The organism is Endozoicomonas arenosclerae (assembly GCF_001562015.1).
GTDB lineage: Bacteria > Pseudomonadota > Gammaproteobacteria > Pseudomonadales > Endozoicomonadaceae > Endozoicomonas_A > Endozoicomonas_A arenosclerae.
Map to the genome: position 1 here is coordinate 57,672 of NZ_LASA01000061.1, position 49,845 is coordinate 107,516.

49 protein-coding genes, 3 tRNA genes and 2 pseudogenes are annotated in these 49,845 nt (G+C 46.5%); 21 read left to right on the plus strand and 33 right to left on the minus strand.

The window, feature by feature from the left end:
• Nucleotides 1-43: 43 nt before the first annotated feature.
• Entirely contained in the window at nt 44-715 is a 672-nt protein-coding gene (locus WG89_RS08515) for an NAD(P)H-dependent oxidoreductase (protein WP_062264225.1), read from the plus strand.
• A 156-nt stretch (nt 716-871) separates the two neighbouring features.
• Here the strand turns inward: WG89_RS08515 and WG89_RS08520 are convergent, their stop codons facing one another.
• Nucleotides 872-1,522, minus strand: coding sequence for an O-methyltransferase (locus WG89_RS08520; protein WP_062264227.1), 651 nt, complete (start codon nt 1,520-1,522; stop codon nt 872-874).
• Between the two features lie 36 nt (nt 1,523-1,558).
• Nucleotides 1,559-2,515, minus strand: a complete 957-nt coding sequence (gene puuE, locus WG89_RS08525; RefSeq protein ID WP_062264229.1) for an allantoinase PuuE — start codon at nt 2,513-2,515, stop codon at nt 1,559-1,561.
• A gap of 307 nt (nt 2,516-2,822) precedes the next feature.
• Between puuE and alc the strand changes: the two genes are divergently transcribed.
• The 6 genes from alc to WG89_RS08555 all read left to right on the plus strand — a co-directional run bounded on the left by alc (nt 2,823) and on the right by WG89_RS08555 (nt 7,859).
• Complete coding sequence (gene alc / locus WG89_RS08530; RefSeq protein WP_062264231.1) at nt 2,823-3,833, plus strand: allantoicase; 1,011 nt, start codon at nt 2,823-2,825, stop codon at nt 3,831-3,833.
• Nucleotides 3,830-4,357, plus strand: a complete 528-nt coding sequence (gene uraD / locus WG89_RS08535) for a 2-oxo-4-hydroxy-4-carboxy-5-ureidoimidazoline decarboxylase (protein WP_062264233.1) — start codon at nt 3,830-3,832, stop codon at nt 4,355-4,357. The genes alc and uraD overlap by 4 nt, the downstream gene beginning before the upstream one ends.
• Before the next feature lie 4 nt (nt 4,358-4,361).
• Nucleotides 4,362-4,700 carry a hydroxyisourate hydrolase gene (gene uraH, locus WG89_RS08540; protein WP_062264235.1) on the plus strand — a complete coding sequence of 113 codons (339 nt, stop codon included), beginning with the start codon at nt 4,362-4,364 and terminating at the stop codon, nt 4,698-4,700.
• Between the two features lie 110 nt (nt 4,701-4,810).
• Complete coding sequence (locus WG89_RS08545; RefSeq protein WP_062264238.1) at nt 4,811-5,329, plus strand: ureidoglycolate lyase; 519 nt, start codon at nt 4,811-4,813, stop codon at nt 5,327-5,329.
• Entirely contained in the window at nt 5,326-6,624 is a 1,299-nt protein-coding gene (gene guaD, locus WG89_RS08550; protein ID WP_062264241.1) for a guanine deaminase, read from the plus strand. Before WG89_RS08545 ends, guaD begins: the two co-directional genes overlap by 4 nt.
• Before the next feature lie 2 nt (nt 6,625-6,626).
• Nucleotides 6,627-7,859 (plus strand): urate hydroxylase PuuD, encoded by a 1,233-nt coding sequence (locus WG89_RS08555; protein ID WP_062264243.1) that lies wholly within the window; start codon nt 6,627-6,629, stop codon nt 7,857-7,859.
• Between the two features lie 53 nt (nt 7,860-7,912).
• Here the strand turns inward: WG89_RS08555 and WG89_RS08560 are convergent, their stop codons facing one another.
• Nucleotides 7,913-8,887, minus strand: coding sequence for a hypothetical protein (locus tag WG89_RS08560; protein ID WP_062264246.1), 975 nt, complete (start codon nt 8,885-8,887; stop codon nt 7,913-7,915).
• Nucleotides 8,888-9,019: 132 nt separating this feature from the next.
• On the opposite strand from WG89_RS08560, the gene WG89_RS08565 reads away from it, so the two are divergent.
• The 3 genes from WG89_RS08565 to WG89_RS08575 all read left to right on the plus strand — a co-directional run bounded on the left by WG89_RS08565 (nt 9,020) and on the right by WG89_RS08575 (nt 9,928).
• Nucleotides 9,020-9,187 carry a rubredoxin gene (locus tag WG89_RS08565; protein ID WP_062264249.1) on the plus strand — a complete coding sequence of 56 codons (168 nt, stop codon included), beginning with the start codon at nt 9,020-9,022 and terminating at the stop codon, nt 9,185-9,187.
• A gap of 165 nt (nt 9,188-9,352) precedes the next feature.
• A complete protein-coding gene (locus WG89_RS08570; protein ID WP_062264252.1) occupies nt 9,353-9,520 on the plus strand; it encodes a rubredoxin in 168 nt (55 codons plus the stop codon).
• A 132-nt stretch (nt 9,521-9,652) separates the two neighbouring features.
• Nucleotides 9,653-9,928, plus strand: a complete 276-nt coding sequence (locus tag WG89_RS08575) for an HU family DNA-binding protein (RefSeq protein ID WP_062264255.1) — start codon at nt 9,653-9,655, stop codon at nt 9,926-9,928.
• Nucleotides 9,929-9,991: 63 nt separating this feature from the next.
• Here the strand turns inward: WG89_RS08575 and WG89_RS08580 are convergent, their stop codons facing one another.
• Both WG89_RS08580 and WG89_RS08585 read right to left on the minus strand, forming a co-directional pair.
• Nucleotides 9,992-11,038: a hypothetical protein gene (locus WG89_RS08580; protein ID WP_062264257.1), complete on the minus strand. Its 1,047-nt coding sequence runs from the start codon at nt 11,036-11,038 to the stop codon at nt 9,992-9,994.
• A 27-nt stretch (nt 11,039-11,065) separates the two neighbouring features.
• Nucleotides 11,066-12,061 (minus strand): DUF3757 domain-containing protein, encoded by a 996-nt coding sequence (locus WG89_RS08585; RefSeq protein WP_172806752.1) that lies wholly within the window; start codon nt 12,059-12,061, stop codon nt 11,066-11,068.
• A gap of 201 nt (nt 12,062-12,262) precedes the next feature.
• Here WG89_RS08585 and WG89_RS08590 point away from each other — a divergent pair.
• From WG89_RS08590 to WG89_RS08605, 4 genes are all read left to right on the plus strand, one after another.
• A tRNA-Leu gene (locus tag WG89_RS08590) sits at nt 12,263-12,349 on the plus strand.
• Between the two features lie 53 nt (nt 12,350-12,402).
• A tRNA-Leu gene (locus WG89_RS08595) sits at nt 12,403-12,489 on the plus strand.
• 185 nt (nt 12,490-12,674) lie between these two features.
• Nucleotides 12,675-13,286 carry a homoserine/homoserine lactone efflux protein gene (gene rhtB / locus WG89_RS08600; RefSeq protein WP_062264263.1) on the plus strand — a complete coding sequence of 204 codons (612 nt, stop codon included), beginning with the start codon at nt 12,675-12,677 and terminating at the stop codon, nt 13,284-13,286.
• A gap of 593 nt (nt 13,287-13,879) precedes the next feature.
• A tRNA-Thr gene (locus WG89_RS08605) sits at nt 13,880-13,955 on the plus strand.
• A gap of 154 nt (nt 13,956-14,109) precedes the next feature.
• On the opposite strand, the gene WG89_RS08610 is transcribed toward WG89_RS08605, so the two are convergent.
• From WG89_RS08610 to WG89_RS08680, 14 genes are all read right to left on the minus strand, one after another.
• Nucleotides 14,110-14,757 carry a hypothetical protein gene (locus WG89_RS08610; protein ID WP_062264265.1) on the minus strand — a complete coding sequence of 216 codons (648 nt, stop codon included), beginning with the start codon at nt 14,755-14,757 and terminating at the stop codon, nt 14,110-14,112.
• A 115-nt stretch (nt 14,758-14,872) separates the two neighbouring features.
• Nucleotides 14,873-15,136, minus strand: coding sequence for a hypothetical protein (locus tag WG89_RS08615; protein WP_062264267.1), 264 nt, complete (start codon nt 15,134-15,136; stop codon nt 14,873-14,875).
• A gap of 137 nt (nt 15,137-15,273) precedes the next feature.
• Nucleotides 15,274-15,939: a recombinase family protein gene (locus WG89_RS08620; RefSeq protein WP_216638453.1), complete on the minus strand. Its 666-nt coding sequence runs from the start codon at nt 15,937-15,939 to the stop codon at nt 15,274-15,276.
• Nucleotides 15,940-16,028: 89 nt separating this feature from the next.
• Nucleotides 16,029-16,442, minus strand: a complete 414-nt coding sequence (locus tag WG89_RS08625) for a terminase small subunit (protein WP_062264269.1) — start codon at nt 16,440-16,442, stop codon at nt 16,029-16,031.
• A 12-nt stretch (nt 16,443-16,454) separates the two neighbouring features.
• Nucleotides 16,455-16,817, minus strand: a complete 363-nt coding sequence (locus tag WG89_RS08630; RefSeq protein ID WP_062264272.1) for a hypothetical protein — start codon at nt 16,815-16,817, stop codon at nt 16,455-16,457.
• Nucleotides 16,814-18,418, minus strand: a complete 1,605-nt coding sequence (locus WG89_RS08635) for a hypothetical protein (protein WP_062264275.1) — start codon at nt 18,416-18,418, stop codon at nt 16,814-16,816. Before WG89_RS08635 ends, WG89_RS08630 begins: the two co-directional genes overlap by 4 nt.
• Nucleotides 18,411-19,283: a toprim domain-containing protein gene (locus WG89_RS08640; RefSeq protein ID WP_062264278.1), complete on the minus strand. Its 873-nt coding sequence runs from the start codon at nt 19,281-19,283 to the stop codon at nt 18,411-18,413. The genes WG89_RS08635 and WG89_RS08640 overlap by 8 nt, the downstream gene beginning before the upstream one ends.
• Nucleotides 19,284-19,506: 223 nt before the next feature.
• Nucleotides 19,507-19,776, minus strand: a complete 270-nt coding sequence (locus WG89_RS08650) for a helix-turn-helix transcriptional regulator (RefSeq protein WP_062264289.1) — start codon at nt 19,774-19,776, stop codon at nt 19,507-19,509.
• Nucleotides 19,777-20,152: 376 nt separating this feature from the next.
• Nucleotides 20,153-21,091, minus strand: coding sequence for a hypothetical protein (locus WG89_RS08655; RefSeq protein WP_062264292.1), 939 nt, complete (start codon nt 21,089-21,091; stop codon nt 20,153-20,155).
• A 112-nt stretch (nt 21,092-21,203) separates the two neighbouring features.
• Nucleotides 21,204-21,686 (minus strand): hypothetical protein, encoded by a 483-nt coding sequence (locus WG89_RS08660; protein WP_062264295.1) that lies wholly within the window; start codon nt 21,684-21,686, stop codon nt 21,204-21,206.
• Complete coding sequence (locus tag WG89_RS08665; protein WP_062264298.1) at nt 21,683-22,576, minus strand: hypothetical protein; 894 nt, start codon at nt 22,574-22,576, stop codon at nt 21,683-21,685. Before WG89_RS08665 ends, WG89_RS08660 begins: the two co-directional genes overlap by 4 nt.
• Nucleotides 22,576-24,033, minus strand: a complete 1,458-nt coding sequence (locus WG89_RS08670) for an AAA family ATPase (RefSeq protein ID WP_062264301.1) — start codon at nt 24,031-24,033, stop codon at nt 22,576-22,578. The genes WG89_RS08665 and WG89_RS08670 overlap by 1 nt, the downstream gene beginning before the upstream one ends.
• 247 nt (nt 24,034-24,280) lie before the next feature.
• Entirely contained in the window at nt 24,281-25,447 is a 1,167-nt protein-coding gene (locus tag WG89_RS29230; protein ID WP_079253732.1) for a restriction endonuclease subunit S, read from the minus strand.
• A complete protein-coding gene (locus WG89_RS08680) occupies nt 25,444-27,051 on the minus strand; it encodes a type I restriction-modification system subunit M (protein WP_062264376.1) in 1,608 nt (535 codons plus the stop codon). Before WG89_RS08680 ends, WG89_RS29230 begins: the two co-directional genes overlap by 4 nt.
• Before the next feature lie 191 nt (nt 27,052-27,242).
• Here WG89_RS08680 and WG89_RS08685 point away from each other — a divergent pair, with 191 nt between their 5' ends.
• Both WG89_RS08685 and WG89_RS08690 read left to right on the plus strand, forming a co-directional pair.
• The gene (locus tag WG89_RS08685; protein ID WP_062264304.1) at nt 27,243-27,893 is read left to right on the plus strand and encodes an AHH domain-containing protein; all 651 of its coding nucleotides are present in this window, start codon (nt 27,243-27,245) and stop codon (nt 27,891-27,893) included.
• On the plus strand, nt 27,871-28,410 hold the full coding sequence (locus WG89_RS08690) for a hypothetical protein (RefSeq protein WP_062264306.1): 540 nt from the start codon (nt 27,871-27,873) through the stop codon (nt 28,408-28,410). Before WG89_RS08685 ends, WG89_RS08690 begins: the two co-directional genes overlap by 23 nt.
• A gap of 38 nt (nt 28,411-28,448) precedes the next feature.
• Here WG89_RS08690 and WG89_RS08695 read toward each other — a convergent pair whose 3' ends face one another.
• From WG89_RS08695 to fic, 9 genes and pseudogenes are all read right to left on the minus strand, one after another.
• Nucleotides 28,449-31,859: a DEAD/DEAH box helicase family protein gene (locus WG89_RS08695; protein ID WP_062264310.1), complete on the minus strand. Its 3,411-nt coding sequence runs from the start codon at nt 31,857-31,859 to the stop codon at nt 28,449-28,451.
• A gap of 85 nt (nt 31,860-31,944) precedes the next feature.
• Nucleotides 31,945-33,321, minus strand: a complete 1,377-nt coding sequence (locus tag WG89_RS08700) for a tyrosine-type recombinase/integrase (protein ID WP_062264313.1) — start codon at nt 33,319-33,321, stop codon at nt 31,945-31,947.
• A gap of 901 nt (nt 33,322-34,222) precedes the next feature.
• Complete coding sequence (locus tag WG89_RS08710; RefSeq protein ID WP_062264319.1) at nt 34,223-34,957, minus strand: PP2C family protein-serine/threonine phosphatase; 735 nt, start codon at nt 34,955-34,957, stop codon at nt 34,223-34,225.
• Nucleotides 34,954-35,664, minus strand: a complete 711-nt coding sequence (locus tag WG89_RS08715; protein ID WP_062264323.1) for a hypothetical protein — start codon at nt 35,662-35,664, stop codon at nt 34,954-34,956. The genes WG89_RS08710 and WG89_RS08715 overlap by 4 nt, the downstream gene beginning before the upstream one ends.
• Entirely contained in the window at nt 35,664-36,194 is a 531-nt protein-coding gene (locus WG89_RS08720) for a hypothetical protein (RefSeq protein WP_062264326.1), read from the minus strand. Before WG89_RS08720 ends, WG89_RS08715 begins: the two co-directional genes overlap by 1 nt.
• Nucleotides 36,195-36,564: 370 nt before the next feature.
• A pseudogene (locus WG89_RS32885) lies at nt 36,565-36,642 on the minus strand (SEC-C metal-binding domain-containing protein); the annotation flags it as partial.
• Nucleotides 36,643-36,780: 138 nt separating this feature from the next.
• A pseudogene (locus WG89_RS32025) lies at nt 36,781-37,494 on the minus strand (DUF1186 domain-containing protein); the annotation flags it as partial.
• 493 nt (nt 37,495-37,987) lie between these two features.
• Complete coding sequence (locus WG89_RS30250; protein WP_153301490.1) at nt 37,988-38,125, minus strand: hypothetical protein; 138 nt, start codon at nt 38,123-38,125, stop codon at nt 37,988-37,990.
• A 27-nt stretch (nt 38,126-38,152) separates the two neighbouring features.
• On the minus strand, nt 38,153-39,256 hold the full coding sequence (gene fic / locus WG89_RS08735) for a protein adenylyltransferase Fic (protein WP_062264335.1): 1,104 nt from the start codon (nt 39,254-39,256) through the stop codon (nt 38,153-38,155).
• Nucleotides 39,257-39,594: 338 nt separating this feature from the next.
• Between fic and WG89_RS08740 the strand changes: the two genes are divergently transcribed.
• Both WG89_RS08740 and WG89_RS08745 read left to right on the plus strand, forming a co-directional pair.
• The gene (locus WG89_RS08740) at nt 39,595-40,191 is read left to right on the plus strand and encodes a TetR/AcrR family transcriptional regulator (RefSeq protein ID WP_062264337.1); all 597 of its coding nucleotides are present in this window, start codon (nt 39,595-39,597) and stop codon (nt 40,189-40,191) included.
• A gap of 95 nt (nt 40,192-40,286) precedes the next feature.
• A complete protein-coding gene (locus WG89_RS08745; protein ID WP_062264339.1) occupies nt 40,287-42,161 on the plus strand; it encodes an MFS transporter in 1,875 nt (624 codons plus the stop codon).
• Nucleotides 42,162-42,226: 65 nt separating this feature from the next.
• Here the strand turns inward: WG89_RS08745 and WG89_RS08750 are convergent, their stop codons facing one another.
• Complete coding sequence (locus tag WG89_RS08750; protein ID WP_062264342.1) at nt 42,227-42,715, minus strand: hypothetical protein; 489 nt, start codon at nt 42,713-42,715, stop codon at nt 42,227-42,229.
• 115 nt (nt 42,716-42,830) lie between these two features.
• Between WG89_RS08750 and WG89_RS08755 the strand changes: the two genes are divergently transcribed.
• On the plus strand, nt 42,831-43,973 hold the full coding sequence (locus WG89_RS08755; RefSeq protein ID WP_062264344.1) for a nitrilase-related carbon-nitrogen hydrolase: 1,143 nt from the start codon (nt 42,831-42,833) through the stop codon (nt 43,971-43,973).
• Between the two features lie 33 nt (nt 43,974-44,006).
• Nucleotides 44,007-45,761 carry a pyridoxal-dependent decarboxylase gene (locus tag WG89_RS08760; protein ID WP_062264347.1) on the plus strand — a complete coding sequence of 585 codons (1,755 nt, stop codon included), beginning with the start codon at nt 44,007-44,009 and terminating at the stop codon, nt 45,759-45,761.
• Nucleotides 45,762-45,814: 53 nt separating this feature from the next.
• On the opposite strand, the gene WG89_RS08765 is transcribed toward WG89_RS08760, so the two are convergent.
• The 3 genes from WG89_RS08765 to WG89_RS08775 form a co-directional block, all read right to left on the minus strand.
• Entirely contained in the window at nt 45,815-46,363 is a 549-nt protein-coding gene (locus tag WG89_RS08765; RefSeq protein WP_062264350.1) for a hypothetical protein, read from the minus strand.
• A gap of 348 nt (nt 46,364-46,711) precedes the next feature.
• Nucleotides 46,712-47,737 carry a S66 family peptidase gene (locus WG89_RS08770; RefSeq protein WP_062264353.1) on the minus strand — a complete coding sequence of 342 codons (1,026 nt, stop codon included), beginning with the start codon at nt 47,735-47,737 and terminating at the stop codon, nt 46,712-46,714.
• 112 nt (nt 47,738-47,849) lie between these two features.
• Nucleotides 47,850-48,386 (minus strand): carbonic anhydrase family protein, encoded by a 537-nt coding sequence (locus tag WG89_RS08775; RefSeq protein WP_079253736.1) that lies wholly within the window; start codon nt 48,384-48,386, stop codon nt 47,850-47,852.
• Between the two features lie 77 nt (nt 48,387-48,463).
• Between WG89_RS08775 and WG89_RS08780 the strand changes: the two genes are divergently transcribed.
• Entirely contained in the window at nt 48,464-49,612 is a 1,149-nt protein-coding gene (locus tag WG89_RS08780) for an integrase catalytic domain-containing protein (protein WP_079253737.1), read from the plus strand.
• Nucleotides 49,613-49,715: 103 nt separating this feature from the next.
• On the opposite strand, the gene WG89_RS08785 is transcribed toward WG89_RS08780, so the two are convergent.
• On the minus strand, nt 49,716-49,845 hold a 130-nt coding region (locus tag WG89_RS08785), incomplete at its 5' end, for a transposase (protein WP_172806753.1).

Below are 49,845 nucleotides of genomic sequence, written 5' to 3' on the forward strand. Positions count from 1 at the left end.
TAGAGTCTGTTTCACACCCTTATTTACCCTCTGGAAGCCCCTTATGAAAGCAACCACCAAACAGCAGATTCTGGAAGCTTTTCAGTTCCGTCATGCCTGCAAAAGCTTTGACGCCGAGCGAAAAATTCCTGACGAGGACTTCAACTTTATTCTGGATGCAGGGCTGCTGTCGCCCAGTTCGTTCGGATTTGAACCCTGGAAGTTTCTGGTGATTCAGGACATGGACATCAGAAAGAAAATGCTTCCAGTATGCTGGGGTGCTGAAGGGCAGCTGCCAACAGCCAGCCACTTTATGGTGATTCTCGCTCGTAAAGAGCCTGGGATGATTTACAGCTCACCCTACATTGAAGAGCACATGAGAGAAGTAGAGCAGCTGCCTGATGACATCGTTGATCTGAAAAGTGGCTTTTACAAAACCTTCCAGACCGATCATTTCAAACTGACCGAGTCACCTCGAGCCATGTTTGACTGGTCCTGCAAACAGACCTATATCGCATTGGGCAACATGCTGAGCGTATCAGCTCAGATTGGTATTGATTCCTGTCCCATTGAAGGTTTTGATCTGGAAGCACTGGAAGGCATTCTTGAGAAGGAAGGTTTGCTGGATCGCCATCACTTCGGCATCAGCTGTCTGGCAGCTTTTGGATACCGTCAGGATGAGCCCAGACCAAAAACCCGCTCTCCTAAAGACAGACTGATTCAGTGGGTCAGGTAAGACGGACGGTATAGCTGAAGCTATAAAACTCCAGTGACTAGTGCAGACCTCATACCGTTCGCACTGAGCCTGTCGAAGTGCATAACCAGCATCCTTCGACAGGCTCAGGATGAACCGTGTATGTATGAGCCTTCATACTTGGCTGCACTAGGACACTCAACGTTTACGAGCCATCATCAACCCGTCGCCTACAGGTAACAACACCATATCCACTCTGTCATCCTGCTGAACAAATCGATTACATGCATCAATAGCCCTGGCTTCCTCATCCTGGGGGTTCACTACCGAGCCACCCCATAGACTGTTATCCACCAGCACCAAACCACCGGGCTTCAATAGTTCAAGGCAGCGCTCGTAGTAATTCAGGTGATTTTCTTTGTCTGCATCAATAAAGACCCAGTCAAAGGTTTCCTTCTGGTCTTGCATTTCAACAAGGCTATCCAGAGCAGGCTGAATTTTTAACGTAATCTTTTCGGACACTCCTGCCTTCTGCCAATGCTCTCTGGCAATATTGGTCCATTCTTCAGATACATCAAGGCAGGTCAGGTGGCCTTCTTCTGGCATAGCCAATGCCGTTGCCAAAGCGCTGTATCCTGTGAATGTACCGATCTCTATTCCCTTTCTTGTACCATTCATCTTCACCAGCATTTGCATGAAAGCACCCTGTTCCGGCGAGATCTGCATTCGCCCTCCGGGAAAATCTTCCATCAATGCTCGTAGTTCACTGAGTACGGGATGATCCCGAATACCCACCTGGGTAAGATAACGGGCAATGTCTGGTGTTATGGTCAGCGTTTTACTGGACACAGTGGCCTCCCTCCAATGTAAATATTTATTCTCTATTCAAGCTGGCTCTGCAATATTTGCCACCCTGGCTTCAGACTCTTTATAAGGATGCTGCTCATGCCAGTGACGGGCAATCTGTTCCCGGGTACACAGCCATACTTTTTCCTTCGATAGCACGTAATCAAGGAAACGTGCAAAAGCTGCAGCTCGTCCAGGCCTTCCTACTAAACGACAATGCAATCCTACAGACATCATTTTTGGCTGCTCTTCCCCTTCTTCGTAAAGGGTATCGAAGGTATCTTTCAGATAATTGAAAAACTGATCTCCTGAATTAAATCCCTGATTTGTAGCAAACCTCATATCATTACAATCCAGGGTATAGGGTACGACCAGCTGGGGTTTCTCAAAGCGAGTATCCCAGTACGGAAGATCATCAGCATAACTGTCTGCATGGTAAAGAAATCCCCCTTCTTCCACTACCAGCTGTTCTGTATTGGGACTGCACCGCCCTGTATACCAGCCCAAGGGACGACTGCCTGTTAACTCTTTATGAATCTGGATCGCTTTCTGCATATGCTCACGCTCTTCTTCCAGATCGTGAAACTGATAATCAATCCAGCGATAACCATGGCTGGCTATTTCCCAGTCGGAATCAAGCATGGCCTGAACAGCTTCAGGATTTCGCTGCATGGCCATGGCAACACCATAAACAGTGACGGGAATATTTCTTTGGGTAAACATCCGGTGCAAACGCCAGAAGCCGGCCCGGGAGCCATATTCATAAATGGACTCCATACTGATGTGGCGCATCCCATCATACGCCTGAGCACCAATAATTTCGGACAGGAAAGCTTCTGATGCTTTGTCACCATGCAGTACAGAGTTCTCACCACCCTCTTCGTAATTAATGACAAACTGAACCGCTATGCGCGACTGCCCGGGCCATTGAGCATGAGGAGGGGTTTTACCATACCCTGTTAAGTCCCTGGGGTAGTTGTTATCCCTGTGATCCATGGCGAACTCCGACTTATTTTTCTTCTGTTTATAAAAATGTTTTGAAAAACAGCTTCATCTCGAAGAGTGCTCAAAGCATTTTTCATGCACTATTGGCATTGTTCCAAATCAATATATTGATTGATCAGTGGTATCTATGGCATAAACTCCCAAAGTCTGACTAAATGGTCAACATTTAGTTTACAAGTTCACAAATGATCACAGTCCATTTTGTCAGACCCTAAAGAAGAAATCCCCTTAATCGTCTCGGCTCGACCGGGGTGACAAAAAGTTTCTCAATAACACCAACAACAAATCTGGATACTGAATGGATAATTTGGCTAATAGCTCTGATGAGGCTGTGCTCTGGCGACAGACAAAAGTGGATCTTGCTGCCCGGTCTCTGGGTGGAGACGTGCTCTCAGCCAGCGACGACTTCTTTGCAGAAAAGGACAACCTGCTCCTGGCTTCTGAGCCAATATTTCTTCCGGAAAAATATACGGCCTATGGCAAGTGGATGGATGGCTGGGAGTCCCGGCGTCGCAGAAACGGTGACCATGACTGGGTGATTGTCAGGCTGGCAACCCTGGGCATGGTCGAAGGGGTTGAAGTGGATACCCGACACTTTAAAGGTAATGCACCCGGTGCTGTGAGACTGGATTACATAGCCAGTGAGTCAGACCCTGATGAGCACAGCGATTGGCAGCCCATGACAGAACAATTGCCCGTTGATGCAGACGCCCGCAACCTGATTCATCTGGACAAGCCGGTTGAAGCCACTCATATTCGCCTGCGTATCTTTCCTGACGGAGGTGTCGCCCGACTCAGGGTCTACGGAAAAATCCTCTTCAATACCCAACACTTTTTACCTAACGAGCCGATTGACCTGACAGCATTAATGAACGGTGCTCGCCCGGTAAGCTGCTCGGATGCTTTTTTCAGCCCCATGCAAAATCTGCTTCGCCCGGGACGGGGTGCGGACATGCACGATGGCTGGGAAACCAAAAGAAGGCGCAATGGCGGCCATGACTGGATGATTATCAGGCTCGCAACGCCTGGTTCCATCGGGAGAGTAGAAATAGACACCTTGCACTTCAAAGGTAACTATCCAGACAGAGGAAGCCTGGAAGGCTGTTATTGCGAAAGCGAACAGCCCGATGAGCACGTGCAATGGCAAACCATTCTGCCAGAACAGAAACTGTATGCTCACAGAAATCATTCCTTTGTAGAAAAACTGCAGAACACTCAGCAAGCCTACACCCATGTCCGCTTAAATATTTATCCGGATGGGGGCGTATCCCGATTGAGAGTAGTAGGTCAGCCGGAGCAGACAAAATGACATTGAGTGAACTGAACTCATTGAACGAACAGCAAGCTGCAGAACTGTTCCATCAATGCTGTGCCAGCAGCCATTGGGTAGAGTGCATGGTGGCCGCAAGGCCTTATGCCAACCTTGAAAGCCTGCTCGTTGCCTCCGACGCAGTATGGTCACATTGCACAAAAGACGACTATCTCGAAGCCTTTGATGCTCACCCAAAAATTGGTGATATCAACAGTCTGAAAGAAAAGTACGCTAATACACAGACAATGGCCGGACACGAGCAGTCTGGCGTCAACGAAGCCAGTGAGCAAACGTTGACTGCACTGGCTGATGGCAACAGTCAGTATGAAAAGCGCTTCGGTTATATTTTTATCGTTTGCGCGACCGGAAAAAGCGCCAGCGAGATGTTAAGCCTGCTGGAGCAACGTCTGGGTAATGAACCTGCCGATGAACTTTTAATAGCGGCCTCAGAACAGCATAAAATTACTCGTATTCGTTTGTGCAAATGGCTCAAGAATACCTCAAAGCCCAAAGAGGAATGATTTTATGACAGGCATCAGCACCCATATTCTCGATACGGCTCGCGGACAGCCTGCAGAGAATGTACCCGTTACTCTATACAAACAGTCAGAGGGTGGCTGGATAGAAGTAGGGCAGGGCACCACCAATAACGATGGCCGAATCACTGGCTTGGCGACCGATGAAGTGAACCTTCCGGAAGGCGTCTACAAACTGGACTTTGCCATACTGGATTACTTCAAACAGTTAGAGCAAAAGTGCTTCTACCCGGAAGTATCCGTCATCTTTGAAGTCTGTGATGACCGCCATCATCATGTGCCGTTGTTGATTTCACCCTTTGGCTATTCGACTTACAGAGGGAGCTGACTCTCACTCTTTGTCGGGCAAAAAAACGTTGCACAGCCTTGAGCTGATAAAAAGTCCTGAGCTAAAAAGCCCAGAGCTCACAAAAAATAAAAACAAAGAGACACCCGCCCATGCCAACAACGTTAACCACCAGGGCTCTTCCCATAGAGCCCTTATCTGCTGAAAGCTTCAAACCTTTCGGCGATGTGATTGAAGCCTGTGGTGACGCTATGGTCATCAATCAGGGCCGTTGTCACAAATTCAACCAGCTCACCCAGATCGAAACTGACGCCAATGGCGAAGTAAGCATTCATATCTATCATACAGAGGCCATCAGGCAACCTTACCGGCTCGATTTACTGGAACGTCACCCACTGGGTAGCCAAGCCTTCATGCCACTGGAAAAGCAACAGTTCTATATTGTGGTTGCTCCGGATAAAAATCAGGAGCCTGACTTCGACAACATTCGCTGCTTTGTCACCAATGGCTCCCAGGGCATTAACTATCATCCTGGCACCTGGCATCACCCCCTGCTTTCAGTGGATCAAGGTATATCCTACCTTGTGATTGACCGCACAGGCTCTGGGCATAACTGTGATGAGGTTCAGATACCCGAGCAGCTTTCCGTCACAGTAGGAGGTCTGTCATGAGCACACCGATCTTTTGGCGAGCCTCTATCCTCCATTTTCTGGATGATCCGGATAAAGGGTCACAAAGCTGGGAGTATTTTGACGACGGTGGTTTATTGGTTGAATCCGGTTTAATCACAGCCTGTGGTCCTGCAGAACAACTATTGAAAACACTGCCTGATGACTGTGAGGTCAGAGATCTCTCTGGCCGCCTGATTGTCCCCGGATTCATCGATACCCACGTGCACTACCCTCAGCTCGAGGTTATGGCAGGCTGTGGTGTACAGCTGCTTGATTGGCTTGAACAGTACACTTTCCCTGCTGAAGCACAGTTCTCTGATCCCGGGTATGCCAGAGAAATAGCCGAACTTTTTCTCGATCAGTGCCTTGCCAACGGTACAACAACAGCCCTGGTTTTCGGAACAGTAGCCCCTCAGTCCGTAGATGCCTTCTTTGCAGCTGCCGAAAAGCGAAACATGAGAATGATTGCCGGCAAGGTCATGATGGACCGGAATGCACCGGACTATCTGCTCGACACCCCTGAAAGCAGCTATGAAGATTCGAAACAGCTGATCAACCGCTGGCACAATAAAGGGCGGCTGTCTTATGCTGTAACACCTCGTTTTGCGCCAACCTCTTCTTCAGAACAACTGACCATGGCAGGTCGGCTACTGCAAGAACATGAAGGCCTCTACCTGCATACTCATCTTTCTGAAAACCCCAAAGAAATAGAATGGGTTCAGGAGCTGTTTCCTGACAGTCAAAACTATCTGGATGTCTATGATCAACATGGCCTGCTTGGGCCAAGATCAGTCTTCGCACACTCCATCCACCTCTGCGATCAGAGCTGGAACCGGATGGCTGAAAGCGACTCATCCATTGCCTGCTGCCCGGGCTCCAACCTTTTTCTGGGCAGCGGTTTATTCAACTTTTCCAATGCTAAAAACAAGAACATTCGTGTTGGGCTGGGCACAGACGTGGGTGGTGGCACCAGTCTTTGTCTGCTTGGCACTATGAAAGACGCTTATCAGGTATCTCAGTTGAGCGAGAACACGATATCTCCTCTTCAAGCTTTCTACCTGGCCACTCTGGGAGGCGCCAGAGCCCTGCATCTTGATGATCGGATTGGCAGTTTCCGAATCGGCAACGAAGCAGATTTTCTGGTGCTCAACCCTGAGGCCACTCCTCTACTGAAATTCAGAACAGAAAAAACAAGAACACTGGAAGAGTTACTGGGTGTCCTGATGGTGATGGGTGACGACAGAGTCATTGAGAAAGCCATCGTTATGGGCCAGGAAACTCGAGGAAGAGACTGAGTATGGAATCCTATATACAGGACTGGTTAAACCTGATTTTTCGATGGTTGCACGTCACGGCAGGCATAGCCTGGATCGGCGCATCCTTTTATTTCAACTGGCTGGAAGGTCGGCTTGAAAAGGCCCCTCAGGCCAAGCAGAAAAAAGGCATAAAAGGCGAATTGTGGGCTGTCCACGGCGGCGGTTTCTATGAAGTGAACAAATACCATCTGGCTCCGGAAAAAATGCCGGAGACTCTGCACTGGTTCAAATGGGAAGCCTATATCACCTGGCTGAGTGGTTTCGGCTTGCTGGCCATCATCTACTACTGGGGCGCTGAAAGTTATTTACTGACTCCCGACTCTCCGTTATCGGCAGCTTCTGCCATTGCAGTGAGTGCCTTTAGCCTGCTGGTTAGCTGGTTGGTTTATGACTTCCTGTGCAAAACGCCTTTATTCAAGAATGAGAAACTCTTCAGTGCAGTACTGTTTGGCTTGATCGTCTTTGCGGCCTGGGGTTATGCCCAGTTATTTAGTGATCGTGCAGCCTACATCCATGTGGGAGCGGTAATTGGTACTCTGATGGTGGGGAATGTTTTCCAGATTATTATTCCTTCCCAGCGGAAACTGGTGGAAGCCGCTGAAAACGGTGACAGCAGTTTTGACCCGGCCATTGCCCAGCACGCATTGCAGCGCTCACGTCACAATAACTATTTTACACTTCCGCTGTTGTTTATAATGATCAGTGGTCACTACCCAATGACTTATGGTCATGAGTGGAACTGGGCCATTCTGGCAGCCCTGTCACTGGCATCGATTCTGATCCGGCATTTCTTCAACCGTCGAAATCAAGGCGCCATTCTGACCTGGCTATGGCCAGTTGCTGCCGTTGTCATGTTGAGCCTGGCTTTTGTGATACGCCCCCAGATCAACACCTTGCCCCCAGTTGCAGAAGCGGAGCAGCCTGTTTTTGATCAGGGAGAAATTGTTGAAATCGTCACCAGCCGTTGCTCAACCTGTCATGCAGCCCAACCTACAGACCCTCTGTTTCAGGCCGCACCAGGCGGGCTTATATTCGATGATTACGACTCAATCGTGAGTAAAGCTGACAAAATCTACAGTCAGGCAGTTCAGACTCAGATCATGCCTCTGGCCAACCGGACAGAAATGACTGAAGAAGAGCGCCAGCTGCTGGGTCAGTGGTATCAGCACCTGCAGTCAGGCGAGGATGACAAACTCAAGGTCACCATGAAGTAATAGCCAGGAGTGGGCTCTGAAGATGACAGAACCCACTTCTCTAAGTCTTTACTTCATAACTCTTTATGAGCCTCATGATTAGAGGGTGTATGGTATTTGCCCTTAAAAGGGATATGGTACAAATCACATCGAAGCGTTTGAGTGGCTTTGCTTTCATCTACCGCCTGATAAACATCCAGAATCATATGAGCATGAGCTACCCGCAAAGCCTGGATATTTTTATCCGTACAGTCGCACACTGCCACTTCTTCAAGTTGAAGATTGCAATCCGGCCTGGAGTTTTTCTGGAGACCATTAGCCCTGAGAAAACTGAACATTTCCATTTCGCCATCACCAGGGTAATTGACTAGCAGACGGGTCACACCCGGCTGTTGAAAAACAGCATTTGATTCAAACTTATAATGCCTTCCTGGCTTGGCTGACAGAGTGACATTCCTGGGCTCCCCCTTAGAGTCATACAAACCCATGAGATTGATGCCGGCTTCGTTTTCACCCAGAACAACCTTGGAGATCAGTTCATAGCGGATGGATATTTCGGGTACAAAAAAGCCGCAAAGCCCACGATTTTTGCATGTCCCATCTTTCTGCTTTTCCCACTCAGGGCCATAGGTTTGCACCAGTAAAGGCAACTCCGTTTCAGGGATTTTGGCGTCACTGAAAGTCAGTTCAACTTCTATCTCTGAATCGTCCTTGTCGGCATAGACACAACCGTATCTGAATGACTCTTCTGCTTTGTAATAGGCCCTCAGAAACGTGAGATTCTGATCTGGTTTTGGGTCAGTAACATCATCTCGCGGCCCCATATCCTCCACCAAAGACTCAGCGGTATACCTGAGCGTTTTGAAGAACTCAGGTACACCTGCTGGTAGTTGATGCATATCTCCAGCCCAGAGTCTCTTATGATTTGTCTGCTCCAGGCTGATTTTTTCCCCGGGAGGACAATAAAACACATGGCCATGGACCAGTGCGACAGGAGATAAAATCAAGACAGAAAGCGTTCTCACCAGTTTCTTAATGCTGATTTTCATCACTGCTCCAGAGAATAGGTAAAAGCAGATTTAGCGTGGCACAGATTTCTTTTTTTTCATCCATGGATGGCTTCCGTTGTATAAAATACTGTCCAGCCCCATTTGTTTTTTCGTGAATGTCTGGAGAGCCTGATGAAGAAGTGGCAGTGCACTGTTTGTGGCTTTGTTTATGACGAAGAGCAGGGCTGGCCTGATGAAGGCATTGAACCTGGCACCCCCTGGAGTGACGTTCCAGATACCTGGGTCTGTCCCGACTGTGGCGCCGCTAAACAAGATTTTGAAATGATCGAGATGGAATAGCTTTTGATAAGGCATCGACAATCTCACTAACTATGCTCAACTGTCATCAGAAAGAGACCGAGTGGACAAAATGTCACTCCCGTTACCCCTTTTTATGCAAGCTTGTTAAAATCCCTGCCGCACCCAGAAGAATCAGAAAGTCATGACGGTGTATGGAGGTCAATCATGAAAAAATGGCAATGTGTTGTCTGCGGTCTTATTTACGATGAAGCTGAAGGTTGGCCAGATGATGGCATTGATCCGGGTACTCGTTGGGATGACGTGCCTGATGACTGGCTTTGCCCTGACTGCGGTGTCACAAAAGAAGACTTTGAAATGGTCGAAATAGGCTGATTTTATCGAAATAGCCTGATTCCCGCTTATTTCGGGAGAAAGGCTATTGCCCTAGCCTCTACAGTGTTTTAGTCTGTTGATGGTTGCTTGCCCAACGGAAGATAAAAAAAACAAGAAGGAGTGCATGACATCATGCGTAAACCAGAACTCGTCAACGCTATTGCCGATCAGGCAGATCTGACAAAAGACCAGGCTAATCAGGCTCTTAATGCCCTGATTGAAACCATCACCTCCGCTCTGAAAGAAGAAGACACTGTCAGTCTTGTAGGATTTGGTACTTTCCTGCAGCGCAGCAGAGCCGCACGCACAGGAAAAAATCCCCAAACCGGAGAACCTATCCAGATTGCTGCCAGCAACACGGTAGCGTTTAAACCAGGCAAAGCCTTGAAAGACGCCGTAAACGGCTGATAAAGACAGCGCCAAGAATTCCCTGAGGTTGCTCTGTTATCAGACCAACCTCTTTTTTATTCCCTATTTATCCCTTTTCCCGGTCAAGCCCAGCCAGATTCTTTCCGAATAACGACCCAGCAGCCAGAAACTGATCGCCAGCAAGGCATAGAAAAGCGCCTTGTGCATTTCATCCCAGCCGTATTCAAAAAACCGCGTGTACAGATTGATCAGCAGGAAACAGACCCCTGCCACTCTCAATACTGAGTCGTCACGACGGAAACCCAAAAATAAAGCCAGGCAGGAAGCTATGACCATCATCAGCCGCCAGAACCAAAGCTCAGCTTGGGAAGTCTCATAGGATTCCAGCTGATAATCGTAGTTACCCACCATCGATAAGACCCAGAGACAGACGAAAAGCATCATCAGGGAAATGAATTGGGTTGACTCAAAAAAGGTCTTGGTTCGTTCCGTAAATATCAGCCCATAACCCAATAATAAGGTCGCCAGACTGTAGAACAGGAACCGAAGCGGGTAACTCATTCCCAGAAACATCTGGTCTTCTCCTCCCGCCCAATAGGCAGTCTCGGCAAAAAACCAGCAAGCCAATACCAGAAGACCCAGAACCCAAAGCAACAGCGACCCCATAATCACTGCCACGATGAAATAAACAACGGCTGCCAGTAATAACAGCAGAGCATAGTGACCACTGCCGGTATCAACAGCCTGACCCAAGTAATAGATAGAAGCTGCCGTTGCTGCTGCTCCCAGGAAAAAAATCAGCTCCTGACTGAAAACGCCATGAGCCTGACGGGACTTAAACCACCCACCTGCGCAGTAAATACCGATCGCAAGCCCTGCCAGTACAAGACTTCGAGTCCCATCCTGTAAGGTAAAGAGATGCTCCAGCCATTCCAGCAAGGCTTCATCCATAACAATGGCCAGAAGAGACAACAGCAAGGAGGAGAGTGCGGCCCAAAACGCATACTGAGCGACCATTCGCCACTGGAAAGAGTGAACTTCCAGAGATTCCAGCAAATCCGCTTTTTTTCCTTCCTCCAAAAGACCATCCCGGGACCAGCTTTCCAGACTGTCTTTGAGAAAGCGGTATTGTTTTCCATTCACTTTCATAATGTTTCCCTGAGATGGCCTTTGGCACTAATGCTTGTCTTTTGGTGCATCTGTTTGGGTAGCCTTTATCACTATGAGCTTGCAGGAAAAGCCCGTTAAGCTGCCATTATTGTTAAATTGTTCTAACACATTGATCAGGGCAAATGAGTCTTTCCTGATATTTTTTTGTAAGTCGACGTCCGTACAACCGCATACCTTAAACCCTTCCTTATCTAAACAGGGCTCAAACTGCTCAACATCGCCCGAAGAAGGATCATAAAGTCTCTTAATAATATCGTACGTGTCTTCCATGCTCTCTGTCTCGCCTCTCAAAAGTCCAGTGCGATCCGTACTGCCAAGAAAATCTTCCCCAGGATAAACGTACTCTTCTTTTCCCTGGGCTATAAAGTCTTTCTCTCCTGCGCTCCCAGTGAGTGGGCCCAGCACTAATCTTCCGGGATCGAAATCCCACCCGGAAACCATTGGCTCACTGGGTTTACTTTGTCTTCGAATCAGCAACTGAGGAATTCTGAATTCACACTTCTCGTAGTACGTTTTACAATCAAACTTATGTTGTTTTTCTGTTGTTACCCCATCCCAATGCCCGTCAGCAGCATAAACCGGTAGTGCAAGTGTCCCGTTCATTAACATGACTCTTTCTGGCTCCAGAAGCACTTCAAAACTTTTCTCTCCAGAAAGATCAGCTGCCTGATAATGACAAGAGAGATAATAGACCCCCTGCTCCTTATCAATACTGGCTTGCTTGAAAATAAATGAAACCTTAGATTCAGGCTCCATAGAAGGGGATATCGAACGCATTATTTCCCAGGAATCAGGCATCCCCCGGGTCAGGGGAGCCTCCCAGTGATTATTTTCTGGATTGAAAACAATATCTGCCGGAGAGGGACAATGACTGGTATTTTTTAAAGGAGATGAAGCAACCTCTTTAGAAGAAGCTTCTTCTGGTAGTGTCCCACTACTGAATGAGAAAGACGTGAACAGAGCACTTGTCAAAAAGAACGCAAGACCAAGCCTGAACTGCATAACAAAACCATGAGTTATTAAATCAGCCCAGAAAGCGTGGCAAACATCCGTCATTATGCAAGAAAGACTGGGTAAGCCTTTCTTTTTCAAGCCCTTACAGCGTACTTTCCGACCCCCTATTTTTCGGCCAGGGTGTTGACACTTTCGGCTTATATCCCTAATATTCGCCGCACTTGCTGAGCAGCACATTGCTTAGGCAGGGCCCAGGTGGCGGAATTGGTAGACGCGCTAGCTTCAGGTGCTAGTGTCCGAAAGGGCGTGGAAGTTCGAGTCTTCTCCTGGGCACCAATCATTTAAAGAATGGTTGGGCCGGACGTAAAGTCCATACAATTTAGTGATATGCCCAGGTGGCGGAATTGGTAGACGCGCTAGCTTCAGGTGCTAGTGTCCGAAAGGGCGTGGAAGTTCGAGTCTTCTCCTGGGCACCATATCACAGACTTTAAAAAGCTGATCATTGATCGGCTTTTTTAGTATTCGCCATTCAAAAAACATCCTCCCCCCTTCTCTTCAAGTAACACTCTGCTGCTATTGCGCACACACTTCTCTTAGATTAAAACCATTGTTATCCACAGAAATAAATAAACCTGACAGATTACCTTTTCCGGATTCATCAATGGAACTTAATACCTATCTGGCTTTTTTAGCGGCCACCATCATTATCAGCGTCACACCCGGAGCCGGAGCTGTGAATACCATGGCCACCGCCATTCGTTCAGGCCTGGTCAGAACCCTGCCCTCCATAATGGGGCTTCAGGTAGCCTTGATTATCTTTTTAATCATTGTTGCAGCAGGTCTGGGCGCCATTCTGGCGGCCTCTGAAACTCTGTTTACCCTGATCAAATGGCTTGGCGCTGTTTACCTGATCTTTCTAGGCGTTATGAAATGGCGTGAAGCCCCCCAGGAATTGTCCTCAGACAATCAGACCGCTATTAGCAAAAGAAAATCTTTCGCCAGTGCCATTCTGGTTAACCTGACCAACCCTAAAGCCATTGTTTTTCAGGCAGCGTTTTTGCCGCAGTTTGTCGATCCTTCTCAAACACTCTGGTCTCAATACCTGATTATGGGAATGACGATGGTGATCGTCGACAGCCTGGTGATGGTAGGTTATGCCAGCTTTGCCCTTAAGCTAATGCCCATTCTGAAAAAGTACGGAAGGCTGCAAAATCGGCTGTTTGGCTCCATGTTTGTAGCCTGCGGCGGGCTTTTGGCTGTCAGCCAGCGGTAAGCTTCCCAATGGCACTATGGTCAATGTCTCACAAACCAAAAGGAAAACCTCCGATTTCGGAAAATACCTAACAATGGATAATAGGAATCGTCAGCTGGGGACAGGAAGTCCAAAAGGTCAGGAAGACCAAGGCTGACAGGGAAAAGGATTTAAGGCAGGAAGCCTTAGGATAGTCAGGATGACCATCCGAATCGCAGGAAGCGAACCGGGCAGGATGCCCAGAGTCAGGAAGACTTGAACACCGCAGGAAGCGGGCAAAGCAGGAAGCTTTGAAGTCAGGACGACAGGTTGCAGGACGCGAAAAAAGGCAGGATGCCCAAAGGACGAAAGGACTGACTGCAGGATGCAGTTTGGCAGGAAGCCGAAAGGTCAGGATGACCCGATATTCATGCAGGATGCAAACCAGGCAGGACGCCTGAAGTGGTCAGGAAAGACCAAGCAAAACAGGAAGTTACTCAGAGCAGGGAGCTCTGAACCAAGATCAGGAAAAGGATTCACAAGGATCGTACAAAAAGCAGACCTCAAGGTCTGTTTTTTGTGTCCAGGGATGTTGACAAAGAACGCGCTCAACCATATTATGCACCTCGTTCCTTGCCGGTATAGCTCAGTTGGTAGAGCAACTGACTTGTAATCAGTGGGTCCCGAGTTCGACTCTTGGTGCCGGCACCATATACAGCAAAGCCCGTAGCGTTAGTAAACACTACGGGCTTTTTGCTATCTGGGATTTACTATAGGTAACGCTATAGGTTTCTTTCCTGCTACCCCTCTTTTAGCATTACCTAGTCGTACACCCAACTTCCTATTTTTTATAACTCGATCAACATCATTTCGTTGCAAGAACTTCAAAGTATTTTGACACCTCCTCATATAGCTTTGAGATGCTATCTACCACCCTCTCTATATCTGAGTGACAGGCTTTAATTGCCTGAGCACTTTTGTCCTGACTATCACATGCCGTATTATTATGACTTTCTACATAGCCTTTAAGCTGTGGCTCTAACCGATGCCAGCGAACTACGAAGTCATTAAAAGGTTCAATCAGCGTTTGCCTTCCGCCAAGCAATAGAGCTCGTTTCATAGATAATTCAAAATTGGACACAGCTTCTGGTAATGTTCTATCTTTCATTCGCTGTTCTAGATTCGAGAAATCCACTGGATTAGCTCGCTCGGTAATTTTTCGTAATGGCATCGTTGCCTGAATCGTAGTCAACCCACAGTAAACAGCATGATAATAAGATTCTACTTTCAGATCATGAGCTTTCTGTTTACGCCAATCTTTATATGTTGCCTTGGCAAACAAAACTGCTGTTACTGTACCTATCCCGCCTAAAAATGATCCTATAGAGCCAAATAACACAACATACTCTGTACGGCCCCACCCAGAACCGAATAAGAATCCTACAACAAACAGTATCCCAGAAAGAAAAAAAGCCCACGGGTATGAGTCTGAAATCTGATCGAACCAGCGCATTACTACTCAATATATAAAGTTAAAGTGAGCAGATATTAATTTAATTTTAACAAGTAGGGGAAGCTATATTTTTGGCAGATGTATTAACTCTCCACCGACACTTCTTTCAACATAATCAAGGCAGTTTGAACAGGTCTATTGCTGTTGCAATTAGCAATCCAACAGAGGCTCCTATGTACCAAGGGTCAAGCATAAAAACACCTACCAGCATCAACCCCAGCTCAACAAATGGAAATGGATACATCCCAGATAAAAGATTCATAAAACATGTAAAGGCCGCAATGCCTACACCAACCCAAAATAATATAGGGATTTCGAAATAAAAGCCTAAACCACCCAGAAATGGGCCAAGGAAATTCATAATCCATACCGGATTCATAACGAGCTCTGTAATTATTTATCTCAAAGCTCTATCGGCTTTAAGACAGAATTACTAACTGCGTATGTACCACCCCCATATATCCGAGCACTCAACTCAGGGAAGTTATGTCCAGCCCCCCGGCACCATCCCCCCTATCACTTTTCAATCAGCCTGTTTATCAACCTGGACACCTGACCACTTTGCCAGCTGGCTCCTCGTGCTGTTGGTATTCCAGCCTGATTCAGGGCATCAGCAATATATCGAGTAGACTTCTTCTGCCTGACCATTGGCAAAACCAGCCGCTTCAACTCTTCTGCTCGTTGCTGAGCCTGCTGTTTGGCCGCCTTATTCCTTTCTCCTGTCTTGTCCCTCAACCCTCCCAGTTTCACTCCTCTGGCTTGAGCTTCCTTCAATGCAGCCTTTGTTCTTGCTGATATAAAGTCTCTTTCCTGTTCAGCCAAGGCTGCATAGATATGAAGCTGGAACTTATCGGCATTGGGCATACAGGCCACTTTGAGTTTTAACCTCTTGTCTTCCAGTAATGAGGCTATAAACGACACTTTCCGACTGAGTCTATCCAACTTGGCAACCAATAGAGTGGCTCCCGTTTGCCGAGAAAGGGACATTGCTTGTTGAAGGGCAGGGCGATCTGAATTGGAGCCACTCTCTATTTCAATGAAAGTATCCAGAACCTCATACTGAGAAGGCTCATAGTTTTGAAGGTACAGATTGATATCTCGATCTTGAGCGTCAAGGCCAAGACCTGAATCGCCCTGCTTTCGAGTGGAGACACGCGTATAGGTAATGTACTGCTTAATCACTACTTAACTCTTTGATTTTTATTGGATTGATAGAGTTATAGAACAGTCGCCACAAAAAACAAGGGAGATTGTGCCTGTAGCAGACACACTTAATCGTCTTCCGAAAACTCCTCTCCAAACTGCTGGATAAAGAGTATCTCATTTTTAGAGCCTTCTTCGGGCTTGCGGTAGTCACCATCCATTTTGTTGAGCTCAGCGATAGCAGAAGTTGAAGCTCTGGGGTTCCTCATTGCAGGCTGTCCATCCGATCCAATGACAACCTGCTGATTAAACTGGGCAATACGCCATAGCAACTCACGTTTATTTTCTGCGGTAGCACCAGACAGCTCCTTAAACTCCCCAATCTTCTCCACAATAGCTTTCGAAACCTCATCATTATTCATCAGTAATCTATGCCCTTGGTTGTATGCAGACCGCTTACTGTAGCCTGCTTTGATAGCCGCGTCTGTTGCATTTCCACTCATCAAATATTCAGAAACAAAGCTCTCTTGCTTCTTGTTCATAACGGCCTCCTTCTATGCAGACTCCACAAAAGGGTATTCGGGGTCACTCAGTATGAGATCTCGAAGTTCTGGAAAATTCTGATATTCACCACGACTGATATCGAGTAGATCTTCAGTGGTAAAATACTTTATGAGTAAATAACCTGAAGAAACCTCAAGACCCTTACAAATAAACCGTAAAGCTTCGACAACGGCTTCAACATTGAAGTCACGATTAACCATCAGTTTCATTAACTCAGGCTTATATTGCTTCACAAGGTACGCCACAGGTTCAATGACAGCCTTCCGCCCTTTCAGCTTCAGGAAACCGCCATCATCTATCCTGACCTGAACTCCCTGCAATCTGAGATAGGTTAAAAGCTCAACGGGCTTCATACAGCAAGCTCCACCTGAACATCGTCCATTCTATTTGCCGGTATTTCTTGTGCACCATGTGCACTACGTGCATCTGATGAAGCTACGCCAGAAGGATCTAGTGCACGTTGTGCACTTAGTGTATGTTGAGCTCCACTTTTATAATTGATGACTACATTTCTTCCTCGACTGGTCTTTCCTGTAAAAGAAATTCCAATCCCTTTAAGTTTCAGTGCTTCTTGCTCTCTCCGTAGAACATTCCCCAGACCCCTGGGAGTTTTAGGCCAATTGCAATAGTCAGTCCGGTAATTTGCCAGCTGCTTTAACAGGTTGCTCACAACCCCGTTGAAGACTTGTCCTGAGCCTCTAGCCTGACACATTTCCAGTAAAGCAATCGCGACAGGACTTCCTTCAAGACTGGATGAAATCAACTGACTCCGGTTTGCTTCATAGATGTGGACAAATTCCCCCTCTTGGCCCAGTGAAGAACAAACAGCTTCTCCGAGTAGGGCAAAATCAGCCATGCGGGGCAAGCTCTTAAGCTTGATTAAGGGCAGCTGCATCATTGCGCCAGACAGCAACTTGAGCAGAGCTCCAAAAAGTTTTGCCCGTGCTCTTTGAAATGCCTGCTCAAGCTCTGTCTTTGTTTTTCTGTTGCCTGGAGTCATTGTGGGCAGCTCTACGCTGATACAGCGGTCAATTAAGTCCAGACGGGTTGCAACAGGTGTAATCCCATTAATAACTTGTGGTCGGCAAGCACTTAAAACAGTTTCGCTGGCATTTGAGTAAGCGGTTCTCTTCACATACGCTGAACCAGTACAAATCTGACAAAGTAAATCCTGCTTGGTTTCAGAAAGATGACTGACATTTTCATACGGGATAATCCAATTAAATTGCGCACTGATAAACAGATCTTCATCCTTTCTCGGGAAGTGACGCAACGACGCAGTACTTGGATCAACCAGACTTCTCAGAACCTCTGTTGTATGGCTTTTCCCACATCCATGACCACCCAGAAGCTCTAACACTGGCTTTTGAGTATTTTGTCGGAGGCACTCAAGCAACCAAACCAGAACAAGAAGCCGATCACCTTCAGCCACATTAACGAATTGCCATAACTCATCAATATCTCCACCCTGCTCAGGCAGTGGCAATGCCTGCATAGTGTCAGAGCGGACAAATTTTACCGGGCTATTATCCAGCACCTGCCACCCTGTCGCCGAAACCTCAACCACCTGCCAGTCGTCATTAACCAGGTCTATATAGTAATTGTCATTTATAGCCGCCACTCGAATGAAGACTTCATGCTGACATCCTTCGTAGGTAGCAAACGCATGGAGACTATGACAAACCTCTTTAACCTGATCCTGCCTGACTGGCTTCTTGTAGTTCAGAAAAAACCAATAACCAATCACTTGGTGAAAGTATTTGCTATCAATCGCCCAGGTTTCCTGAATGCCGCTACTGCTGCAGAACGTGGCATACGCCTTTCCTTCAGGATCAATAAACAGGGAACACTTTGCTCTAACCAGCTCCAGCAATCGGTCAATAATACTTGGCTTGCTATCCCCGGAATCCGACTGCATATGATCAGACAGAGGCTTCAAAGAATCTCTACTCATTCAGACAACCTCCGTTTACAATCAGGTCGTTAAAGTCTGTTCCTTCAACACCCTCCGGAAAGTTTGGCCAGATCACACTCCCCTTAACTTCCTTTGCTGCTTCCCGTGCCTTTAGCAAGCCAGTGTTCACTCGTGAGGTACGGTCGTTATCTGCGGCAAAAACCAGTTTCACATCAGGGTATTTTTTCTTTATTTCTCTGGCTGCTTTTTTCAAATTACCCGCGTTGAAGGCAATAACCATCGTCGTACCAGTGAACTGATGCAGCGTTGCTGCTGTGCTGTACCCTTCCGAAAAGTAGAGTGCTTCACCCACTTGACCGAGAAGATGAAAACAGCCTTCAATCCTGCCACCCTTTGCAAAATACTTCTGACCGTTCGGAGTGATGTATTGCAAGCTCCATAGCTTCCCATTTATATCCCTGAGGGGAATCAGCAAGGTGTCACCTAACTGCCTGATTCCAAAGGGGCGCACCAGTTTTTTCAGAAGGTAAGGATGCGTTTGTAGAGCGGGGCTAGCTTGCTCCCATTCACGAGCCACCTTTTCAGCCACCAGCTCATGCTGCTTTCTTTTTTCTATCTGAGCCTTTTCTTGGGCCTCTGCCACCTGCCTTTGTCTAAGTTTTCGTTGTTCTGCTGAAAGCCTGGACAGGCTTTGATCACATACAACGATTTTATGACCCGTTTTCCACGACCCACAAACCAGAACCGATCGGTCATAACAAACGTACCAACCGTTAAGAGAACCACGACTGTCACCTTCAATCCGATAGCGATGAATCTCACCATCATCCAATATCTGGACTGGCTTAGCAGGAGACAAGCCTGCTTTAACCATTTCTTGCAAATACTGTGAATTTAAGCTCATGAATTATCGCTCCCTTCACTCATTGGCCTGCAATATGGGTAAACAACCTCCATAACTTTTGCCACCCAATTAATACAGTCACCCGGTACCCGTAAGAGCAGTGCAGCCTTAACTTCTCTGTCGATAATATTCCCTGGGCAAAACAGCTCTTTGCATTCCAGAGTCTTCACTACAGTACATTTCAAAGCATCAAAAACCTCTTTAGATTTTGTTTCCAGAATGCTCATACCTTTTCCCTCTCATCAATCCGTTGTTGAGCCCAAATCATGATCTCAGACCATACCCAGCGAATGCCCCCACCAGGCAACGTTACCGGAGGTGGCAGGGTATTCTCGGCAAGCAACCGATAAAGAGTGGAGCGGCTGATTCCTAATGCATCTTCTACTACCTGACGACGAACCAATTTAATATCTCTCTGCATTGGTTCAGGAAACATTGCCTCTTGCTTCTCGTTGTCATTCTCTTTTTCAAGATCAGATGAATATATATTCACAAGCCAAAAATCCTTTTTTGTTTATTGGATACTCATGGGAATTTATCAACTCCCAAACACAGGCTAATAGTGAGTCAGCATTTAAGAAAAAAATACTCTCTACCTTTGTCTAGAACTTTTCCATACTCTGTAAATACATATATAAAACAGATAGTTATAAATAAAATTATCCATATTAAATTAACGATAAAGGATAGATAAAAAATCCAAAAAACCTGCCTGATAAAACGGGAAAAAAATTGCAATCATTCCTCAGTCATGTTCAATGAAAGGTATCAAGGGGCAATAAAGATAATTTTGAGGAAAAGTGTCAGGCGACCATGGTGCATGGCCAACCTATCTCATTTGAATCCAGAAATTGGGAAAGCACTAACGTCTAATCATATTTTTTACAATAGTATTTTTTCATTTCTTTTTCATTAAGAGCCAGCTTCCAAAGATTGGTAAAAGTTACTCGGTACTTGCTTTTAGTTTTTTTCCCAGCCGAAGCTTTCAAGTTTTTAAAGTCGAATTTACTGGCTGAAAAAACGCTTTCAATTACTTCCCACTTTTTTATATCTTTTCTTTTATCAACATCAAGTGATGTTATAAATACTGAAAAGGAAGTTTTAAGGTCAACCCACTCTACAGGCTTTCCTCCGTACCAAGCTTCCCTGAACTTCGTTAAAGTTAGTTTTCGATCGATGTATCTTCCTTTCAAAAGAGCCTCATATAAAAACTCGATAGTATGCTTATTCCAGCCAGGGACAGCCATAGGCCATTTTTTCAAAAGCTCTTTATCTGTTTCCTGACCTTCTATGTGGTACAGAACTTTATCATTTAAAGCCCGGTATCGATTGCACTTGCGAAGATAGCGTTTGCCAAACTGGTTAACGCTTTGTACCTCATCCCTGGCAATTCTCACCAGGTTATACTTAAACTCCGCTTGCTTATGAGTTGATGAGTTTTTATCTAAATTTCTGGTACGCTCGGCTAACTCATATAAGCGATCACACAGTGAAACCAGCTCAGCGACGGATTTTTCTAAGTTTTGGTCGTAATATGCCTGCTCACTATCAGTCAGGTTATCCAAAAAGATACTGTCATCATAGGCACTATCAAACTCTTCACACACCAGCTGCTCTGTACACATAAACTCCTGAAAACGAGTCTTTTCATAAATAATCATGGGAAGATTGTCATCATCAAGAAGCTTCTGAAACTTCGAGTTCAAACTGTCTTTGTGCGCCGTTGCGGCCTCTTTCCTCAGCCTTTCTAGCTCTTCGCTGGTTATAACATCCTCATCATATAGCTCATCGACCATGTTATCTGCCACTGTTCACTCCTTGAACTATTTATTATCAAACAATCCAAAAGAATACCGCCAAAACAATCCCGGCTGAACCAGATTTGATCCCACCAAGAATACTTTTTGGGAAGTAGGAGAGCTACTCAGACCAAACTCCCACGATATGATCATCAGAAGTCTGTTGATGCATGGCCAGCCACTCTGGAGGGCGCTCAGGATAATACTCGGGTGGGCAATCGACTGTTTTTTCTATATTCGCCTGAATGGCTCTATTAAATAGATCCAGATAAGCCTGCTTTAACTTGTCAAGCTTAGCCTGGTCACCAGCTTTCAAATGCTCGGGTAAATTGATCCCCTGGGAAAGCTCACCAAGCTCAAATACATTAAAAACAATCTTGCCCTGAAGTCTGCTTAAATCAACACCTTCCTCTTTAAGCCATTTCTGGTAGTAAAGCTGAAAAGTAACACTATCAGTGTAAAGGCACACGGTAACAGGCTCCGATCTGCACAGCACTTTTGCAATTAATGCAAAAAGCTCAGTTTTCGCAGCCAGAAATTGGCTACCTTTCCAGTTATCTTGATGTCGTATTAGATCAAGTTGCCAGCCAACAATACTGCTCATTTACTACCTGACCATCTATGCTCAAGAGTAAACTTACTGGGTAGCTGAACTTCATTGTAATCTTCAACTTTTTGTTCCCACTCGCTCATAGACATCACTGCAACATCAGCAGCAGTTCGCCTTTGCTCATGATCATTTGGTACCTCAAAGCCTCGATCGTACCTAATGCCACCTTTTGCAGTAAATAGCCCCCGAGCATGGATATAGCCTGTACCACCATCAGATATGGAATACCAATGCAACTCAAAATTTTCAGGCATAATATCGTTAACAAAAGCTTGCAGTGCAGGCTTTCGAACAGAATTCCAGTCAGATTTACCTTCATTTTCACAAAAAATATTGAAACGTACTTTGGACTTTCTACATCGCCTCATTAACTCAATTAGTGTATTCCTATATCCTGGCTTCGAAAGACAAATATAAGGATCTACAACGGTCACTTTTTCTGCGTACATCAACAGCAACTTTGATGCTTCTGCCAAACCAGAAGCAGAGCGATAGCTCTGAGACTCTGTATGAAAGTCAGGATCTTTCAAATCATAAATATTTGAGACCAAAGTGGGAGGCTCATTCAAAGAAGATTCTACCAATCTGTGAAAAGGACTTTTCTGATGACTAGCTTTAGCAGAATCAATCCAAACATCATGAGTAAAGTCCCTTGAAAAACTTACAACAGCCTTATCTTTCAGTGCTTTTAGATCATCCGAAATGCTATCAACTTTTTTATCACTAACACTCTTACTCAACTTCTCAGCAACAGTACCAAACCACCGTTTCGGAAAAGCAGAAATAACAGCTCCTTTATCATAACCAAACCGCCCTTCAAGTAGCCTGACATCTTTGATGTCTTCAATTTGGTCAGGATCTATTGCAAACTCCCTATGCAACATCAGAACAACTCTCCTCTTCTCTCTTTAAAGAACCCGTTTGGCCAAGGGGCATCGAACTCACCTTCATCTGTTGTGGCTATACCACGAAGGCGGGTTTCACCATTCACCTGCTCACAAAAAACTATTTGGACATCTTCTGGCCGACATTCAAGCTCTGGGCTTTCTACCACCTGCTCAGCTGTCTCACGCCTGCGACGCAACAACCTTAACATCAAGTGTTCACTGTGAGTTTCCATCAAAAACAGCTTCTGATAATGGTCTTTGATGCTCTCCAGCATCATATCAGCCAAAACCAGCTGCCATCTTGGATGGATATGCAGTTCCGGCTGTTCGCAGGAAAGAATAACGTCCTGTTCAAGACAAATACCAGCTACTACAGGAAATACCTGTGAAACCCCTACACCCAGCTCCGTAAGCTGATGACGTATACCCAAGTCCTGGTTATCAACATACACGAACCTGTGATCCACCTGTTCAGGCCGAGACTCCACAAATTGATAGGACGTGGCAAACTTGTCTTCGTCCAAAAATGGAGCATTGACCTTGTTTCTGAAAGTGCTTGAACCATTGACGAAAACGTCCCACGCACCTTTTCCATCGTACCATCGTGAATTTTCAGGCCCAGCCAAAATATGCATACTCGCATCTGGGATTACCCTCAATGGGCCTATGTGAAGCAATGTTCTCAATAATCTAGAAAACTCTTTAAGTGGAGCCAGCGTGGATTGCGACAGTGCAGCTTCACAGAATGTTTTTGCAGCCAGAGGACTCTCTTCATACAAACTCTCCCAGTCCCAGGGAGCTGCTGACAAATCGAGACGCTTGTATATATTGGGCAGGGCATGATGCTGCTTGCTCAGCCCTATTGAGCTTGTGTTGAAGTCGGTTTGTAGTATGGCTTCTAAAGGCTCTGGCATTTCAAGGTGTTCAAGCAACTTAAAATGAGTGATTGAGCTTTCTGGTGCACTACTTTTCTTTTCGATCCTGAAAAAGAGCTCCCCGTTTCCATAACACTCATACTGACGAATATAGGGTCTGTTAATCAAAGGGTCCCAAGCTATTTGGAGCTGAAATCCCCAACTGTCTGAGCCATAGTCAGGATAGTACCCGAGTTTCTCGTCCAGTAATGCCTGCTCTGTTTCCGACAAATAGTCATCAAGCAAACGGTCATGATTTCTCATATCCAAGTTTGCCCCCAGAGTAATGACACCATCATGATTCTTGCCATTCACCAGGTTTCTGAAACCACCCAGCCAAACCCTGTTTCCTGAGAGCTGACTGTATTCTGCCCCAGGGTTCCCGCTCATCAAAATCTCGTACAGATACAACAGACCGTGCAGAATAGAGCTCTTCCCAGTGCTGTTGGCACCAAATAGAAGGGTAATAGGAGCTAGAGGAATTGTGGCTGTGTCTTTTATCCCTTTAAAGCCACCCAGGGTTAAGGATTTTATTCTCAAAATATTGCCCCATAGAGGATTGCTGCTTGCCTAATTTCAGCAGATCACCAGGCAAGGTAGTCAAAAGTTCTGGGCTAATACTAACACAAGAGGCTTCGACAACTTCCCACCACTTACCCCACGGAACCCAACTCACCCAAACAGGCTTATACCTCGGCGGAATAGTGGTTGAATAAAGGTGACACTTATACCTTGGATAAATGTCACCTTTATCCTGGCTCCCGGTTTGCAGCTGGGAGCCGAGTTCTCAGAGTTCTCCGGCGAAGGCTTTTTGGCTGAGAGCGTTGAAGAGGTCATCACTCTGCTGAGCCACATCAGAAAATTTAAGACGAAACTCATGAATTCTTTTGAATGATTTTGCAAACTCTAGCTGACTATCTAACGGTGGCAAAATGAAGCAGACAGTTTCGAGCTTACCCTTACTGACCATTCCTTTCATCGCATTGGTTGATGCTTCCTGGATTTTCTTTTTACCAAACAATGCTAGCGCATAGATAAATTCAGTTACTGCTAACCCTGTAACTGGTGTTAATGCGTTAATTTGCTGATTAAACGCTACATCTCTATCCGCTATTGCAGCATTTCCTACACATGAAGGGCTACCTGCAATGCAAGTAATGAGGACTGATCCTTCTTTCGCAATGCGACCAACTTCAGCACCTTGAGAAGATAGATGCTCAGTGGCACAAGTTAGATAGTGTGAGGGAGTATTAATATTATCAGACTTAATCCACTCAACATCTTTGCCATAGAACTCAGGTATTTTTCGACTAGGGGTATTACCTGTAGTTACCTGTGCAAAATCTTTGACCTGCTTCACCTCCCACCCCTTGGGATTCGTCACCGGATCACCAAACATGTCCAGGAAGACACTGCGGAGGAATTCGTCGGCCAGGCCGATGGCCTGCTGGCGTTTCTGGCGAAGCTGGTCGGCTTTATCCAGAATGGCAGCGATGCGCTTTTGCTCGGGCAATGGGGGGAATGGGATTTCCAGCTCAGCAAGTTTTTTCTTATTTAGCGTTGCGCCCATCACTGCTCGGTCTGTCTTCAACAATACATCAAGCTGACTAAGAGCATAAATCAGATAGTTAGGATCAAGCTCATCTGAATCTTTAATCGGTAGTGCTGCAATTGCTTCATTAGTATAGAGATCACGTTGCGCTATACCGACCTTCCCAATAGATAGCTTAAAGCTAAATAGAACTGTTCCTTGCTTTACAAGCTTTATGCCAGATTCTTTAACACCTAGCTCTGTGATCTCTTCTTTTGTCCATGAAATAAACTTGCCTTGCGACATGTCAGCAATTGATAACCAAGGGTGTCCAGTTCCCCAATACTGGGGACTTTTTCTAGCTGGAGTTTTACCTATGTTGATTTCACATAGGTTTGAAAGCTTTACGAGAGGCCAATTCACAACATCCCCTCCAACTCACCCAGCTCCTTCTGAATTTCTGCTTCCAGCGCCTTCAAACGCCCCAGAATTTCCTTCGGAGGGTCGTACGCCTCTTCCTCGTACACGACTTCTTTATAGCGGTTAATGGACAGGTCGTATACATTGGCTTTCAGGTCGGCTTTGGGTACGACAAAGGCTTTTTGAGTGCGGTCTTCCCACTCCAATGGAATGTCAATGCCGTTTAGCAGATCCTTCAGCTTATGTCCTGTAAACTCATCCACTGGTAACTGTTTACTCTTTCGGTATTCTTTCCAGCTGGCGATCAGATGGGGAATGTCGTTTTTATCCACAGGGTTGCGCTTGTCATCCAGACTAAAACCGTCGTGTTCCAGATCGTAGAACCAAACGTTGTCGGTTTCGCCGCCCTTGGTGAAAATAAGAATGGCAGTAGCCACACCTGCATAGGGTTTAAACACGCCAGAAGGCAGATTAATCACCGCTTCCAGCTGGTTATCTTCTACCAATGTTTTTCGCAGGCTCTGGTGGGCCTTGCTGGAGCCGAACAGTACACCCTGTGGAACAACCGTGGCGCTGCGACCACCTATTTTCAGCATTTGCAGAATGCGAGCGACAAACAGCAACTCGGTCTTTTTGGTTTTGACCACTTTCAGAATATCGGGGTCAATGTCTTCTTCGTCCAGGGTGCCGGTAAAGGGCGGGTTAGCCAGAATCAGGTGGAAGCCATTGTGAGACGCATCCGGGTATTTATCGCTGAAGCTCTGGCTCATGGTGTCCTGATAGTGAATATCCGGCTCATCCACGCCGTGCATAATCAGGTTCATAGCAGCGATGCGCAGCATGGTGGAGTCGAAATCGTAACCGTGGAACATGTCTGTGTCCACATGGTTGCGGTATTCGCTCAGCAAGTCCCCAGAAAAAATCTTTTGCTGCTCCAGCTCGCCCTTTTCGTTGGTCACCGTTTGGGTGTGAATGCTGTCCAGGGAGCTGTATTTTTCTAACAGGTATTCATAGGTGGTAGATAGAAAACCACCCGTCCCACAGGCCGGATCACAGATACGCTCTGCCCTGGCCGGATTGGGCTCCATCATTTCCACCATGGCCCGGATAATATGCCTCGGGGTTCGGAACTGGCCGTTAATACCAGCCGTGGTCAGTTTACTCAGCAGATATTCGTATAGGTCACCCTTGGTATCACCCTGATCCAGAGGCAGATTCTTGATCATCTCTACGGCTTTCACCAGCAGGTTGGGCTTCACAATTTCCAGCCGGGCGTCTTTCATAAACTCGCCCAGGAGAGAACCTTCGTCGCTTAAACTTCTAAAGTGCCGGAAGACTTCATCCCGCACCAGTTCCATCATTTCGTCAGCGCCCAGATTGTAATAATGGCTGAACCGGCATTCCTGTTGGTGAGGTTGAAAACGAGGAGTGAAATCGACACCGGCCAACGCCTTTTTCTGCTCATCTTTGCTCTCCATGGTGTCGAGCATGCGGGAATACATCAGGTAGGTGATCTGCTCAATCACGGTGAGCGGATTGGTAATACCACCGACCCAGAACTCTTCCCAGAGCTTGTCGATTTTGCTTTTCAGTTCGCCTGTGATCATGGAACGCTGCTTTTGAATAAAAAAATATTGTTGAACATTATACGCTTCTTGCTGCTTTACCATAGCTTACAGAGGTGGAGGTTTACCCTTAACCTGAGACTGGTATGATGGTTTTGCTTGTTTTGACACCTATTGCTATGGATGTGTCACCTCATAAAACCAGCGCATAAAAACAAGGATGAACAAGAACAATGAGCAGTGCCGACAGTCATATTCCGGCTAAGACCAAGCTAGAACATGCCCTCCAGCGGTATGAAGAGCGCATACGCCAATCCGGAAAAAATCCTACTGATAAGCAGCAACTCCACCTTGAGCGAGAGCGCATGCATATTGAGTCGCTTGCAGATCTGACTCAAAAGCTTGAGGACTATTACAAGATTGTTGATGAGCCACAGTACAACCTGCTGAAAAATGACGAACATCTGAGCGAACGCTTAGGTAAAAATATGCGGGCGACAGGACGGCCAAAACCCACTGAACGTTACGATGCCCATGCTATTGTTTCTGGTGGTCACGCAAAAGCAGCCGCAGCCCGAATCACACTGGCAATGGTCAGGGTGGGGCTGGATGACCCCGTGAACGGCGCCTGGCTGCCAAGAGCTGGAAATGATGCGAAGCGTTCAAATTGTTGGGCTACTCCTGGTGCTGCTCCTCATAGCCGAACCCATAGAAACAGTTATTACGACTGGATTACCAACGAGCTCAGACCCTTCAAAAACGTCAAACAACAGAAAGCGCTAAAGGATAAACTCAGATCCATTGGCACCAAGCTGGAAACGGGCAAAGAAATCCCTGAACATATAAAAGAAGAGATGCGCTATGCAGATTTACAAAGTAGTTAGTGATCCCAGGTATGGCGTTTTATTCCCTGACCTGATTGCTATAGGCCAACAGCTTGATGATCCCTCTGAATTTATGGAGGCTATCTCTTCCGCTAAATCTCTTCAGTCAAGCTGGATCAATCTGGAAGGGACACTGGACGACCCTGACAAACCTGGTGATCTTTGCCGGACACAGATCAACCATCTGACTCTGTCCTCCAAGGCGAAGGAGCAACTTCAATCAGTTGTTTCTGATTCTGGCGAGTTACTGCCTTTTTCCTTTGAGGGAGACTCATGGTATCTGCTGAATGTCCTCAACAGTATTCCAGCCAAAGAGAATGAGAGCCGTATCAATCAATACAGTGCAGTAGAAGCTATTGCTTTTAGTGCCAAAGACTTGGAGAACCAGATGCTCTGGACATCCTCTTTCGGTTATGACGGCGACATATATTGCTCAGACAAGTTTATCGAAGTCGTCGAGAAAGCAGGCTTGACCGGGCTGGGTTTTGAAAAAATATACCCGCTTTCCAGTCAATAGAAAACACTCTCCGGCGTAAGGCCGGAGAGCTCATCTCTTTATGCTGACTCACCCATATTCACCGCAAAGCCATCCACAATTTCCTTGATGGCCATCACCTGGGTCATATCACTGAAGACACCGGTAATGCCTTCCCCATGAATGCGGGTGAAGGGCTGTTCAAAGAGCTGCTTCATTTCCACGGTGCCGTAATCGCGGATATGGTTTTTCAACATGTCCAGAAAGCGGATCTGCTGACTGTTGAGGTTATACTGAGCAGCAAAACCGGCGAATTTATCCGCTACGGCACTGCTTTCCATACCGATCAGGGTGCGCAGAATCTGATCCAGCCCGGCAGAGGCTTCAGGATAGAACTCTTTCAGCGTCCGGATGTCCACATTGGGGTTTTGTATCAGTACCAGCTTGGCCAGTTCGTCCAGCTCTTTCTCATCCACCGACTCGCCATTGCGGATTTTCAGCAGTACTGGATGAGTAGTGAATAGTGGTTCCAGCACACCCTGCACTTGCTGACGGTAAAGTTTAAGGTCTATAGACTTAATCTTGCTTTCCCGCTGACCTGTCTCGTAGAGTGCCTGATCCTCTTTGACATCCAGGTAGAGCGGTTCAGAAGGAGGAGGTGTCACTTCGCCCTCCATTAAGTACATAATGCCCCGCAGGCGAGTTCTCACATGCTCCAGCTCGGCAAAACTGGCATTTTGCCACCAGTCTGCATCACGGGCCTGATTAATGATGTCGCCCTGTTGCTGAACCTGAGCCAGATGAGGCGGCAACATATCCAGCTTTTTGACGACAGTAGCCCAAGGTTTCATCAGGTGATCTTTATTGGTGTACAGCGCTGTCTGAGCTTCGATGATATCCATATCAAAACGCAGGGCATTACCCTGGCCCCGAACATCCAGCCATTGCATTAAGGGACCCATTTCATCCAACAGTTGCTGCTGGGTTTGTGGCGCAAATTGCTCCAGGACCTTCTGGTTTCTGAGCCGGTCACGGGTCTGCCACTTTTCCTGCACGGCAATGGAGCTTTCATCCAACCCTTCAATTTGATCGTGCAGTTGTTTGGCGACGATTTTCAGGCTGCCCTGTTCAAACTTTTTCTGGGCGGCCTTGCCCAGCTCTACCCAGGCTTCAAGGCGTTTCTGAGCCAGCGGTTTACTGTTACTGGGCTCACTTTCTGGCGGTTCCTGCTCAAAATACTCAAAGTTGCCCCAGTGGTCGTATATCCGGAATTTTTCCTTGTGCTGGCCTTCGCCAAACAGGTTAGGGCAGAGACGGGTGCCTCGGCCAATCATCTGCCAGAACTTCACTTTCGATTTAATGGGTTTGGCAAACACCAGGTTCACCACTTCCGGCACATCGATACCGGTATCCAGCATATCGACCGAGATGGCAATGGTCAGCTCTTCATTGGTTGAATGATCTCCGCCTTTAAAGTCATCAATCAACTGTTCTGCCCTGGGATTGTAGTTATCAATCACCTGACAGAACTTACCGGCGAACTGAGGATACATTTCGTCAAAAACACTCTGCAGCAGCACGGCATGTTTGTGACTGCGAGCAAATATAATACTTTTGCCGGGTAACTGGTCATCTTTGTCACGCAGACCATTTTCCATCAGGTTTCGGATAATGGCCCGGTTGGTATCCCGGTTGAAAATAGCCTTATCCACCGCTTTGGCTTCAAATTCCAGCGTATTAGGATCGATGCCCTGCGCTTCCAGTTCAGCAATCTGATCATCACTCAGCTTGTCCTGCTTAATGCCTTCACGCAGAAACTGAGTCGTATGGGTAACAATTTCGTAGGGTGTCAGATAGGAATCTGCAATAGCGGCTTCCAATGAGTATTCAAAGGTAGGAATTCTCCCTTCACAGCCAAACAGCCCGTAGGTAGTGTGACCAATCATATCCACTGGCGTTGCGGTCAGACCCACCTGCAGGGCGTCAAAATATTTGAACAGATCACCGTATACGTTGTAGATGGAGCGGTGAGATTCGTCAGCAATGATCAGATCAAAGTAGCCCACATCGTACTGATCCATGATGTTCATCATGCCCGGATAGGTGGAGATATAAATCCGAGAGTTGTCCTGATATTTCTTGTCCGTCCTGCCCACCACAAAGATCGGGTCATTCACAAACTCATTAAAGGCATTTCTGGCCTGCTTGCGGAGCTCTTTTCGGTCACAGAGAAACAGCACTCTCTTCGCCCAGCGGGCATCCAACAGCTTTTTGGTCAGCGCAATAGCAACCCGGGTTTTACCGGTTCCGGTGGCCTGAACGATCAAAGCCTTGCGATGCCGGTCGGAAAATCGCTCACTCACCCGGCTGATACTTTCCATCTGATAAAGACGACCGGCAATATCGGTATCCACAGGCACCGATTCCAGGGGACGACAACTGTTTCTCTGTTGAATCAGATACTGAAGGCTGTCCGGACTGTAAAAACCAAATAGCTTGCGGGGAGGGTAGTTGCGAGCCGGGTGATCATCCCAGATAAAAATATCATTGCCATTGGTATAGAAAATAACCGGACGCTGCCCCGTCTCTTTTTCCAACCAGTTAGCGTAGAGTTGGGCCTGCTTACGACCCTTTTCAGCATCTACCTTGGTGCGTTTGGCTTCTACAACACCAATGGGTAAGCCCTTCTCGTCCCAAAGCACATAATCGGCATAACCATCACCGGATGGGGTAGGTTGCTCCTTAACCGGATGCTCCTGGGTGACCTGCATCGTATCCTGCACGCCTTCAGCCACATTCCAGCCAGCCGCCATAAGGCGCGTATCAATCAGGCGACGACGAGTTTCCGCCTCATCCATATCCAGAACACTGGCTGCCTGCTCTCCCTGCTTGCGACTTTGCTCCAGCCTGGCTTCCAGCTCGTCGGCTTTTTCTTTAGCGAACTGCAGATCACGCAGAATCGATATTTCGCGCTGCTGAGCTTCTTCCAGATCGGTTTTAGCCTGCTCTAACTGTTCCTGCTTTTTCTGCAGTTCCTTTGGGCTGATATCAGAAGAGGCTTTATCAGAGATGGGTGGATTAGGTAACTGAAATTTTGCAAAGTCGTCAGCATGGCCACCGGCGTATTTCAAATACATCCAGGCCCCCATAATGTGGGCTTCTTTCAGCAACCACTGGGCGTCTTTGGCTTTAATGGGGTCACCATGAGCAGCTCGATTGCCATGAATGCGAAGGGCATCCATCTTCATGGTAATAGGCTTGGGAATGATACTTTGAAAAGTGTCGTCCGCGATCAAGTCAAAAACACTGGAGCGGTATCCCTGTTGGAGACGTTCATGCCGGTATAGCCAGCGAACGATCAACTCCAGATAATTACGCAGTTTAACCAGACTGCTCTCAGGGTCAGTATGAACATACTGTTCAGCCTGAGCGCCAAGGTTTGCCAATTCCGGCCACTTGGAACGAAGCATTTCAAAGTTAACTGACGTCATGGGGCAAACATCCTGTTAAGGGATTCTCGATGCCCGTTATTATTCTACTTTTGTCGCTTTTTAATCAAGACAGTGGTTCTGCCAGCTAATATTCTCGAATATCTCGATAAATCTTCCTTCCTGTAAGCAAACGACTCAACTCTTTTTCATAGAGCCGAATAGCTGCACGCTTGGCGGGTAAGTGATGATGGCGGTCATAGTGCTTTTTAACAATGCCGGTTTGGCCATGTGACTGGAGCAGGTTACTGTCTTCTGGCCTTACCCCTGCATCGGTCAGTAGATAGTTGGCCGTTCTTCTGATATCTCTTGCAGTAAACTTTTCAGGCTCTGGTAGCCCTGCCCGCCTGGATTTTTCAACTCTATCCTCATGCCAACGGATAAAAACATTCTTTAGAGTATCCAGTCGTATTTCTTTGTCCGGACTACTGTAGAAAGGTCCTGGTAAGTCGCCATTATGAGCCTGTAACACTCTTAATATTCTTATCTGTCGCGCAGTAAGAGGTATAACATGTTTTCGAACGCCTCCTTTTCCTTTTCTCTCAACCAGTGAAACGCACCGCCGCTTGAAGTCATAGTCTTTCCATAGAGTACGAATCAATGCCTGGGGTCTTTGGCCAGCTGTAGCTACCATCATTTTTACCAATGAGGACAGTACAATGCCAACCTTGTACGTTTTATGGACATTAAGATAAAGCTCCTGCAACTCATCATCGGATAAAATACGATCAATCGCATTCTCGGCAGAGGTATCTTTTCTCGTCAAAGAGACAGGATTACCTGTGAGATAATATCTCTTGTATCCACGCCTGGTCGGGTCATAATCTGCATGAGCCCCGTAAACGAAGGCTGCATGAAGTGAAGCACGCACCCGATTCATTTGAACATTGGCCCCTCTATCAGCAAGAGGAGCAAGAATATCTACGATGTCATCCGGTGTAATATCTTTTGCTCGCTTCTCCAGTAAATGGGGCAACGGCTTGGTGATATTGGTCTGAAAAGAACGCCAGGTTTCATTCACACTGACCTTTCCATCAATACGCATCTGATCAATGTAGCTATTCAATAAGTCGCCTAAAGTGCCTCTGCTGGCTTCTTCTTCAGCTTTCCTGATGGCTTCTTTCTGCTCAGCGGCCAGCTTTTCAGACTGTAACTGCAGGTACTCTTTGAGGTCCCTGGGCGCGATAGAGCGCTTCAACCTGGCCCACTCATGGGCTTTTTCCCTGCAGTCTAATAAGGAGAAACCTCCAGTACTTCTTTTCTCCCTATAGCGACCAATCAAAATTAGCGTTGGATTATTGCCTTTGTAATAACGGTAATAGCTTTGAACTACCCCAGTAGCTCGCCAAAACAGCAAGGCACCATTGCCTCGTCCGAGCGATTCTGTAACGGTTTTGCCTTCTGTCAGACTTCTGATTTCTGCATCAGTAAGCACGGTTGTTCTTTTTTGAGGAGAAGCCAGCATCAACTATTTTTCTCAAAAAACTTGCATTGCTAGCACTATAGGTTTCTATCGAGATTTTGTGAAACAGTTCATGTATGAATTAAACAAAAAGATACTGTTAACCCTTTATATATAAAGGCTTGCAGGCACGTTTTGGGCATATTTGAAACAGTACGATATTACTAAAAGGTGCCTCTTGTAATCAGTGGGTCCCGAGTTCGACTCTTGGTGCCGGCACCAAATTTTCTCTTAGTTTTCAGTAACTTAGAGTAGGTGTGAGACAAACACTTGATGATTTGTCGCAGTCGTTTAGTAAGGTCAATGACAAGACCAATGACAAGATCACACCTAGACACAAAAACCCGGTTTCAGTAATGACAACCGGGTTTTTTGTGTCTAGCTCAGAAGCACTATACCCTCGACGTAAATCTCCATCTTGTCATTGATGAAAACGACGATGACAAGACGCCATACTGTCAATGACAAGACAAAATGACAACATACGGATGTGCGATCAGGAAAGCTTGATGAAATTCAGGATCGGAGACGACATTGCAGTAGCAGCAACACCAGGTACACCTGAACCATCCAAGTGGACAATCTGGTTATAACAAAGCTGCAAGTGACCATCAGATGAAAGATGGAGGTAAAGCCAGGTAGTATCAACATAACTATCTGGAACCGCTGGTCCCGGAAAGTTAATCAAACCACCTGCCAGCTTCCTGTGGTAAACAGGGATGCAATCCCCTGGAGCCATAGAGATATTGGAACAGTTCTGACCTTTCCATTCTTGGTTCTGACAAAAGTAATCCGGTGGGGGGAAAGCTGTGACCGCCTCAAACCTTCTGCTTCACTCCATCTCGCTCCGGTGGCAAGACATATCCGAATCATCAGACCTACGTCCTGCTTAACCCAGTAAGAATCAAGAACTCTTATGTTTCTTCTCAAGCAGGTGATTAATCAGCTCAGTTCGAAAGTTAATAACACTATCTGGTTGAGTAAGTAGCAAATAACTACAGTCGTCTTTTGGCTGCTGGATAACTGATGAATAATCACTCAATTGCTGACATTGCTCATCAGGAGAGCGCTCTGCCCAAAAACCATCAGTAGCCATTATTAGAACAGAACCTTTTGACCACTGGTGTTCTTGGTATTCAGGCTGCATATAGTGCCTGCTGTTAAATGTTCTGGTCAGGCTATGCCTTCCTGCATGTTTACGCAGCTGATCTTCTGATTCAGAATTAATGGCATTGGCCAAACTGTGTATAGAGGTTTTCCAGTCAATACGCTCTGGTGAGATTATTGGAGCAAAACCTAAACGGCAGTCCCCTGTATGAAGTGTTTGAACAAGGTTATTTACCTGCACTCTGGCAATCAGATAACTAGCAGCAGCTACAGGATAGAGTCGTCTTAACTCAACCTGCCACTCTGGTAATCTGGATAGCAAGTCTTCAATAGGATCAGAACTGGTCTGCTTGAATGTATTTATAACTTTTGAACACAGAACTGAAGCCATTAAACCGCTCTGGATTTTAGAAGTAGCACCATCGGCAATTATATACAGTGCTTCATTCTGCTTTCTGGCGTAGGCAAATGCATCCCTGTTATCCGGGGTTTTCTGCCCTTTGGCTGAGCGCCATTGGGAGATAAGGGTCACGAGCTTCCAGACTCCTTCAACTGACAAGCAGTTTCCAGCCGCTCGAAGATGATTTCTTCACGCTGCTGATCACCTCTAGCAGTACTCTGAACAGCGTATTCAAAATCGTCGAGCTCCAGTAACTTTGAAATCTCTGCTGCAACAAATGCCTGAAGTTCTCCAGGAGCATCAGAAAGCTCTTCAACCAGGGATTCCCTGCCATCAAACAGGTTTAACAGGTCTTCAAGATCACGGTGAAATGCATCGTTCTTACCTCGCCCCAGCCAGGCATCCAGCTTGGTAGCAATAAAATAAGGAGGCGTCAGTAGTCGAATATTCAGATCATCAGTGACCTGAACGGATTGAGCCGTTTTTAAAGCTTCTGCATACCAACGATTACTGAAACCTAACACTGAAGCGTCATCAGGCATAATATCAACCTGCAGTTCACCCAGACGCATTCGGCAAATAACGTCGTCTTCCATGGATTCGCTGAAACCTTTCTCCTTCAACAGCTCTTTCAGCTGGTGCCATTGGCCATACCCCATCACGTTCACAATGAGATCTACGTCATCCGTCGCTCGAACACTTTCACGGGTAAAATCGTCAGTCAGCAATAGTCCTGTTGTACAACCACCCACAAAAGCAACATCAGGTAGAAGATCATCTCCCAAAGCTCTGGCTACGGTTTCAATCATGGACAACAGCTGGTTGTAAGTTCCACTCATTAAGTTTGTAACCTTTCTTTGAGTAGCTGTATTGCAACCTGAGATTCTCTGGGATTTCCTAGACGAATAGCGTCTACAAGAGCCAATAGATCATAAAGACAATGATCTTGCTTTACGGCTTCAGGCACACTTTTAAAGAGAGGGTCTATTTTCATACCCATGGTATCAGCATGAGCATCAGGCCATACCGGTCTGTATTCACCTGCAGACATCAGTTTGCCTGCCAGGCCGGGCGCCGCAAAAGCAGTAGGTATTCCCCTTACCAGATCACCAGCTTTGGCGGGGAAAACATACTTCAGGCCATTTGGAATAAATTCCAACAGTGCCCGGACATTAGCTTTTGGCAGCTTGCTCTTTCTATCATGTTTCATCAGTCCTGCTGCAGCGCTGCGGGACAGAGAGTTACTGACCTCTGACTTACCCACACCTGTACTGGCTGACAAAGCTCGTACTGAGTAGTTCTCTTGGGATGCTTCGCATTGCTGCAAGCAGACCAGTTTAAGAAGTATCAGAATATCCTGACCTTTCATGGCTTCCCTCCTCCTATCAATATTGTCCACTGTCCATGGACAATGGACAGATTAGACAATATATCCATGAAAAGCCAATTAAGTAGTCTGTAGCCCTTGGATTAGAGCAACCCCTCAGTTCTGCAAGTGACTGTGGCCCCGGCAAGCTTTCTGTTCATTTTCCTGAGCAATAGGCAAAGGAGATAGGCTGAAATTGTTTCACAGGCTCTCCTGAAATGTATAAAAATCGCTATTTTCTATACAGGTCATCTGGATATGTATAGAAAACCCATATTTCCTATACATATTTAAAATTCAAGAAGGCTCTTGCTGTTCCCAGGCTTAAAAAAGAATGCATACTACTCCAGAATACTTTTGTATAACGCTCGGTTTACCCACAACACTTTTTAAACTTCTTGCCGCTGCCACAGGGGCACGGGTCATTTCGCCCCACTTTGGGAGCATCTCTTACGATGGTTCCTTGATTCTCTGCACGACTGAAAAAGCTTTCAATGTCATCAGCTACATCTTCCGGGGATGCAAAAAACTCGCTGAGATCAATATCATCCAACTCTTCACCGACTCCCTCTTCAGTAAAGCAGTCCCAATTCTCCAGCTCGGCAATGGTGTCGGTAATATAATCCTGGTGAAAGGAGAGTGAAAATTCATCCACTTCTCCTTCTTCGAAAATATCTTCCACTTCCTTGAGGGTGATGTATGTCTCCATATCGGGCCACTGCTGATAGCAGCTTCGGATACTGTCTATCAGATCCGAAAACATCATCATCTCGCTGATGTCAGCGAGACTGATTCGGAGATAACCTCCCTCGTATTGCAGCTCTCCACTCAGCATTCGACGACAATAATCATGTAACTGACTTTTATCCCACTGCCCACGGCAGACCAGAGTCAGCAGAGAATAAAAAGCATGTGAGCGGGCGTACTGGTTTGCCTCAGGATTTTCTGCGAGCTGCTGAATAGGCATGACATCGCCATTGCAGACAGACGCCAGAATTCGGCTCAGTCCTTCTTCGCCGATGATCCACTCAATTTCCTCATCCAGTTGATTCAACAGTTTAATGAGGGGCTTATAAGCTCGGGTTTCCCGGAACTGCGCCAGAAGAAAAATCGCAAACAAAAGCAGATCAATCTGGTCGTTATCTATCGCTCCTTGGGGATCAGCAGCCACCGTTTCCAGATAATCCAATAGTAGAGGCGTCGCAGCCTCCTGCTGATCAATCACCGTTTGCAAAGCTTCTCTGGGAAAGACGCCTTCCTTATGGTGAGACAGAGTCTCAATAGCTTGCTGAAGATCGGTCATACGACTCTTGCCTTTGTATTGATAACGGCTTTGCGCTTGAGTTGCCCTAGTTTACTGATAACTAGCACTTTTCTCTCCCAGAAAGTTTGTCTAACAGACTGTTGGAGAATTGGCTTTTTTCTTATGTTCTCTTTTACACAGTTCCCGACCCTAAGTGATGAATCAGCACACTGCCAGACCCGAGATACTCGATGGTATTTCGAGCATAGGCTAATCGAAGCTCTCTCTTTCAGCTTGCTCAGTAGTACCAGATTGTGGCCCATAGTAATTGGGCAACAGCCTATTGCCCAAATTCTGGGTCGGGCCATGCTTCGGCAAACTGCTGCATATATTTCAGATTTCTGTAAGAAAAATCTTTCAAATCTGGAAAAGACACTTCAAGATCATGAGCCAGAATAAGAGTCATATAATCCTAGCTACTCTTTAGCAAGCTGCTGGGCAAGCACTTTGCCCGGTGCTCGGATATTCGCTATCTCTTTCCTAAAAGCCTGTTTCAGGCTTCAACATTTTCCAACTCCATGTTGATAAACAAAAGCAAAACAAACTCGGTCACGTCGTCGAAATAACTGATACCGTCGCCAGGATTTACATCACTGAAGCTCCAGAGTTTATGGACGATGTGGTGGGTCATGAAAGAAGTCCGAGAAAAGGGGAAAAGTTATTGATATGGGGTAAGGTCGTTGCTATCTCGCGTCATCAGATCGAGCAACTTACGATGAACAAACAGCTTTTCCTTTCCGGACTGAATTTCGTAGAGAACACCAATCGCACAGAGCTGCTTAAGATAGATTGAAGCCGTTTGCCTCTTGGCAATGTTGCGCTCTGTCAGGTTGCTGATACGGCTATAAGGCTGCTCAAAAATAATTTGGATCAGTTCATGACTGTACAGTTTAGGTACCTGCTTCTGAATCCACTGGGCTGTCAGCTCCATCAGTTCACGAATGCCGGCTATTTTATCGCGGGTCCAGCAGGAGGTACTTTCTACAGCCTCCAGCATATATAAAATCCAGGGTTCCCAGGCACTTTCCTGAGTCACCCGATTAAGCAGTTGATAATACTGCGCCTTGTTTCGGACAATGTAGTGACTCAGATAAAGAATCGGTAGAGTCAGCAGACCCTTCTCCAACAAGTAGAGAACATTCAGTATCCTGCCTGTTCGACCATTGCCGTCTGTAAAAGGGTGAATGGCTTCAAACTGATAGTGGGTCACCGCCATTTTTACCAATGGATCAGTGTCGTCTTCAACGTGAACATATTGTTCCCAGTTTGCCAGCAAGTCACGAATCACTGTTTCGCCTACCGGAGGAGTATAGATAATATTGCCCGTCAGGTCGTTAGCCAGTGCAGTGCCAGGCACTTTTCGAATGTCCATGTCGCAGCCTTTAATTGTGCTGCATACAGCCACTGCCATATTGGTGGTGATAGGTCTTTGAGCCAGTTGCTGCACACCGGAAAACAATGCGGTGCGATATCTCAGTGCTTCTTTAGTGGCAGGATCTGCATGGCTGTCTTCTTCGGCGTACTGAAACAGTTTATCAGTGGTTGTTACAATATTTTCTATTTCAGAGCTGTCTTTCGCTTCCAGCAAAGGCAACATATTGATCAGAAGCTCCTGATTGGGCAACAACTCCCCAGCCTGCTTGAGTTCTGCCAGGGCCGCTCTGGCTCGAATACAGGCTTTAAGAACAGGGACTGTTTCCAGATTTTGCCCGGCAGGCAAGAGTGGAAGCTCGTTGTAAGGCTGATCAGGCTGCCATTTCATGCTTATAAACCGATAAAAAATCGACACGTTATCAGCTTATGTCGATAGTATCGACATGTAAAGAAAACGTGTTTAAAAAACACAATTTAATCGACACGTTTTTCGATTATGTCGATGCTATAAACATGAGTCCTTAATGTGTCGATATTTTTTGGAAATATCGACACATAATAGATCAGGGCTTCTCTTAGGATTTGTCTCAAAATAATTTCCCGATTTACACATGGACGCCGTTCACCCTGAAGCTTGTCGAAGGGTGTTGGTTTCGACTTATCCGTTGACATACAAATCATGAATCTTTATTTTAATTAAACACTGTTCAATTAAAATAAAGATTCATGGCCAGAAGATACGATCACTCAAGGGAAGAAATACAACAGCTGACGCTGGAGAAGGTCGGCGAGATTCTTGAGACCGAATCGGTTCATTCACTTTCCCTTAGAAAGATCGCCAAAATGGTGGGTTATMCCCCTGCCACTCTGATCAATATTTTTGGGAATTACTCCGGATTATTACTGGCCATTAATGCTGAAAGTCTGGATGTGCTTCATGAGTTGTCTGTGAAAGCTTTGGAGTCTGAGACTCGATCTTTGGAAAAGCTTCATGCCCTTGCCAATGTTTATCTTTCCTATGCCTGTGAGCATACCCATCGCTGGCAGCTGATCTTTGAACACCGCATGCCCGAAGGAGAAGAGATTCCTCACTGGCATCAACAGCGTATCGATTTGATGTTCAGTTTGCTGGATGACTGCCTAAAGTCGATTGCGCCTGAAAAAAGCAGTGCAGAGCGGGAGACAGCCACTCGAGTCCTTTGGGCGGGTGTGCACGGTATTTGCCTGCTGGCTACAGAAGACAAACTCTTTTCCAAAGCTCATGCGTCTGGAGAAATGTTGATCCAGTCGTTGATTGATAACTACTTGAATAGCTGGTGTTAGGAACGTCACCGGTAAGAATAACAATAAAACAGCCATGAACTTTTCATCCCTCTAAAAAGAAAAAGATTCATGGAAAAAAGTCAGGGAGTGTCACTATGTCGGATACCCGTCAATTCAGTCTTTTGGGAAAAAGACGATTTCTGCCGTTTTTTGGTACTCAGTTTCTGGGAGCCTTCAATGACAATGTTTACAAGAACTGTCTGATGCTGATGGTAGTGTTTGCAGGGGCTTCTGTTTTGCCAGCCAGTGCAGACACTATGGTCAATCTGGCAGCAGGGCTGTTCATTCTGCCCTTCTTCCTCTTCTCAGGTACTGCCGGTCAGATTGCTGACAAGTATGAAAAGTCCGAGATTATTCGCAAGATCAAACTGGTTGAAATAGCGATTATGGCTGTAGCAGCCTTCGCCATTCTGACTCAAAGCTTCACCGCAATGTTGGTTCTGCTGTTTTTGATGGGTACTCAAAGCGCATTTTTTGGTCCAGTAAAGTACGCCTTGCTTCCACAAGCGTTGAAAGATGAAGAGTTAGTAGGAGGCAATGCTCTGGTGGAGATGGGCACCTTTGTAGCCATTCTCGCTGGCACTATTGGTGCCGGATTTTTAATTGAGTTTCCCGATGCCAATCAATGGATTGCTGGCTCAGTCATAGTGTTTTCGATCCTTGGCTATCTCTGTAGCCGGGGTATTCCAAAAATGCCTTCCACCGCTCCTGACCTGAAGCTCGATTGGAATCCTGTTACCCAGACGTTGCGAACGCTTCGCTATGCCAAGGCCGATAAAGCCACGTTTCAATCTATTCTCGCCATTTCCTGGTTCTGGGCACTGGGAGCTGCTTATTTAACCCAATTGCCCAACTTCGCCAGTGATGTACTTTCAGGTGGACCACAGGTTGTCACATTGATGCTGGCCGTCTTTACCATTGGTATCGCTCTTGGCTCCCTGATTTGCGAACGTCTTTCCGGCAACATCATCGAAATAGGCATCGTACCTCTGGGTTCTCTGGGGCTTAGTATTTTTGCTATTGACCTGTTTTTTGCTATCACCCCAGTCACCGCTCCACTGATGAGTGCCGGCGAGTTTCTCAGTCACCCATCAAACATTCGTGTGCTGTTCGATCTGGCCATGATTGGCTTTTCTGGCGGAATTTTTATCGTTCCTTTATACGCTCTGATTCAACAGAGAGCGAAACCGGAGCAGAGAGCCCAGATCATAGCCGCCAATAACGTTCTGAACTCTTTGTTCATGGTGGGCAGTGCTGCAGCTGGCATAGTTATGCTGGGTGTACTGGATTTATCCATTCCTACTTTCTTTCTCACGTTAGCTGTCGTTAATCTGGCCGTAGTTGCTTATGTTTACTCTCAGGTTCCCGAATTTGTCCTCCGGTTTGTGATCTGGATGCTCTCCCACACCATGTACCGTGTTACTCACAAGCATCTTGAAAACATTCCGCAGGAAGGTGCAGCTGTACTGGTTTGTAATCATGTTTCCTACGTTGATGCTCTTTTGATTGGCGGAGCAGTGAAGCGTCCTGTTCGTTTTGTTATGGACAAGACTATCTACAGCTTCCCGGTGCTGAATCGCTTCTTTAAATTGAGTAAAACGATTCCTATCTGCCCTGAACACAAAGACCCGGAGACCTTCCACCAAGCCTTCGAAAAAATCAGTGAAGAGCTGAGAGCTGGCCATCTGGTGTGCATTTTCCCGGAAGGAAAACTGTCTAAAGATGGCCGTCTGGGTGAATTTAAAAAAGGCATTGAGAAAATACTGGAAAATGACCCCGTACCTGTCGTACCCATGGCTCTGAAAGGCCTTTGGGGCAGCGTATTCAGTCACAAGGATGGACAGGCTTTAACCACTCGACCAAGAAGGTTCTGGTCAAAAGTGGAGTGTATTGCTGAGCCTCCGGTCCCAGCACAAAACAGTAATGCCAGCCTGTTAGAAAAGAAAGTATCCGACATGCTTGCTTACTGACGAGCGATTAATGCATGACTGCGAGTTCTCTCGAGTACCCGTCAAAGGCCGAACATTCGAGAGAACTACTTTCTCCTTTTCAACCAGAACGGAATCAAAAACAAACTACCCACCAGCAATGCCAGCAGCGTGAAAAACAAGCCAAAGAAGGGCTGAAGAAAATAAATAATGGCTGTGGTTGAGGAGACATGCCCCCCAGAGTGATAGGGCACCAGCGCATTGTAGTAACAATCAATCATTGTGCCTACTGCAGCCAGAAATCCCCATAAAACCAGCCAACAAAAAGCAACGCGAGAAAAATGAAAGGAAAGGGCATAAAGAATCCCGGAAAGACACAGATAAGGGATCAGATTCAACAGCCCCAGAATAATCAGACCCGGACTGTCAGACCACTCCAGCTGCATAGATGAGTTCAACTGCTCCAGAAATGACTGTTGTCCCAGAACCAGATCAATGACGAAGTGAGCAACAGGTGCTGCCAGAAAGCCCACCAGCACAACGGCTATCAATAAACGCTTGCGGAAATTATCAAACACGTGAAACCGAACAGTCATAATCTCTGGCTCACTGATTCAGTAAAGCTTCTTTTTATTATTAATATCTGAATTTTTAATCGCACTGTGGTAAACCATTAAAAAGGATAAGCCGACTGTCTTGAGAGACTGAGCCATGACTGGAATCAAACCTTATGACCCTGTCGTACAAACCTATATAAAGGATTGTCGATCCGGAGCTGGCAGTCCTCCCAACGCCATAACTCACCCACCCAAACAGGGCGCAGGCGTTCGTTATGCCATCGCCCAGGGACCCAGCATGGTTCCCCATAAGGCCGATAGAAACACTATAGAACAGGCTCTGCAATTCAACTTTTCAACACTGCAAACCGCCTGTTCAATGGCATCACAATACAACACTCAGCTCATCACTTTCCCGGAACTGTTTCTCACTGGCTATGAATTTGCCAACGGTGATCAGATTAATAAAGAGATACCGGTCAGGGCAGCAGAGTTAATAGAAAAACAGCAATACCCTGAAAGAATAAGCAAAATCGCAGTTGATCTAAAAATGACAATCGTCTGCCCCATGCCTTACAAAGGTAAGGACCCCAAAGGTAATGAAGGTATTTATGATACCGCCATGATTTTCCAGCCTGATGGGAGTCAGGCCATGCAGTTCAAGAATCATCTTTGGGGTATTGATGAACGACAATGGTTTCGTTATCCGGAGTACCCGGAGCTATCACCGTCTAATAACTTCCAGAATGATACCAACGCCTTCAGGGTTCATTTAATTAATGGCTTTCCGGTTGGTGTGGGTATCTGCTATGACGCAGAATTCCCTGAAGTTGCACGCTGCCTGGCCCTGAATGGCTCTCTGTTAACGGTTTTTCCAACAGCAGCTCCTGAAGGTATGCTTCCTGGACAGACAGAACCTTACCCTGACATAGCACTGCACTATATTCCTGCCAACGCCCTTACCAACCTGAACTTCTGCAGCTACAGCAATCGGGCAGGTGAAGAGTACGATACCGAGGGCAATCCAGTCCTGAATTACAGCGGCAACAGTATTATCTGCAACCCTTATGGCAAAGCCATGGTCGCAGCAGTCAGCAATGAGGACTGTTTGTTGATTGCCGATTGCCTGCGGAAAGACATCAAGAACACTCAACCTGCTGACACCGATTACCTCATCAATCGCAGACTTGAGATCTACAGTGCTCTGACCCGAAAAAAAGCCCCTTTCCCTTACGGTAAGCAGTACACCTATGCCCCACAACAACATAAAGATCCAAAACAGCCTGACAAATCCTGAGAACTTATCCCTTAATCCAGAAGGAAACCCAACATGCCAAGGAACGGAAAAACTACCGCTCTTGCCACTCCAGAAAATCTTTTTGAGCCACTGACACCCGTCTATGGTCGTGAAGATTTTGCCGGAGGCCTTAATCTTTCAGCCGCTGAACTCCCGGAATACCCGACACCGGCTGACTCTGCCTACCAGATGATCAAAAACGAACTACTCATGGATGCCAAACCAGGTTTGAACCTGGCGACATTCTGTAATGAAGCGTACACCGACCCTTGGGGTGAGCAAGTGGTCAAAGACAGCATCATGAAGAACTTTATTGATCACACTGAGTACCCTGGCACCAACCTGGCTGAAAAGCGCTCTACCCGGATGCTGGCAAAAGAGCTGGGTACTCAATTCGATGAAGAGGCTCCTTCCCACAAACAGGCTGAGGCGGCCCAGGCTCTCTATGGCACCGCGACCATAGGTTCTTCAGAAGCGGTCATGCTGGGATTGATCGCCCATAAATTTATCTGGAATCTGAAGCAAAGAGTTTTGCTCGATAACAGTGACTCTCTGGGTATCAAGGTGGATGCCAGAGATCGACCTGTCGTCCTGATGAGCTCTCAAGTACATGGTTGCTGGGATAAGTTCTGCCGCTATTACGACGCTATCTCACTCTATATAGAAGTCGATGGTTCACCTTATTCCATCCACAAGGGTGACATCATTAAGAACATTCTGGAAACCGACATAGAAGACCCAATTTCACCCTATGCTGAGAAAATTCGCACAGCTATGGGTTATCAGCCTGGCACTCAAAGAGGCAGGACGATTGGAGAGCTGGTGATGGCTGTGGGCGCTTGCGTTGGTACGACGTTCACCGGTAACAGTGACAATATCCCAGCCATTGATGACGCTGTAGACAACTTCTGTGTTGAGCAAAACAAAAAGTACAGTAAAGAACAGCAGCTCAAGTTCAGGGAACTCTATCAGCAGGAATACGCCCGGCTTTACCCACAGCAGCCTGCTCCAAAACGAATCCCAGAGATTATGGACATCCCGGTTCATGTGGACGCGGCCAGTGCTGGCTTTGTGTTGATGTTTTCTTCTACTGGTTCGGGCATCCCTTTTAATTTCAATGAGTGCCCAAAAAGAGTTCTGTCGATCAACATCTCCAATCACAAGTTTGGTATGACCTTTACCGGCATGGGCAGTGTGATCTTTAAAGACAGTTCAGTAGTAGACCCTTCGCTGGTTTATAACATTGCTTATCTCGGTGGCAGCTTTGACGACTACACCGTCAACTTTTCCCGGGGCTCAGCCATGATTGTTATGCAGTACTACAACTTTTTGCGATTTGGTCGCAAAGGTTATCGAGACATTATGGATAACTGCGTTGAAAACAGTCGCTGGTTTGTCAACCAACTCAACTCTCACCCATCTCTCAGCAAGTACTTCACAAATGTCAGCAATATCAAAGTGAAGAAAGATAGTGAGGGAATGGAACTGCCTATCATCGCTTTGACCTGGCCTGACCAGAACAACAAACCTGATTGGGATCTGGTGGATATGTCAGACAAACTGGCACAGAGCGGCTGGGTTGTTCCGGCTTACAATATCCCCCGATACACACCGGAAGATACAGACGGTATCCAGGTTCTGAGAATCGTCGTACAACAGGTGGTCACCCGGGACAAACTGAACACCTTGCTGCAAAGCATGGAAGTTGCTTTAAACGAGCTGAATGCTTCAGGTGTCAAACAAACAAAAAGATTAGTTAAGGCCAGGCGCAATCAGTGCCTTTGTTAACGGGATAACCGTGTATCAGGGCGCTTGATGCGCCTTGAACACACTAACTGCGTCTATTCATTAGAGGGACAAATCAAACCCTCATGATCCAGATAAACTTTTGTCGATCCCGCTTCAGGCTTCAGATCCAGATGCTTCACTATAAACTCAGGCAGCTCCAATGGACTGATAGCTCTAGTGGCAGGTACAAGCCCTGCCAACACCTTAATCTTTCCTACCAATTCGGATGCCTTTTCAAGCTCCATGCTTTTAATCGATTGGATTAAGTCTTGCGTGCATTGGTTATCCGGCTTCATGTTACAGAGCATTCGATTCAGAAACTTCAGATCACCATAAGCAATAGCAGGCTTTTCATATTCAGTGTAAACGCTCAGCTCAGATGACAGATAAACATCAGCGGAGGTACTCTCAGGAAGATACTCTGGCTCCAGCTGAGCCAGAGGACTCATTCCATTTCCGCAGGTTTTCTCTGCATCAATAAATTCATCATCCACCTGGAGGTCAGCAAGTATGGAGAAGCTATTCGCCGTCTGGTTCTTATGAGGAGTATTGCTCTGCTGTGTGGAAAGCTCAACTATTTCATAAACAGCAAAACCTACCATACCCACAACCACTAAAGTGACAAAAGGTAATAAGACATAGACAGGGCATTCGTAACAGTGCTTGTTCCACTCCCACCACGCAACACAGGGGCTAGACTCCTCTCCTATGGATTGGTAACCGACACGGACAGGCGAGGAGTAGTAGAGACTTTCTTCTGAATTGAAACAGCTGTGAGCGACAGGTGAATGCAATAGAAAAGCTGCAAATGGAAAAACCCATCTGTATTTATTAAGGACGAATGACCTTAAACCCGATATCACCACCTTCCTCTCCTGCTTTCACCCCTACAGACTAGATAAAGTTAGCGGAAAAACGTTCAGCACGGTAAAAGAAAAAATGCTTCTGATTCAGATCAGCTTTTGCTTAATGCGGCCTTTATCTCCTGTATGGAAGACATTCGCAAATGCTCCATTAATTAATGTCAGATTAGGTGGCAGATGACCAATATCGACATCGTAGAGTATGGGAATTTCCAAATCCTGGAGCACATAACCCATAGCCTGCTGATAACTCAGAGATTGATCATGGCTCGTACCGGATGGGTTTCTGCCAAGTAACAAACCATTCAGATTCTTGAAAATACCCCTGTATTTCAGTCCCAGCAGCGTTCTGATCAATGCAGTAGGCGAAAGCTCTGCATTTTCCAGAAACAGAATCACGCCGTCTTGCTGATACCTTCCATGAAACCCTTTCAGATCGAGGTATTCAGAGCCTAACAGATGACATAGCGTATCCAGGCAGCCTCCTATCAAGCGACCGGAAAACTCCACGTCTTCCTGACCCCCGCTCAGAGATTTCCAACGAGAGATCTCGGTGAGATTCAATAAGGCATCAGGATTTTCAGCATACGACTCTCCACTGATTTGATACTTTTCTGAGGAATACTGAGTAAATGCTTCAGTACTTCCCAGATAAGCAAGGGTATTTGCAGTTAAAGGCTCCTGCTGCAAACTATGGAGTTGCATCAAGTTGGCACAATGCGCTGTAGCCCAGTCACATTGTCGGGTGATTACTGACGTCAATGTACTGATATCAGAAAAACCTGCCAGCCACTTGGGATTTGCTCTAGCTATCTGATCAAAATCCAGTACTGAAAGCAGATCCATGGCTATCTCCCCACCCCAGGGTGGCATAATCGCATCGATGGAATCATCCAGTAGAAAAGCAGTTAGTTCTCTGGCTCTGCTCTCCAGTGGTGCACTCACATAATTTTCATCTGATCTGAGACATTCACCCTCTACCACTTCAAAGCCCTTTGAGCGCAGGTACTCAAGGCATCGATCAAGACGAGAATGACAGGGTTCAGAGACGCCCGAAGAAAACGCTGTAATTGCGATTCGACTACCGGGTCTCAAGGGAGCAGGGTACTTCATTAACGGATTCCATCCATTGAAAGATTCTTCATGACTCAGCCATGAGCCTAATAATATTTTCCAGAGGGAGGAAGGGAAATACCCTTAACCAGGCTATTTCCCCTGAGATATATCACTGCAGGACAGGACGGGCATTCAGAGGCTGAACAGGGCGATTGGTATGAGTCCCCATTACTTTGGTGAACTGCTCAACCTGCTCTTTGGATACCGTAACCGGCTCTTTCATGACCAGCCAGGTAACACCTTCAGAGCAGGGAGGAGTAGTTAACGAACCATTGAAACGATAATACGCCTTGTCACTCGGCAGCATGTCTTCTGCATTAATCACCTGACTCAAGGCTTGCTTGGCGTTTTTCTGCTCTGGCATCTGGTTCCAGGCTTTGGTCAGCGCTTTGTTCTCAGCCCCTTCCTTGAACATGATACCCACTACAGCCAAGTTACCCTCTTTATCAGCATGTACGAGGTGCACTTCCAACGGAAAGGACTCACCTTTGATCTGGTTTTCGCTGGGAGCATGAAAGTGGAACTGTTTCAGTTCATAGGTATGACCATTCAACGACATGGTACTACCGGGACGAAAGTTAACCTGAATGGTATGACCATTATTCAGGATTTCATTACCCGCCGCTGAGTAGTAGTCTCTTCCAATATGAAATGAGCCTGAAGAAGGGGCTGGTTTCTAACATGAAATGAGCCGACTTCAGCACTGTCGTTCATGATGAGGATATGAAAATCATCATGAACACCCATTTCATCAAAACCCTGGAGGATGTAAGAAGCCTCCTTTCACAAGCAGACTGTCTGGAGCCCGGCTGGGACTCCAAGGACGAATGTTACCGTTGGATTGAGCTAACCCTCAGCCACTTCAAATACCGTTCCCTGAGCAAAGGAGACAAAGGCTTGATCCGCCGCTACCTGACCATTGGCAGTGGCTACTCGAGAGCCCAGGTGACTCGACTGATCAACCAGTACATCAGTAAAGGCAGCGTGAAGCGTCGCCAGTGTACGACAAGAGGCTTTCAGACTCGCTACACCAAAGCCGATATACGACTGCTGGCTGAAACCGATCGGCTTCACAGTGACCTGAATGGCCCTGCCATAAAGAAAATCTGTGAGCGGGCTTATCAGCAAGGCGACCAACGCTACGAGCGTCTGGCGACTATCTCTATCTCCCATCTCTACAACCTCAGGAAGTCGGKCACTTATGAACGGGTAAGAGGGCATAAAGACACTACTCGGGCGTCGCAAAGCACTATTGGCATACGCCGCCGTCCGAACCCCGAGGGACAGCCAGGGTTTATCCGCGTGGATACTGTACATCAGGGTGATAAGGACGGCGTGAAGGGACTCTATCACATCAATGCAGTTGATGAGGTCACCCAGTATGAGGTGGTTTGCACGGTTGAAAAAATCAGTGAACGGTATCTGATACCTGTTCTGGAGGGCTTGTTGGCAGGGTTTCCGTTTAATCTGCTGGAGTTCCATTCAGATAATGGGTCAGAGTTTATCAACCACAACGTGGCGAAGTTGCTGAACAAGTTGAACATCCAGTTGAGTAAGTCTCGCTCCCGTCATAGCAACGATAACGCCCTGGTAGAAAGTAAGAATGGTTCGGTCATCAGGAAGCTGTTGGGTCACGCTCATATACCCCGGCACCATGCCAAACAGTTTAATCAGTTTGACCGGGACGACCTGACTCCTTATCTGAACTACCACCGCCCCTGTTTTTATCCAGAAACCCGGATGGACGCCAAGGGCAAGGAGAAGAAGGTGTACCGCTATGAAAACATGATGACCCCTTACGAAAAGTTCCTGTCACTGAAGGAACCAGAACAGTACCTGAAAGAAGGGATTACACTGGACCAAAGTAAATGATCCACGTTCTTAGAACGTGGTTTTGCTTTATGCCCCCCCTATAAGGGGGCTGAAACCGCCAGCCTTCAGAGAAGGCTGGTGAGAGTTGCCCCAAGATTGCAGATTATTTCCTGAAATCTATCTCCTGCTGGAGACGTTCTTTCTTTTCTTGGTACTTCACATATTTACGGATCATTTCTGCATCTACTCCGACAGTATCGACACAGTAGCCTTTTGACCAAAAGTGATTACCC

Bases quoted from the DNA above. Each gene is read 5' to 3' on its own strand.
- WG89_RS08680 (WP_062264376.1), bottom strand. From the start codon at position 27,051: ATGATCACAGGCGAACTGAAAAGCAAAATCGACAAGCTCTGGGAAGAG.
- WG89_RS08625 (WP_062264269.1), bottom strand. From the start codon at position 16,442: ATGAACAAGAAGCAAGAGAGCTTTGTTTCTGAATATTTGATGAGTGGA.
- WG89_RS08665 (WP_062264298.1), bottom strand. From the start codon at position 22,576: ATGTTGCATAGGGAGTTTGCAATAGATCCTGACCAAATTGAAGACATC.
- alc (WP_062264231.1), top strand. From the start codon at position 2,823: ATGGATAATTTGGCTAATAGCTCTGATGAGGCTGTGCTCTGGCGACAG.
- WG89_RS08750 (WP_062264342.1), bottom strand. From the start codon at position 42,715: ATGACTGTTCGGTTTCACGTGTTTGATAATTTCCGCAAGCGTTTATTG.
- WG89_RS30250 (WP_153301490.1), bottom strand. From the start codon at position 38,125: ATGACCCACCACATCGTCCATAAACTCTGGAGCTTCAGTGATGTAAAT.
- WG89_RS08580 (WP_062264257.1), bottom strand. From the start codon at position 11,038: ATGAAAGTGAATGGAAAACAATACCGCTTTCTCAAAGACAGTCTGGAA.
- WG89_RS08545 (WP_062264238.1), top strand. From the start codon at position 4,811: ATGCCAACAACGTTAACCACCAGGGCTCTTCCCATAGAGCCCTTATCT.
- fic (WP_062264335.1), bottom strand. From the start codon at position 39,256: ATGAAATGGCAGCCTGATCAGCCTTACAACGAGCTTCCACTCTTGCCT.
- uraH (WP_062264235.1), top strand. From the start codon at position 4,362: ATGACAGGCATCAGCACCCATATTCTCGATACGGCTCGCGGACAGCCT.
- WG89_RS08685 (WP_062264304.1), top strand. From the start codon at position 27,243: ATGAGCAGTGCCGACAGTCATATTCCGGCTAAGACCAAGCTAGAACAT.
- WG89_RS08755 (WP_062264344.1), top strand. From the start codon at position 42,831: ATGACTGGAATCAAACCTTATGACCCTGTCGTACAAACCTATATAAAG.
- WG89_RS08575 (WP_062264255.1), top strand. From the start codon at position 9,653: ATGCGTAAACCAGAACTCGTCAACGCTATTGCCGATCAGGCAGATCTG.
- WG89_RS08570 (WP_062264252.1), top strand. From the start codon at position 9,353: ATGAAAAAATGGCAATGTGTTGTCTGCGGTCTTATTTACGATGAAGCT.
- WG89_RS08635 (WP_062264275.1), bottom strand. From the start codon at position 18,418: ATGAGTAGAGATTCTTTGAAGCCTCTGTCTGATCATATGCAGTCGGAT.
- WG89_RS08660 (WP_062264295.1), bottom strand. From the start codon at position 21,686: ATGAGCAGTATTGTTGGCTGGCAACTTGATCTAATACGACATCAAGAT.
- WG89_RS08745 (WP_062264339.1), top strand. From the start codon at position 40,287: ATGTCGGATACCCGTCAATTCAGTCTTTTGGGAAAAAGACGATTTCTG.
- WG89_RS08700 (WP_062264313.1), bottom strand. From the start codon at position 33,321: ATGCTGGCTTCTCCTCAAAAAAGAACAACCGTGCTTACTGATGCAGAA.
- WG89_RS08615 (WP_062264267.1), bottom strand. From the start codon at position 15,136: ATGAATCCGGTATGGATTATGAATTTCCTTGGCCCATTTCTGGGTGGT.
- WG89_RS08690 (WP_062264306.1), top strand. From the start codon at position 27,871: ATGCAGATTTACAAAGTAGTTAGTGATCCCAGGTATGGCGTTTTATTC.
- WG89_RS08560 (WP_062264246.1), bottom strand. From the start codon at position 8,887: ATGAAAATCAGCATTAAGAAACTGGTGAGAACGCTTTCTGTCTTGATT.
- WG89_RS08610 (WP_062264265.1), bottom strand. From the start codon at position 14,757: ATGCGCTGGTTCGATCAGATTTCAGACTCATACCCGTGGGCTTTTTTT.
- WG89_RS08760 (WP_062264347.1), top strand. From the start codon at position 44,007: ATGCCAAGGAACGGAAAAACTACCGCTCTTGCCACTCCAGAAAATCTT.
- WG89_RS08585 (WP_172806752.1), bottom strand. From the start codon at position 12,061: ATGCAGTTCAGGCTTGGTCTTGCGTTCTTTTTGACAAGTGCTCTGTTC.
- WG89_RS08555 (WP_062264243.1), top strand. From the start codon at position 6,627: ATGGAATCCTATATACAGGACTGGTTAAACCTGATTTTTCGATGGTTG.
- WG89_RS08695 (WP_062264310.1), bottom strand. From the start codon at position 31,859: ATGACGTCAGTTAACTTTGAAATGCTTCGTTCCAAGTGGCCGGAATTG.
- guaD (WP_062264241.1), top strand. From the start codon at position 5,326: ATGAGCACACCGATCTTTTGGCGAGCCTCTATCCTCCATTTTCTGGAT.
- WG89_RS08720 (WP_062264326.1), bottom strand. From the start codon at position 36,194: ATGAAAGGTCAGGATATTCTGATACTTCTTAAACTGGTCTGCTTGCAG.
- WG89_RS08640 (WP_062264278.1), bottom strand. From the start codon at position 19,283: ATGAGCTTAAATTCACAGTATTTGCAAGAAATGGTTAAAGCAGGCTTG.
- WG89_RS08630 (WP_062264272.1), bottom strand. From the start codon at position 16,817: ATGAAGCCCGTTGAGCTTTTAACCTATCTCAGATTGCAGGGAGTTCAG.
- WG89_RS08515 (WP_062264225.1), top strand. From the start codon at position 44: ATGAAAGCAACCACCAAACAGCAGATTCTGGAAGCTTTTCAGTTCCGT.
- WG89_RS08565 (WP_062264249.1), top strand. From the start codon at position 9,020: ATGAAGAAGTGGCAGTGCACTGTTTGTGGCTTTGTTTATGACGAAGAG.
- WG89_RS08770 (WP_062264353.1), bottom strand. From the start codon at position 47,737: ATGAAGTACCCTGCTCCCTTGAGACCCGGTAGTCGAATCGCAATTACA.
- rhtB (WP_062264263.1), top strand. From the start codon at position 12,675: ATGGAACTTAATACCTATCTGGCTTTTTTAGCGGCCACCATCATTATC.
- WG89_RS08765 (WP_062264350.1), bottom strand. From the start codon at position 46,363: ATGGTAGGTTTTGCTGTTTATGAAATAGTTGAGCTTTCCACACAGCAG.
- WG89_RS08715 (WP_062264323.1), bottom strand. From the start codon at position 35,664: ATGAGTGGAACTTACAACCAGCTGTTGTCCATGATTGAAACCGTAGCC.
- puuE (WP_062264229.1), bottom strand. From the start codon at position 2,515: ATGGATCACAGGGATAACAACTACCCCAGGGACTTAACAGGGTATGGT.
- uraD (WP_062264233.1), top strand. From the start codon at position 3,830: ATGACATTGAGTGAACTGAACTCATTGAACGAACAGCAAGCTGCAGAA.